Annotated in this window: 52 protein-coding genes and 1 pseudogene (1 of these 53 running past the window's edge); 19 read left to right on the forward strand and 34 right to left on the reverse strand. The window is 71.2% G+C overall.

All coding sequences use genetic code 11. From position 1 onward, the window contains the following. A pseudogene (locus K343_RS22075) lies at positions 1-296 on the reverse strand (hypothetical protein); the annotation flags it as partial. A gap of 199 nt (positions 297-495) precedes the next feature. On the opposite strand from K343_RS22075, the gene K343_RS0113330 reads away from it, so the two are divergent. The 7 genes from K343_RS0113330 to K343_RS23495 all read left to right on the forward strand — a co-directional run bounded on the left by K343_RS0113330 (position 496) and on the right by K343_RS23495 (position 7,228). Continuing rightward, positions 496-1,539 carry an AraC family transcriptional regulator gene (locus K343_RS0113330; RefSeq protein ID WP_028008512.1) on the forward strand — a complete coding sequence of 348 codons (1,044 nt, stop codon included), beginning with the start codon at positions 496-498 and terminating at the stop codon, positions 1,537-1,539. Between the two features lie 91 nt (positions 1,540-1,630). Then, positions 1,631-2,107, forward strand: a complete 477-nt coding sequence (locus K343_RS0113335) for a hypothetical protein (RefSeq protein WP_051278373.1) — start codon at positions 1,631-1,633, stop codon at positions 2,105-2,107. An 83-nt stretch (positions 2,108-2,190) separates the two neighbouring features. Further along, positions 2,191-2,952, forward strand: coding sequence for an endonuclease/exonuclease/phosphatase family protein (locus K343_RS0113340; protein ID WP_028008514.1), 762 nt, complete (start codon positions 2,191-2,193; stop codon positions 2,950-2,952). Beyond that, positions 2,949-4,151: a cardiolipin synthase ClsB gene (gene clsB / locus K343_RS0113345; protein ID WP_028008515.1), complete on the forward strand. Its 1,203-nt coding sequence runs from the start codon at positions 2,949-2,951 to the stop codon at positions 4,149-4,151. The genes K343_RS0113340 and clsB overlap by 4 nt, the downstream gene beginning before the upstream one ends. Positions 4,152-4,205: 54 nt before the next feature. Next, positions 4,206-4,502 (forward strand): hypothetical protein, encoded by a 297-nt coding sequence (locus K343_RS0113350; RefSeq protein WP_028008516.1) that lies wholly within the window; start codon positions 4,206-4,208, stop codon positions 4,500-4,502. A gap of 54 nt (positions 4,503-4,556) precedes the next feature. Further along, complete coding sequence (locus K343_RS0113355; RefSeq protein ID WP_028008517.1) at positions 4,557-6,710, forward strand: TonB-dependent receptor; 2,154 nt, start codon at positions 4,557-4,559, stop codon at positions 6,708-6,710. Further along, positions 6,707-7,228 carry a C40 family peptidase gene (locus K343_RS23495; RefSeq protein ID WP_051278375.1) on the forward strand — a complete coding sequence of 174 codons (522 nt, stop codon included), beginning with the start codon at positions 6,707-6,709 and terminating at the stop codon, positions 7,226-7,228. The genes K343_RS0113355 and K343_RS23495 overlap by 4 nt, the downstream gene beginning before the upstream one ends. A gap of 61 nt (positions 7,229-7,289) precedes the next feature. Here the strand turns inward: K343_RS23495 and K343_RS0113365 are convergent, their stop codons facing one another. The 6 genes from K343_RS0113365 to K343_RS0113390 all read right to left on the reverse strand — a co-directional run bounded on the left by K343_RS0113365 (position 7,290) and on the right by K343_RS0113390 (position 14,094). After that, the gene (locus tag K343_RS0113365; protein WP_028008518.1) at positions 7,290-9,593 is read right to left on the reverse strand and encodes a xanthine dehydrogenase family protein molybdopterin-binding subunit; all 2,304 of its coding nucleotides are present in this window, start codon (positions 9,591-9,593) and stop codon (positions 7,290-7,292) included. Then, positions 9,590-10,075, reverse strand: a complete 486-nt coding sequence (locus K343_RS0113370; protein ID WP_028008519.1) for a (2Fe-2S)-binding protein — start codon at positions 10,073-10,075, stop codon at positions 9,590-9,592. Before K343_RS0113370 ends, K343_RS0113365 begins: the two co-directional genes overlap by 4 nt. A gap of 29 nt (positions 10,076-10,104) precedes the next feature. Continuing rightward, complete coding sequence (locus K343_RS0113375) at positions 10,105-11,394, reverse strand: cytochrome c (RefSeq protein WP_043112758.1); 1,290 nt, start codon at positions 11,392-11,394, stop codon at positions 10,105-10,107. A gap of 208 nt (positions 11,395-11,602) precedes the next feature. Further along, on the reverse strand, positions 11,603-12,355 hold the full coding sequence (gene gpmA / locus K343_RS0113380) for a 2,3-diphosphoglycerate-dependent phosphoglycerate mutase (protein WP_028008521.1): 753 nt from the start codon (positions 12,353-12,355) through the stop codon (positions 11,603-11,605). Positions 12,356-12,575: 220 nt separating this feature from the next. Next, complete coding sequence (locus K343_RS0113385) at positions 12,576-13,106, reverse strand: gamma carbonic anhydrase family protein (protein ID WP_028008522.1); 531 nt, start codon at positions 13,104-13,106, stop codon at positions 12,576-12,578. A 7-nt stretch (positions 13,107-13,113) separates the two neighbouring features. Further along, a complete protein-coding gene (locus tag K343_RS0113390; RefSeq protein WP_028008523.1) occupies positions 13,114-14,094 on the reverse strand; it encodes an alpha/beta hydrolase in 981 nt (326 codons plus the stop codon). 94 nt (positions 14,095-14,188) lie between these two features. Between K343_RS0113390 and K343_RS0113395 the strand changes: the two genes are divergently transcribed. The 8 genes from K343_RS0113395 (at position 14,189) to K343_RS0113430 (ending at position 23,189) form a co-directional block, all read left to right on the forward strand. After that, on the forward strand, positions 14,189-14,761 hold the full coding sequence (locus K343_RS0113395; protein WP_043112760.1) for a LemA family protein: 573 nt from the start codon (positions 14,189-14,191) through the stop codon (positions 14,759-14,761). Between the two features lie 8 nt (positions 14,762-14,769). Continuing rightward, positions 14,770-15,702, forward strand: coding sequence for a GIDE domain-containing protein (locus K343_RS22085; protein ID WP_051278377.1), 933 nt, complete (start codon positions 14,770-14,772; stop codon positions 15,700-15,702). A gap of 140 nt (positions 15,703-15,842) precedes the next feature. Next, entirely contained in the window at positions 15,843-17,906 is a 2,064-nt protein-coding gene (locus K343_RS0113405) for a M3 family metallopeptidase (RefSeq protein ID WP_028008525.1), read from the forward strand. A gap of 114 nt (positions 17,907-18,020) precedes the next feature. Then, positions 18,021-19,493 carry an efflux transporter outer membrane subunit gene (locus K343_RS22090; RefSeq protein ID WP_084615886.1) on the forward strand — a complete coding sequence of 491 codons (1,473 nt, stop codon included), beginning with the start codon at positions 18,021-18,023 and terminating at the stop codon, positions 19,491-19,493. Continuing rightward, positions 19,490-20,008: a MarR family winged helix-turn-helix transcriptional regulator gene (locus K343_RS22095; protein WP_051278379.1), complete on the forward strand. Its 519-nt coding sequence runs from the start codon at positions 19,490-19,492 to the stop codon at positions 20,006-20,008. Before K343_RS22090 ends, K343_RS22095 begins: the two co-directional genes overlap by 4 nt. Further along, positions 20,005-22,098 (forward strand): FUSC family protein, encoded by a 2,094-nt coding sequence (locus K343_RS22100; RefSeq protein WP_051278380.1) that lies wholly within the window; start codon positions 20,005-20,007, stop codon positions 22,096-22,098. The genes K343_RS22095 and K343_RS22100 overlap by 4 nt, the downstream gene beginning before the upstream one ends. After that, complete coding sequence (locus K343_RS0113425; RefSeq protein WP_028008526.1) at positions 22,088-22,291, forward strand: DUF1656 domain-containing protein; 204 nt, start codon at positions 22,088-22,090, stop codon at positions 22,289-22,291. The genes K343_RS22100 and K343_RS0113425 overlap by 11 nt, the downstream gene beginning before the upstream one ends. 25 nt (positions 22,292-22,316) lie before the next feature. Then, complete coding sequence (locus K343_RS0113430) at positions 22,317-23,189, forward strand: efflux RND transporter periplasmic adaptor subunit (protein WP_051278382.1); 873 nt, start codon at positions 22,317-22,319, stop codon at positions 23,187-23,189. A gap of 8 nt (positions 23,190-23,197) precedes the next feature. Here the strand turns inward: K343_RS0113430 and K343_RS22105 are convergent, their stop codons facing one another. The 7 genes from K343_RS22105 to K343_RS0113465 all read right to left on the reverse strand — a co-directional run bounded on the left by K343_RS22105 (position 23,198) and on the right by K343_RS0113465 (position 32,472). Then, positions 23,198-24,886 carry an alkaline phosphatase family protein gene (locus K343_RS22105; RefSeq protein ID WP_211226266.1) on the reverse strand — a complete coding sequence of 563 codons (1,689 nt, stop codon included), beginning with the start codon at positions 24,884-24,886 and terminating at the stop codon, positions 23,198-23,200. 153 nt (positions 24,887-25,039) lie between these two features. Continuing rightward, positions 25,040-26,368, reverse strand: coding sequence for a sensor histidine kinase (locus K343_RS0113440; RefSeq protein WP_028008528.1), 1,329 nt, complete (start codon positions 26,366-26,368; stop codon positions 25,040-25,042). Continuing rightward, the gene (locus K343_RS0113445; protein WP_084615888.1) at positions 26,365-27,126 is read right to left on the reverse strand and encodes a response regulator transcription factor; all 762 of its coding nucleotides are present in this window, start codon (positions 27,124-27,126) and stop codon (positions 26,365-26,367) included. The genes K343_RS0113440 and K343_RS0113445 overlap by 4 nt, the downstream gene beginning before the upstream one ends. A gap of 102 nt (positions 27,127-27,228) precedes the next feature. Next, positions 27,229-28,128, reverse strand: coding sequence for a 2OG-Fe(II) oxygenase (locus K343_RS0113450; RefSeq protein WP_028008530.1), 900 nt, complete (start codon positions 28,126-28,128; stop codon positions 27,229-27,231). Between the two features lie 7 nt (positions 28,129-28,135). Continuing rightward, a complete protein-coding gene (locus tag K343_RS0113455; RefSeq protein WP_028008531.1) occupies positions 28,136-28,747 on the reverse strand; it encodes a hypothetical protein in 612 nt (203 codons plus the stop codon). Between the two features lie 2 nt (positions 28,748-28,749). Then, entirely contained in the window at positions 28,750-30,102 is a 1,353-nt protein-coding gene (locus tag K343_RS0113460) for a cytochrome-c peroxidase (RefSeq protein ID WP_028008532.1), read from the reverse strand. A gap of 72 nt (positions 30,103-30,174) precedes the next feature. After that, positions 30,175-32,472, reverse strand: coding sequence for an alkaline phosphatase family protein (locus tag K343_RS0113465; protein ID WP_211226268.1), 2,298 nt, complete (start codon positions 32,470-32,472; stop codon positions 30,175-30,177). Positions 32,473-32,856: 384 nt separating this feature from the next. Between K343_RS0113465 and K343_RS0113475 the strand changes: the two genes are divergently transcribed. Both K343_RS0113475 and K343_RS22110 read left to right on the forward strand, forming a co-directional pair. Then, positions 32,857-33,642 carry an exodeoxyribonuclease III gene (locus tag K343_RS0113475; protein ID WP_028008534.1) on the forward strand — a complete coding sequence of 262 codons (786 nt, stop codon included), beginning with the start codon at positions 32,857-32,859 and terminating at the stop codon, positions 33,640-33,642. 147 nt (positions 33,643-33,789) lie between these two features. Further along, complete coding sequence (locus tag K343_RS22110; protein WP_051278386.1) at positions 33,790-34,785, forward strand: hypothetical protein; 996 nt, start codon at positions 33,790-33,792, stop codon at positions 34,783-34,785. A gap of 26 nt (positions 34,786-34,811) precedes the next feature. Here K343_RS22110 and K343_RS0113485 read toward each other — a convergent pair whose 3' ends face one another. From K343_RS0113485 to K343_RS0113540, 11 genes are all read right to left on the reverse strand, one after another. Then, positions 34,812-36,437 carry a gamma-glutamyltransferase gene (locus tag K343_RS0113485; RefSeq protein WP_028008535.1) on the reverse strand — a complete coding sequence of 542 codons (1,626 nt, stop codon included), beginning with the start codon at positions 36,435-36,437 and terminating at the stop codon, positions 34,812-34,814. Positions 36,438-36,525: 88 nt separating this feature from the next. Then, complete coding sequence (locus K343_RS0113490; RefSeq protein WP_028008536.1) at positions 36,526-36,774, reverse strand: YfhL family 4Fe-4S dicluster ferredoxin; 249 nt, start codon at positions 36,772-36,774, stop codon at positions 36,526-36,528. A gap of 49 nt (positions 36,775-36,823) precedes the next feature. Then, positions 36,824-37,333 (reverse strand): pantetheine-phosphate adenylyltransferase, encoded by a 510-nt coding sequence (gene coaD, locus K343_RS0113495; RefSeq protein ID WP_028008537.1) that lies wholly within the window; start codon positions 37,331-37,333, stop codon positions 36,824-36,826. 61 nt (positions 37,334-37,394) lie between these two features. Beyond that, positions 37,395-37,961, reverse strand: coding sequence for a 16S rRNA (guanine(966)-N(2))-methyltransferase RsmD (rsmD, locus tag K343_RS0113500; protein ID WP_028008538.1), 567 nt, complete (start codon positions 37,959-37,961; stop codon positions 37,395-37,397). Next, complete coding sequence (locus tag K343_RS23500; protein ID WP_051278390.1) at positions 37,961-38,311, reverse strand: TfoX/Sxy family protein; 351 nt, start codon at positions 38,309-38,311, stop codon at positions 37,961-37,963. Before K343_RS23500 ends, rsmD begins: the two co-directional genes overlap by 1 nt. A 65-nt stretch (positions 38,312-38,376) precedes the next feature. After that, positions 38,377-38,835 (reverse strand): GNAT family N-acetyltransferase, encoded by a 459-nt coding sequence (locus tag K343_RS0113515; RefSeq protein ID WP_028008540.1) that lies wholly within the window; start codon positions 38,833-38,835, stop codon positions 38,377-38,379. Further along, a complete protein-coding gene (tldD, locus tag K343_RS0113520; RefSeq protein WP_028008541.1) occupies positions 38,832-40,277 on the reverse strand; it encodes a metalloprotease TldD in 1,446 nt (481 codons plus the stop codon). Before tldD ends, K343_RS0113515 begins: the two co-directional genes overlap by 4 nt. Positions 40,278-40,416: 139 nt before the next feature. After that, complete coding sequence (locus K343_RS0113525) at positions 40,417-41,265, reverse strand: carbon-nitrogen hydrolase family protein (protein WP_028008542.1); 849 nt, start codon at positions 41,263-41,265, stop codon at positions 40,417-40,419. After that, on the reverse strand, positions 41,262-45,212 hold the full coding sequence (locus K343_RS0113530) for a YhdP family protein (RefSeq protein WP_028008543.1): 3,951 nt from the start codon (positions 45,210-45,212) through the stop codon (positions 41,262-41,264). The genes K343_RS0113525 and K343_RS0113530 overlap by 4 nt, the downstream gene beginning before the upstream one ends. A 137-nt stretch (positions 45,213-45,349) precedes the next feature. Next, complete coding sequence (gene rng, locus K343_RS0113535) at positions 45,350-46,807, reverse strand: ribonuclease G (RefSeq protein ID WP_028008544.1); 1,458 nt, start codon at positions 46,805-46,807, stop codon at positions 45,350-45,352. Beyond that, complete coding sequence (locus tag K343_RS0113540) at positions 46,804-47,400, reverse strand: Maf family protein (protein WP_028008545.1); 597 nt, start codon at positions 47,398-47,400, stop codon at positions 46,804-46,806. The genes rng and K343_RS0113540 overlap by 4 nt, the downstream gene beginning before the upstream one ends. 143 nt (positions 47,401-47,543) lie before the next feature. Here K343_RS0113540 and K343_RS0113545 point away from each other — a divergent pair, with 143 nt between their 5' ends. Then, a complete protein-coding gene (locus K343_RS0113545) occupies positions 47,544-48,590 on the forward strand; it encodes an MBL fold metallo-hydrolase (protein WP_084615889.1) in 1,047 nt (348 codons plus the stop codon). A gap of 103 nt (positions 48,591-48,693) precedes the next feature. Next, positions 48,694-49,455: a class II aldolase/adducin family protein gene (locus tag K343_RS0113550; protein WP_028008547.1), complete on the forward strand. Its 762-nt coding sequence runs from the start codon at positions 48,694-48,696 to the stop codon at positions 49,453-49,455. Here K343_RS0113550 and K343_RS0113555 read toward each other — a convergent pair. From K343_RS0113555 to miaB, 9 genes are all read right to left on the reverse strand, one after another. Continuing rightward, positions 49,452-50,351 (reverse strand): DMT family transporter, encoded by a 900-nt coding sequence (locus tag K343_RS0113555; RefSeq protein WP_028008548.1) that lies wholly within the window; start codon positions 50,349-50,351, stop codon positions 49,452-49,454. The two genes, K343_RS0113550 and K343_RS0113555, sit on opposite strands and share 4 nt — an antisense overlap. Before the next feature lie 256 nt (positions 50,352-50,607). Further along, entirely contained in the window at positions 50,608-51,015 is a 408-nt protein-coding gene (locus K343_RS0113560; RefSeq protein ID WP_028008549.1) for a GFA family protein, read from the reverse strand. A gap of 15 nt (positions 51,016-51,030) precedes the next feature. Beyond that, positions 51,031-51,489 (reverse strand): hypothetical protein, encoded by a 459-nt coding sequence (locus K343_RS24560; protein WP_154662569.1) that lies wholly within the window; start codon positions 51,487-51,489, stop codon positions 51,031-51,033. 49 nt (positions 51,490-51,538) lie between these two features. Then, the gene (locus tag K343_RS0113565) at positions 51,539-52,795 is read right to left on the reverse strand and encodes a lipoprotein N-acyltransferase Lnb domain-containing protein (RefSeq protein WP_051278392.1); all 1,257 of its coding nucleotides are present in this window, start codon (positions 52,793-52,795) and stop codon (positions 51,539-51,541) included. 94 nt (positions 52,796-52,889) lie between these two features. Beyond that, positions 52,890-53,759, reverse strand: coding sequence for a CorC family transporter (locus K343_RS0113570; protein WP_051278394.1), 870 nt, complete (start codon positions 53,757-53,759; stop codon positions 52,890-52,892). Next, positions 53,756-54,223 carry an rRNA maturation RNase YbeY gene (gene ybeY / locus K343_RS0113575; RefSeq protein WP_051278396.1) on the reverse strand — a complete coding sequence of 156 codons (468 nt, stop codon included), beginning with the start codon at positions 54,221-54,223 and terminating at the stop codon, positions 53,756-53,758. Before ybeY ends, K343_RS0113570 begins: the two co-directional genes overlap by 4 nt. Beyond that, positions 54,220-55,227, reverse strand: a complete 1,008-nt coding sequence (locus K343_RS0113580) for a PhoH family protein (RefSeq protein WP_028008553.1) — start codon at positions 55,225-55,227, stop codon at positions 54,220-54,222. Before K343_RS0113580 ends, ybeY begins: the two co-directional genes overlap by 4 nt. After that, on the reverse strand, positions 55,224-56,207 hold the full coding sequence (locus K343_RS0113585; protein ID WP_028008554.1) for a threonine dehydratase: 984 nt from the start codon (positions 56,205-56,207) through the stop codon (positions 55,224-55,226). The genes K343_RS0113580 and K343_RS0113585 overlap by 4 nt, the downstream gene beginning before the upstream one ends. Further along, a protein-coding gene (miaB, locus tag K343_RS0113590) for a tRNA (N6-isopentenyl adenosine(37)-C2)-methylthiotransferase MiaB (protein WP_154662570.1) crosses the window boundary here: on the reverse strand, positions 56,204-56,258 show its 3' end. The gene runs 1,322 nt beyond the window's last position; the window shows 55 of its 1,377 coding nt (coding positions 1,323-1,377); its start codon lies off the right edge, out of view; its stop codon occupies positions 56,204-56,206. The genes K343_RS0113585 and miaB overlap by 4 nt, the downstream gene beginning before the upstream one ends.

A 56,258-nucleotide genomic window follows, 5' to 3' on the forward strand; every position in this document is an offset into this window, starting at 1 on the left:
CGCAACGTGCGCATGAACGCGGCGTTGTAGATGTCGCCGGACTTCTGGCGCACGGCGACCAGCGTCACGTTGGCGCCGCCGAATTCCTTTTCGTACTGCTTGTAGACCTGGATATAGGGATGGCCGAGCGGCAGCTGCTTCTCGAAGCCGGTGTCGAGCCGCAGATGCGCCGCCTGCCAGGCGAGCAGCAGCGTGATCAGGCCGAGCACGCTCAGCGTCAGGTAACGGCGGCTGAATATCAGCGGCTCCGTGACGCGCACGAAAGCCTGCGCGAACGCGCTTCTCGAATCATGCACCCTGCTGCTCCTCTCCAATCACCGCCGCGCTGAGACGCGCGTTGTCGTTGTCTTGCGCCGGTTCTTCGGGTCACCGGCGGCGCCGATCGATCGAGCGATCGGCTAACGGGCTTGATGCTGCCTTGCGCAGCGATCGCGGTCTTATCATTTCACGCCACTTGTTTGTCATAATGCGACAACACGCAAAAACCCGACAGCCATGGCGAAGATCGACTACCTCGTGCCGGCGCGGTATTACCTGCGGCTCGCCGAAGTGCTGGCGCGCGACCACGTCGACATCGCCGACCTGCTGATCCAGCCCGGGACGCCGCTGTCGGCACTGAAGGCGGCCGACGCCACGATCCGCTTCTCGCGCGTCGAACGGCTCGTGCAGCAGCTCCACCTGCGCAGCCCGCGCACCGATCTCGGCTTCGAGATGGGACGGCTGCTGACGCTGAGCACGCACAGCATCGTCGGCTTCGGCATGCTCAGCAGCCCGACCGTGCTGGGCGCGCTGCAGTTCATCACGCGCTACTTCCGCCTCGTCATGCCGACGTTCCGCATGCGGCTGCGGCTCGACGGCGGCAGCACCGAGCTGTTGTTCGAGCCCGTCGTCGGCATGTCGCACATGTGCCTGGCCTTTCACCTCGAAGCGATCGCGATGGCGGCGCTGCGCGACATGAAGGACATGACCGGCGATCCGTCGCTGCCGGCGAAGCTGTACTTCTCGATCCCCGAGCCGCCACACGTGAAGCGCTACGCCGAGCTCGAACATCTGCAGTACCGCTTCGGCGTCCAGCGCCAGCCGGGCGTCCGCGTCAGCTACGCGCAGGACTTCGAGCGCTTCCCGATGCACATGGCCGACGCCAACTCGCTCAAGGTCGCCGAGGAGCGCTGCAACGCGCTGGTGCAGCACGCGGCGCGCGAGCGCCGCTTCTCCGACTGGGTGGCGATGACGCTGCGCGAAGTCGGCGACGGCGGCCCCTCGCTGCAGGAAATGGCGCGCACGCTGAATCTGTCGATGCGCACGCTCAACCGCTATCTGCAGCGCGAAGGCAGCAGCTTTCGCGAGATCGCCGGCCGCGTCCAGCACGAGCTCGCCTGCGAGCGTCTCGCCGCCGGCACCTTGAGCGTCACCGAGATCGCCTACTCGCTGGGCTTCAGCGACATCGCCAATTTCACGCGCGCGTTCCGCCAGCGCGCCGGCTGCAGCCCCTCCTCGTACCGGCTTCGCGTCGGAAGCCGGCGTGATGCGGCACCGTGAAGCAGGCGCCGCTCTGGACGCCCGCCGCGCGCCGCGGGGACAATTCCCGCCCCGCCCGCCGGCACGACGCGAGCCCCCCCGAACCCCAGCGATGTCAGGCCAACCCGAACCCACCGTGACCCGCTGCCGCGAAATCGGCGACGCGGCACTGCGCGCACTGCTCGAACCGCTCGGAATGCACATTGCCGTCGTCGACGACGGCGTCGAGATTCCCGGCAGCTACTGGGGCGAGACCGAGGCCGGCCTGATCGGCGCGACGCTCTACGTGCGCGGCGACACGCCGGTGCACTCGGCGCTGCACGAGGCCTGCCACTGGCTGTGCGCCGACGAGGCGCGGCGCGCGACGATGCACACCAATGCCGGCGGCGACGACGTCGAGGAGCACGCGGTCTGCTATCTCGAATGCCTGCTCGCCGGACGGCTGGCCGGCTACACGCGCGCGCAGTGCTTTGCCGACATGGATGCCTGGGGCTATCACTTCATCCTCGGCTCGGCGCAGGCCTGGTTCGAAGGCGATGCCGACGACGCCATCGCCTGGCTGGAACGACGACATCCGCCGGGCTACTGAGCCGGCGACCCGCAGCGGCGCGTCAGCGGCGATTCAGCGCGTGCCGCAAGTCTGGTGCAGACCCGAGAACGCCGGAGGTCCGGATGCCCGCCCGCGATACCCCTTTCGAGCTCACCCTGCTGACGCTCAACGTGCACCAGGGCTTCAGCGCGCTGCAGCGCCGCTTCGTCCTGCATGAGCTGCGCGCGGCGATCCGCGGCGTATCCGCCGATCTGGTGTTCCTGCAGGAAGTGCTCGGCCGGCACAGCGCCCACGCCGCGCGCCACGCGGACTGGCCGCCGATGCCGCAGTACGAATTCCTCGCCGACACCATCTGGCGCGATTTCGCGTATGGTCGCAACGCCGTCTACACGCAAGGCCATCACGGCAACGCCATCCTGTCCAAGTTCCCGATCGTGCACTTCGAGAATCACGACGTGTCCGTCGCGCACCACGAGGCCCGCGGCCTGCTGCATGGCGTGCTGCACGTGCCGGGGCGTGGGCAGAACGTGCACGCGGTGTGCGTGCATCTCGGCCTGCGCGAGGCGCATCGCCGCCGGCAGCTCGACCGCCTTTGCGCATTGCTCGCCACCGAGATTCCGGAACACGCGCCGCTGTTCGTCGCCGGCGACTTCAACGACTGGCGTCTGCACGCCGACCGCCGTCTGCGCGCGGCCGGCCTGCGCGAGGCCTTCGTCGAAACGACGGGCCGTCCCGCGCGCTCGTTCCCGGTGCGCTGGCCGCTGTTGCGCCTCGACCGGATCTATTGTCGCAACGCCCGCGTGCGCACCGCGCAGCGGCTGGCGCAGCGGCCGTGGTCGCGGCTCTCCGATCACGCCGCGCTGAAAGCACAGGTGTGCCTGTGAAGGCGGCATGGCGCGACGGCAACCGCCTCGAACTGCTCGAGAACGGCGAGGCCTACTACCCGCGCCTGTTCGGGGCGATCGCCGCCGCCCGCGAGGAAGTGCTGGTCGAGACGTTCATCCTGTTCGACGATCCGGTCGGACGCCAGTTCCGCGACACGGCGAGCGCTGCCGCGCGGCGCGGCGTGAAGGTGCAGCTGACGATCGACGGCTACGGCTCGGCGGACCTGCCGGCATCGTTCATCGCCCCGATGCTCGACGCCGGCGTGCGCATCCACGTCTACGACCCGGTGCCGCGCCGCTTCGGCCAGCGCACCCACTTCTTCCACCGCCTGCATCGCAAGCTGGTCGTCGTCGACCGCCGCCTCGCGTTCTGCGGCGGCATCAATCTGTCGTACGACCATCTGCGCGCGTCCGGCGCGGAATCCAAGCAGGACTACGCCCTGCAGATCGAAGGCCCGGTGGTCGCCGATCTGCGCGGGGCGATGCTTGCCCTGCTGGCGCGCCGGCGCCGCTGGCGCTGGCCGCAGCGCCGGCCGCCGGCCCCGATGGCGACGCACGAAGGCACGGCGACCGCGGCGCTGGTCGTGCGCGACAACCGCTTGCACCGCACCGACATCGAACGCCTGTACCGCGTCGGCATCCGCAGCGCGCAGCGCGAGGTCGTCATCGCCAACGCCTATTTCTTTCCGGGTTACCGTCTGCTGCGCGAACTGCGCCGCGCCGCGCGCCGCGGCGTCCGCGTGCAGGTGATCCTGCAGGGCAATCCGGATCTGCGCTTGGTGCGCTGGGCGACGGAAACCCTGCACGACTACCTGCTGCGCGCCGGCGTGCGCATCTACGAGTACCTCGAGCGGCCGATGCACGCCAAGGTCGCGTTGATCGACGACGACTGGCTCACCGTCGGCTCCAGCAATCTCGACCCGCTGAGCCTGTTCCTCAACCTCGAGGCCAATCTGTTCGCACGCGATCGCCAGACCAGCGCGGCGCTGCGCGCCAGCCTCGAACGCCTGATCACGGAACACAGCCGCGAGATCGATCCGGCCTCGGCACGCTACCGCTCGCCGATCCGCCGCTTGCTCGGCTATCTCGCCTATCACCTGACGCGGCGGCTGCCGCGGCTCGCCGGCTGGCTGCCGGCGCATGCACCGGCGCGCGCCACACTGGCGCCGCCGCGGGCGCGCACCGGCAATCCCGACTAGACCGGCCGCCGCGCCATTGTGCCGACGTTCGCGTGCGCTAGAATCCCCCGCGTCATGCGTCTGCGCACCCCGAAATCGCTGCTGCTCGCCCTGGCCCTCGTGCTGGGCCAGTGGCTCGTGCTCGCGCATGCCTTCGAGCATCCCGCGCTGCAGGCGGATGCGCTGTGCCAGATCTGCGCGCACGCGCAGGGCCTGGACGGCGCGGCGCTGGCGCCGACGCTGCCGCTGCCGCCGGCGCTGGTGCATGACGAAGTGCCGGCCGGCGCCGCCACGCAGGCGACGCTCGCCGCGCCGCTCACGGCCTATGACATCCGCGGTCCTCCGGCGTTCGCGATCACCCCTGTTGCCTGATCGCCACGGCGCGCGCCTGCGCGCCTCTTTCGCCGTTTTAAAGGATTTCGTCCGATGACCGCTGCCCTTCTGCGCACGCGCGCCGCGCGCGCGCTGCCTCCTGTCTTTTCGCTGACCGCCGTCACCCGCGCCGGCCTGCGTTCCGTCTTCACGCTGAGCCCGCTGGTCGCCGCCAGCCTCGCCTTCCCCTCGCTGGCCCGCGCCGACGACGCCGCGCCCGGCGACAACGATCCGCACAATCCGCCGGTCGCCGAGATCGTCGTCACCGCCAACCCGCTCGGCCGCACCTCGGACGATCTCGTCCAGCCGGTCGACGTGCTCAGCGGCGAGGACCTCGACCGCGTGCGGCGCGGCACGCTCGGCGAGACGCTCGAAAGCCAGCCCGGCGTCTCGACCACCGACTTCGGCGGCGGCGCCGGCCGGCCGGTGATCCGCGGCCTCGCCGGCCCGCGCGTCGAAATGCTGGAGAACGGCATGAGCGCGATGGACGTCTCCGACCTGTCGCCGGACCACGCCGTGACGATCGCGCCGGCGCAGGCGCGGCAGATCGAGATCCTCAAGGGCCCGGCCTCGCTGCTGTACGGCAACAGCGCCTCGGGCGGCGTCGTCAACGTCGACAACGGCCGCCTGCCGACCGCGGTCGAGGAAGGCCTGCACGGCGCCGTCGACACCTACTACGGCACGAACGGCGACGAAGGCTCGTTCAGCGGCGAGCTGAACTACGGCCGCGGCGCGCACATGCTGCACGCCGACTACGGCTTTCGCGAGGCCGAGGACTACAGCATTCCCGGCTGGTCCAACGTCGACGGCAGCGGCTACCACGAGACGATGAACAACAGCCAGCTGCGCGCGCAGTCCGGCGCGGCCTCGTATTCGTACATCGACGGCAGCGGTGATGTGTTCGGCGTCGCCGGCAGCCGCTACGTGACGAACTACGGCCTGCCGGTCGAAGACACCGCGTTCATCCAGATGCACCAGACGCGCTTCGACGTGCAGGCGATCCTGGCGCGGCCGATCGACGGCCTGGAGTCGCTGAAGTTCCGCGGCGGCAGCTCCAACTACGATCACACCGAGTTCGAAGCCAAGCACGAGCCGGGCACGATCTTCCACAACCAGCAGTTCCAGGGCCGCGTCGAGGCGGTGCACGTCCCGGTGCTCGGCTTCCGCGGCGTGTTCGGCGTGCAGATGAACTGGCGCGACTTCAGCGCGCAGGGCGAAGAAGCCTACGTACCGCCGGTGCTGAGCCGCCAGTACGGCGTGTTCTTCCTCGAGGAACGTCCGTACAGCCTCGGCAAGCTGGAGTTCGGCGCCCGCGTCGAGCGCGACACCAATACGCCGGAAGGCTATCCGCAGCGCGACTACACGCCGTTCTCCGCCTCGCTCGGCTCCAGCTTCAACCTCGGCGAGCACTCGCACCTGAAGCTTTACGCCACGCACGGCGAGCGCTCGCCGGTTCCGGAGGAGCTGTACGCGTTCGGCCCGCACGGGGCGACGTCGACCTTCGAACGCGGCAATCTCGATGCGAAGAAGGAAACCTCGAACAACTTCGAGCTCGGCTTCGACCATCATCAGGGCCGCTTCAGCGCCGACGCCAGCGTCTACTACAACCGCATCAGCGACTATCTCTACCTCGCCGAGGTCGACCAGGGCCTCAATGCCGACGGCAGCGGCACACCGTCGAGCGACGGCGTCGCCGACCGCGTCGACGGCGACGGCACGTTCGATCCGGCCGGCGAGATCCTGCTCGTCGACTACCAGCAGGCCGACGCCAAGCTCTACGGCTTCGAGGCCGAAGTCCGCTATGCGCTGCTGGTCGAAGGTCCGTTCAAGCTCAACGCCCGCGTGTTCAGCGACTACGTGCGCGCCAAGCTCAGCGGCGGCGACAACCTGCCGCGCATCCCGCCGATGCGCTACGGCCTCGGCCTCGACGGCAGCTGGCGGCGCATCGACGGCGGCCTCAGCTACACGCGCGTCGACCGGCAGAGCGACAACGCGCCGCTGGAGACGCCGACCGCCGGCTACAACCTGCTGAACGCCGACCTCAGCTATAAGTTCTTCGTCGCCGCGGACGGCGAGCATTCGGCGGCCGTCTATCTGCGTGGCAGCAACCTGCTCGACGAGGAGATCCGCCGCTCGACCTCGTTCATCAAGGACCAGGTGCCGGCGCCCGGCCGCTCGGTCTACCTCGGCGTGCGGATGTCGCTGTGACGGCGCGCGACGGCATGCGGGCGCTGCGCCGTGCCGCCGCCACGGGTCCCGCCCGGCGCGGTCTGCGCCGCGGTGCCGGCGACGTCATCGCGCTGCTGCTCGGGCTCGCGGCGCTGGGGCACGGCGCGCACGCCAAGGCGTCGAAGGCTTCGGCGTGGCCGCAGATCCACGACCAGGCGCTGGCGATGCTCGGCACCGCGTACGGCTTCGGCCGCAACGACGACGAAGCGGTCGACTGCTCGGCGCTGATGCAGCGGATCTTTGCCAGCGCCGGCGTCGCCTTGCCGCGCACCGCGCGCGAGCTTCTGCACACCGGCGTGCCGGTGGCGCGCACGCGGGCGCGGGCCGGCGATCTGCTGATCTACCGCTGGCAGCCGCACCAGCTGCATGTCGCGCTGGCGCTCGACCGCACGCACATCGTCCACGCCTCGCCGAGCGCCGGCGAGGTGGTGGTCGCGCCGCTCGACGCGGCCTGGCAGCGGCGCCTGATCGCCGTGCGCCGCGTGCTGAAACCGTGAAGCGAGCTGAAACGAAAGAAGCCGGGCATCGCCCGGCTTCTTTTTGGGCCTGATCGCCGCCCTACGTCGCCAGCGCCGCGCGCACCGCCGCCGCGGTGATCGGCAGATCGCGCACGCGCGCGCCGACGGCGGCGAAGATCGCGTTGGCGATCGCCGGCGCGACGATCGTCGTCGCCGGCTCGCCGAGTCCGACCGGCACCTCGGCGCTGTCGACGAAGCTGATGTCGAGCGCCGGGACATCGTTGATGCGCAGCGGCGTGTAGGTGTTGAGATTGGCGTCGCGCACCTGTCCGTTCACGAACTCGGTGCCTTCGTGCAGGGCCATGCTCAGGCCCCACAGCGCGGCGCCCTGCGTCTGCGCGAGCGCGCCGTCCGGATCGACGATGGTGCCGGCGTCGACGACGATCGTCAGCTTCTCGACCGTGACCTTGCCGCTGGCGCGATCGACGCGCACGCGCGCGACGCAGGCGCCCCAGGTCGGCATGTCGCGCTCCTGGCCGAAGCTGGTGCCGATGCCCAGGCCGCTGTCCTTCGGCAGCGCGCTGCCCCAGCCGGCGCGCTGCGCGGCGCGGCGCAGGACTTCGGCCTGGCGCAGCGCGCCGCCGACCGCACTGGGCGCGCTGCCGGCGTTGCGGCCCTTGCCGTTGAGCAGCTTGAGGCGGAACGCCAGCGGGTCCTGCCGCACATGATGCGCGGCTTCGTCCATGAAGCTTTCGAGCGCCCAGTTGGTCCAGCCCGGACCGACCGAGCGCAGCCAGCCCGGACGGAAGCTGCTGTTGGCCAGATCGTTGGGAATGGCGCGCACGAGCTGGCGGCCGACGTCGTACCAGTGGTCGGCGCCGGCGATCGCGAACGGATCGTAGCGGCCGTCGTCGAGGCCCTTGGACAGCAGCGCGCCGGCCATCACCTGCGTCGGCCAGCCGGCGCAGGCGTGGTGCTCCATGGCCTGCACCTCGCCGTCGGCACCGAACGCCATGCGCACGCGCTGTACCGACGGCGAGCGCACCGAATCGAAATGGCAGTCGTCCTCGCGCGTCAGCACCAGCTTGACCGGCACGCCGAGCGCCTTGGCGGCCAGCGCCGCCGGCACCGTGTAGTCGCCGTTCAGACGCCGGCCAAAGCCGCCGCCGAGCAGGTAGGTGCGCAGCACGATGCTGGTTTCCGCGCGGCCCAGCGCCTTGGCCAGCGTCGGCAGGATCAGCGACTGCCACTGGTTGCCGGTGTGGATTTCCATCACGCCGTCCTTCTCGAAGGCCAGCGCGTTGACCGGTTCGAGCTGGAAGTGCAGCACAGTCGCGGTCGTGTAGACCTGCTCGACGGTGCTGGCGGCGGACTGGAAGAGCGGCGCGGGGTCCTCGCTGCCGACGTCGAGCCGCACGCCGGCGTCGGCGCGGTCGATCAGCGTGCGCGCATGGTCCTGCAGCTGCGGCTCCGAAACATCCGCGCCCGGCCCGGCCGTCCACTGCACCTGCACGAGCTGCGACGCGCGCAGCGCCGCCGGATAGCTGTCGGCGATCACCAGCACCCAGCCCGGCACCGTTTCCGACGGGTCGTCGAGCGCGAGGCATTGCCGGTAGCCCTTGACCGCGCGCGCGGCATGATCGTCGATCGACACGACTTTCGCGCCGTTGCGCGTCGGCGGCAGCTTCGGCCGTGCGTAGACCATGCCCGGCACTTTCGCGTCGATGCCGTACAGGCCGCTGCCGTCGACCTTGCGCGCGATGTCGAGCGCCTGCGTCGGCCGCCCGATCAGCCGTCGCTCGGCCACCGGCTTGAGCGGCAGGCGCGCGAGTTCCTCGGCGCTGAAGCTGCGCGCCGGGCCGCCGCGCCGCGCGATCTCGCCGTAGGCGATCGAACGACTGCCGGCGATGACCTTGCCGGCGCGCGCCGTGCACTGCGCCGGCGACACGCCGAGCAGTTTGGCGCCGGCCTCGATCAGGGCGATGCGGCCGGCGGCACCGGCGCGGCTGAAGACCGGAAACGTCTGCCATACCGACCAGCTGCCGCCGGTCACCATCAGCCCCCACTTCGGATCGGTGTCGACGTAGATCACGCGCACCCGCTGCCAGTCGGCTTCGAGCTCGTCGGCGAGGATGCGCGCCAGCGCAGTGCCGACGTGCTGACCCATCTCAGCGCGGATGATGTTGACGCTGACGGTGCCCTCGCTGTCGATCGAGAACCACAGCCCGGGGGCGAACTCCGGGCCGAGCGCCGCGGCCGGCGTATTGCCGGGCACGGCCGGGTCCATCGCGGCGCCGGCGAAGCGCATGAAGCCGAACGCGAGCGCGCCGCCGGTGGCGGCGACCAGAAAGCTGCGCCGCGACAGCGGATGACCGGCTTCGGCGAGCGCCTGCACGCGGCTCATGACGAGGCTCCCGGCGCGGCCGCGGGCGCCATCGCCGCAGCGGCTTTCTTGATCGCCTCGCGAATGCGGACGTAGGTCATGCAGCGGCACAGGCTGCCGGCCATCACGGCGTCGATGTCGGCGTCGGTCGGCTGCGGAAAGTCCTGGAGCAGCGCCACCGTCTGCATGATCTGGCCGGACTGGCAGTAGCCGCACTGCGGCACCTGCAGCTCGCGCCAGACCTGCTGCACCGGATGCGCGGCCTGCGGGTCGAGGCCCTCGATCGTCGTCACCGCGGCGCCGTCGACCGCCGCCAGCGGCGTGATGCAGGCGCGCGTCGCGCGGCCGCCGACGTGCACGGTACAGGCCCCGCACATGCCGATGCCGCAGCCGAACTTGGTGCCGGTCAGGCCGAGATCGTCGCGGATGATCCAGAGCAGCGGCGTATCGCCTTCCGCCTCGCTCGTCGCCGCGCGTCCGTTGATGGTGAAGCGGGTCGTCATCGCGTTCTTCCTGGCAGAGCCTGTTGCCGCTATTCGGCGCCGGGCGCCGTCGCGCGCACCTGCGCGACCTTCTTGTCGAGATCCGGCCACGGCGCCCGGTCGGTGCGCGTCGCCCGCAGATACGCCGCGAGGCGCGCGACATCGGCATCGGACAGAGCGCGCCCGAACGCCGGCATCACCACGCCCGGCGCGCCGTCGAGCGCGTCGATGCCGAACAGGATGACCTGGATCAGATTGGTCGGATCGTCGAGGTGCACGGCGCTGCCGAGCGCCAGCTCGGGGCGCAGCGGATTGACGCCGTCGGCGCCGTTGTAGTGGCAGGACGCGCAGGCCGCGGCGTAGAGCGGCGCGCCCGCGTCGTCGCCGCCGGCGGCACTGCGCGCGAGCGCGGTGGCGACCGCCGCCGGCGTCGCATCGGCGCGCGCCGCGGCGCCGTCGAGATCGGCGAAGTAGACGGCGATCGCGCGAATGTCCTCGGGCGGCAGCTGCGCGATGCCGCGCGTGACCGCGGCCATCGGCCCGGCGACGGTGCCGTGATAGCGCGTCACGCCCGTCGACAGATAGGCGACGAGTTCGTCGACATCCCAGGCGACCGGCGACGGATTCGAGGCATCGAGCGGCGGCGCGATCCAGTGGTCGATCGCGGCGCCGGCGTAGGCCTGCGCCCGCCGCTCGGCGCCGAGCGCGTTGCGCGGCGTATGGCAGGCGCCGCAGTGCGCGAGGCCTTCGGCGAGATAGGCGCCGCGATTCCATTCCGCCGAGCGGTCGGCGCGCGGCTCGTCGCGCTGCGGACGGAAGAACAGCAGCTTCCAGCCGGCCTGCAGCAGGCGCACGTTGAGCGGGAACGGCAGCGTGTTGCGCGGCGCCTCGGCCTGCACCGGCGGACGCGTCATGAAGTACGCATACAGCGCGGCGATGTCATCGTCGCTGAGCCGGCTGAAGTGCTCGTACGGAAACGCCGGGAACAGGTGCGAACCGTCGCGCGCCACGCCCTCGCGCATCGCCCGGCCGAACGCCGCCTCGGACCAGGCGCCGATGCCGGTCTCGACGTCCGGCGTGATGTTGGTCGAATGGATGACGCCGAACGGCGTCTCCATCGCGTAGCCGCCGGCGTAGGGCTGGCCGCCCTTGGCGGTATGGCAGGTCGCGCAGTAGCCGGCGCTGGCGAGCACCGCGCCGCGGGCGATCTGCGGCGCAGCGAACGAGGCCGCCGGCGGCGGCGCGATCGGCGCGAGCGCCGGGCGCCAGGCCAGCGCGAGCGCCGCGCCCGCGACCACGACGATCACTCCGCCCGCCACGATCACTCGCCGTTTCAGCACAACGCATCCCCGGAGCCGCGACGGGACCGATCATAGCCCTGCCTGCCGCGTCCGATCCAGCACGTGCGTGCGCATCCCCTCGCGGCGGCCTGTGCGCCGCCCGGCGCCGCGCGGCGCATGGACGCGGCAACTTCACGTGCGGCCGCCGAAACGAAAAGACCGGGCACGAAGCCCGGTCCTGGGTTGCCGCACGCGGCGAGCGCGACGCTCAGCTGCGTGTCTTGCCCTGGTTGGCGACAGCCTCGGCGGCCTTCTTCGCAGCTTCCGGATCGCCGAGGTAGCGGTAGGACTTCACGCGCAGGTCCTCGTGCAGTTCGAACAGCAGCGGAATGCCGGTCGGGATGTTCAGTTCGAGGATGTCGTGGTCGGAGACGTTGTTGAGGTACTTATAGAGCGCGCGCAGCGAGTTGCCGTGCGCGGTGACCAGCACCGTCTGGCCGCTCTTGAGCTGCGGGGCGATGGCGTCGTGCCAGTACGGCAGCACGCGCTCGAGCGTGGTCTTCAGCGACTCGGTGGCCGGCAGCACGTGCTCGTCGAGCTTGGCGTAGCGGCGATCGAACTTCGGGTGGCCACCGTCGTGCGCGTCCATCGGCGGCGGCGGAATGTCGTACGAGCGGCGCCAGATCTTGACCTGCGCCTCGCCGTGCTGGGCGGCGGTCTCGGCCTTGTCGAGGCCCTGCAGTGCGCCGTAGTGGCGCTCGTTGAGGCGCCAGGTCTTGTCGACCGGGATCCACATCTGGTCCATTTCGTCGAGCGCGGTGTACAGCGTGCGGATCGCGCGCTTGAGCACCGAGGTGTGGGCGACGTCGAACAGCAGGCCCTCCTCGCGCATCAGCCGGCCGGCGGCGGCGGCTTCCTGGCGGCCGGCCTCGGTGATATCGACATCGACCCAGCCGGTGAAGCGGTTGTCGAGGTTCCACTGGCTCTGGCCGTGGCGCAGCAGCACGAGTTTACGGGTCACATCAGGCTCCAAACGCCGCGCCACGCGCGGCAGCTACAGGTGGCGATCAATCCAGGCTCTCGGCTTCCGGCTTCTGCGGCCGGAAAGCGCGAACCCCGCCGCACGGCAGGGCTCGTCGTTCGCGTCGGAGACCATCCGCCGCCGCGATCCGGCAATTTTAGCGCCGAACGGGGGCGATACTGTGAGGAATGCGGCGCGCGATGCTGTCGGCGTGCAGGCCTTAGTCGGCTTCGAGATAGCGGTTCTTGAGCCGCACGTAGTGCTCGGCCGAGTAGCGGAAGTGGGCGCGCTCCTCGGCCGTCAGCGCGCGCGCGGGCTGCGCCGGCGCGCCGCGGTACAGCCAGCCGGACTGCAGCACCTTGCCCGGCGGCACCATGCTGCCGGCGGCGATCAGCACCTCGGGCTCGACGACGACGCGGTCCATGACGATCGCACCCATGCCGATCAGGCAGCGGTCGCCGATCGTGCAGGCATGCAGGATCACGCCGTGACCGACGGTGACATCCTCGCCGATCGTCAGCATCACGCCGCCCGGCGAATACGGGCCGTCGTGCGTGACGTGCAGGACGCTGTTGTCCTGGATGTTGGAGCGGGCGCCGACGACGATGCGGTTGACGTCGCCGCGCGCGGCGACGAACGGCCAGATCGAGACGTCGTCGCCGAGCGTGACGTCGCCGATCACCGCGGCCTGCTCGTCGACGTAGACGCGCGCGCCGAGCGTCGGCGCCAGACCGCCGTAGCGGCGGATCATCGCCCGCTCACCGCAGCGGCACCGGCGGCGCCGCTTCGATCGAATCCGAGTACGGCACGCCCTGCGTGTCGGGCGCCGCGTCCGGCTGCAGCGGTGCGGCCTTGAGACTGCCGGCCTGCGGCGTCGGCTGGCCGGCGGACTTGCGCCGGATGAAATCCTCGACCTGGTCGAGCACGTCGGAGCGGCCGCGCAGCAGCGACGCGAACGAGCTGATGATGAGGTCGTGCGACATCTTCGGATAGATCAGCGTCTCGACCGGACCGCCCGCCTTGGTCACCGCCTGCGCCAGCGTGCGGGTGTTGGCGACGTCGACGATCTGGTCGTCCTCGCCGTGCACGAGGAACAGCGGCGGGTTGCTGCCATCGACGAAGAAGATCGGCTGCGTGTACGGGAAGCGGTCGACCGGACCGAACAGGTCGCGCAGGTCCGGCGCGGTGATCGGCATGAAGTTGTAGAGGCCGGCGAGACCGACCATGCCGCGCAGCCAGCTGCGCGAGCCGCCGACGCCCTTCAGATATTCCTCGTTGAGCGCCAGCATCGCCGCGATATGCGCGCCGGAGTTGTGGCCCATGACGAACAGCTTGCCGCTGCCGCCGCCGTAGTGCGCAGCGTTGTCGCGCGCCCACTTCACGGCCCGGGCGCCGTCCTTGATGAAATCCGGGAAGCGCACGCGCGGATACAGGCGCACGTTGGGGATCACCGTGACGAAGCCGCGCGAGGCCAGCGCCTGGCCGACGAACTTGTAGTCGGACTTGTCGCCCTGCTGCCAGCGGCGCCCGTAGAAGAACACCACGACCGGCGCGTTCTGTGCGCTATCGGGCATATAGACGTCGAGCGTCAAATTATTGGCTCGGTCGTACGGCACGTCGGCCGTCAGCGTATAGCCGCGCCGGCTCGTCATGTCGTTGAGGACTTCCTGGCCGGTGCAGCCGGAAAGCCCGGCCAGCGAGGCGGCGCCGAGCAACAGCATCACGAAGATTCGCAGCATGGGGTTTTCGATCGATGTCACGATTCGTCCGTATGGTAACGTGCGCTCCCGATTCGCTGCACCACTTTCAAGTCACGCTTCCTGTGGGGGGAACATGCTGACTGCGTTCATCTGGCTCGCCGCGGGCCTGGCGGTTGTCGCCTACGCGATCATCGTCTACAACGGCCTGGTCAACCTCAAGCACGCCATCGGCAAGGCCTGGAGCAACATCGACGTGCTGCTCAAGCAGCGTCACGACGAGCTGCCCAAACTGGTCGAGACCTGCCGCCAGTACATGCAGTTCGAGAAAACCGCGCTCGAGCAGATCATGGCGGCGCGCGCCGGCTCGCAGAAAGCGCGCGAGGCGGGCGACGTCAAGGGCGTCGGCCAGGCCGAAGGCCTGCTGCGCGGCGGCCTCGGCACCGTGCTGGCGACCGTCGAGGCCTATCCGGAACTGAAAGCCAACCAGTCGATCCAGCAGCTGCTCGGCCGCATCACCGGCCTCGAGAACGCGATCGCCGACCGCCGCGAGTTCTACAACGAGGCCGTCAATCTCAACAACGTGCGCATCGAGCAGTTCCCGGACGTGCTGATCGCCCGCCTGTTCGGCTTCAAGCCGGCCGAACTGCTGCAGTTCAGCGCCGACGAAACCCGCGACGTCGATCTGCACGCCCTGTTCCGCAGCTAGCCGCCGCGGTGCCCCTGCTCGAACTCGGCCGCGAGCTGGCGGCCGCCCCACCGGTGCCGTTCTGGCTGAGCTGCGCGACGCTGGCGCTGCTCGCGGCCGGCACCTTCCTGAAAGGCTTCCGGCGGCTGCGCCGCGCCCGCCATCTCGAAGACACGCCGACCTCGCGCATCCGCTCGGCGGCGCAGGGCTACGTCGAGCTGCGCGGCTACGCGCGGCTGCTGCCCGGCCCCGACATCGTCTCGCCGCTGTCCGGCGCGCGCTGCACGTGGTGGCGCTACCGGATCGAGCAGCGCCGCACCGAGCACGACAGCGGCCGACACCGCAGCGAATGGGAAGTGATCGAACAGGCCAGCTCGGAGGAACTGTTCCTGCTCGCCGACGACAGCGGCGAGTGCATCGTCGATCCGCATCGCGCGCGCGCCTGGCCGAGCCTGTCGCGGCGCTGGCAGGGCAGCTCGCCGCGGCCGGCGCGCATCCCGGCACGGACGCCGTGGCTCACCAGCGGCGACTACCGCTACAGCGAGCAGCTGATCGGCGTCGGCGATCCGCTGTACGCGCACGGCTGGTTCCGCACGCAATCGGCGGCGCAGCACTACGACGAAGCCGCCGATGTCCGCGACCTGCTGCGCGCCTGGAAGGCCGACCGCCGCGAGCTGCTGCGCCGCTTCGACGCCAACGGCGACGGCGAGATCGATCTCGCCGAATGGGAACAGGCACGCCACGCGGCGCGGCAGCAGGTGCGCGCCGAGCACCTCGAACAGAGCCTGCACCCCGAGCTGCACGTGCTGGCCGTGCCGCCGGACGGCCGCGATTTCATCCTCTCGACGCTGGAAGAACATGTGCTGGCACGCCGGCTGCGCATGCAAGGGCTGGCCCTGCTGGCACTCGGGCTGGCCGCCGGCGGTGCCCTGAGCGGGCTGCTCGGCCTGCGCGGCGCCTGAATCCGGCCCCGCGGCCGCCTGTGGATAAGCGCCAAAAAACGCCGCAAAACCGGCCGTTCCGGCCATCCTGAACGAACGGTCCTCGAAATCGGGCCAGACCGTCCCCAGAATAACGACCCCTTCCGCTGTACCGGTCCGCCATGCAAAACCCGCTACTTCTCGACGCGCTCGCCCAGCCGCTGCCGGCCTTCGACGCCATCCGCCCCGAACACGCCGAACCGGCCCTCGACGAGGTACTGGCCCGCAATCGCGCCGAGCTCGAACAGCTGCTCGCCCGCAACGAAGCGCCGACCTGGGACACGCTGATCGAGCCGCTCGAAGACATGAGCGACCGCATCCAGCGCGCCTGGGGTCCGGTCTCGCACCTGTTCAGCGTCGTCTCGACCGCCGACTGGCGCCGCGCCTACAACGCCTGCCTGCCGAAACTCACTGAGTACAGCGTCGAGGTCTCGCAGTCCGAGCCGCTGTATCGCGCCTACGAGGCGCTCGCCGCGTCCGCCGAATACCAGCGCTACGGCGCCGTGCGCCGCAAGGTGATCGCCGACGCGCTGCGCGACTTCCGCCTGTCCGGCATCGCCCTGCCGGAAGCCGAGAAGGCGCGCTACAAGGACATTTCGCTGCGCCTGTCGGAACTGCAGACGAAGTTCGAAGAAAACCTGATGGACGCGATCCAGGCCTGGGGCAAGCACGTCGAGGACGAGGCGCTGCTGGCCGGCATGACCGACGCCGCCAAGCAGGCGGCGCGCGCGCGCGCCGAGGCCAAGAACCTGCCCGGCTTCTGGCTGACGCTGGATTTCCCGAGCTACGACGCCGTCATCAGCTACGCCGACCACCGCGAGCTGCGCCGCGAGCTGTACGAAGCCTTCGCCACGCGCGCGTCGGACCGCGGCCCGCAGGCCGGCCAGTTCGACAACGGCGCGCTGATGGAGGAAATCCTCGCGCTGCGCCACGAGCTGGCGCGGCTGCTCGGCTACGCCAACTACGCCGAGCTGTCGCTGGCGACCAAGATGGCCGAATCGCCGGACGAGGTCGAACGCTTCCTCGTCGACCTCGCGCAGCGCGCCAAGCCGCGCGCGCAGGCCGATCTCGACGAGCTGCGCGCGTTCGCACGCGAACGCGACGGCCTCGATGACTTCGCGCCCTGGGACGCGGCCTACTACGCCGAGAAGCTCAAGGAGCAGAAGCTCGGCCTGTCCGACGAGGAGCTGCGGCCGTACTTCGCGTTCGATCGCGTCGTGCGCGGCATGTTCGACGTCGTGCAGCGCCTCTACGGCATCGGCATCGACAAGGTCGACGGCATCGCCACCTGGCATGCCGACGTCAGCACCTACGTGCTCAAGGACGGCGACGGCGTGCCGTTCGGCCTGTTCTATCTCGATCCGTACGCGCGCGCCGAGAAGCGTTCCGGCGCGTGGATGGACGAGTGCATCAACCGCCGTCGTACCCCCGGCGGCGTGCAGCAACCGGTCGCCTACCTGACCTGCAATTTCACGCCGCCGCTGCCCGGCCAACCGGCGCTGCTGACGCACGACGAAGTCGTGACGCTGTTCCACGAGTTCGGCCACGGCCTGCACCACCTGCTGACGCGCGTCGACGAAGCCTCGGTCGCCGGCATTCACGGCGTCGCCTGGGACGCGGTCGAACTGCCGAGCCAGTTCATGGAGAACTGGTGCTACGACGCGGCGACGCTGAAGCACTTCGCGCGCCACTGGCAGAGCGGCGCGCCGATGCCGGAGGAACTGCTCGGCAAGCTGCGCCAGTCGCGCAGCTTCCACGCCGGCCTGGGCACCGTGCGCCAGCTCGAATTCGCGCTGTTCGACCTGCGCCTGCATCGCGATTTCGATCCGGCCCGCAAGTCCGAGCACGGCGCGCGCGTGCTGGAACTGCTCGACCGCGTGCGTGACGAAGTGGCGGTGATGAAGCCGCCGGCCTTCAACCGCATGCCGTGGAGCTTCTCGCACATCTTCGCGGGCGGCTACGCGGCCGGCTACTACAGCTACAAGTGGGCCGAGGTGCTGTCGGCCGACGCCTTTGCGGCGTTCGAGGAAAGCGAGTTCTCGCCGGAGATCGGCTACCGCTTCCGCGACACGATCCTGGCGCAGGGCGGCTCGAAGGAAGCGATGGACCTGTTCGTCGAATTCCGCGGCCGCAAGCCGAGCATCGACGCACTGCTGCGCCACAACGGCCTCGGCGAAACCGCCTGAGTCCATGCACAGCGCGCAGTCCGGCACCGGACTGCGCCGGGCCCGCACGAGCAGCGCGCTTGTGCGGGCTTTTTTCGGCGAATATACTTCATTAATGAAGTTTTCATTTCTGTCATGACGGCCTTGCGCAATCCGTTCGCCGCACGGCTGCGCCAACCCCTGCTCGCCGTCGCGATTACGCTGGCCGGCTGCGCGAGTCCGGACGGCATCGGCCCGCAGTCGGCCCGCCGCGACGCAGCGACGCTCGAAGCCGGCGCGCAGCTGGCCGGCGAGCGCGCCGACGCGCCATGGCCCGACGCACGCTGGTGGCAGGCTTTCGGCGACACGCAGCTCGACCGGCTGATCGCGCAGGCCGACGCCGACAGCCCGGACCTTGCGATCGCCGCCGCACGCGTGCGCCTCGCGCTCGCCGAGGCCGGCAGCGCCCGCGCGGCAACGCTGCCCGCCGTCGACGCCAAAGCGGCGCTGCAGGACACGCGCTTCACCGAACGCAGCTTCATCCCGCCGCCGTACGCCGGCGCGTTCTGGTGGAGCAACAGCGCGGCGCTCGATTTCCGCTACGCGCTCGACCTCTGGGGCGGCGACGAGGCGGCGCTGCAGGCCGCGCGCGCCGGCGCCCGCGCCAGCGGCGCCGCCGAGCAGGCGGCGCGCCTGAGCCTGCAAAGCGATATCGTGCAGGCCTATGCGCAGCTGGCACTGCAATACGAGCGCCGCGAGCTGCTCGAACAGGAACTGCGCAACCGCCGGCAGATCGCCGCAATCAGCGCGCAGCGCGTCCGGGCCGGCATCGGCACCGAACTGGAGCTGACGCAGGTGCAGACCGGCGTGCCGGCGCTGCAGGCGCAGCTCGACGCCGTCGACCAGCAGATCGAGATCCTCGGCCACCAGCTCGCGGCACTGGCCGGGCACGGCCCCGGCGGCGCCGACGCGCTGCAGCGGCCGCATCTGCAGGTGCCGGCCGGCAGCCTGCTGCCGAGCCATCTGCCGGCCGAGCTCGTCGCGCGCCGCCCGGATCTCGCCGCGCGACGCTGGCAGGTCGAGGCCGCGGCGCAGGGCGTCGAGGCCGCACACGCGCGCTTCTATCCGAACATCGATCTGATCGCCGCGGCCGGCCTCGAATCGCTCGGCTTCTATCACTTCCTCCATCCCGACGCACTGGTCGCCAACGTCGGCCCGGCGGTGTCGCTGCCGATCTTCGACGGCGGCCGCCTGCGCGCCGCGCTCGGCGCGCGCAGCGCGCAGTACGACGAGGCGGTCGGCCATTACGAGCAGACGCTGGTGCGCGCGCTGCAGCAGATCGCCGATGCGGTGACGGCGATTCGCGGCCTCGAACGCCAGCAGGCCCAGATCGACGCCGCCGTGCGCAGCGCCGAGCACGCGCACGCGCTGGCGATGCGCGGCTACCAGGCCGGCCTGAGCGACTATCTCGAAGTGCTGGGCACCGAATCGGCGCTGCTGCTGCAGCGCGATCACGCGGCGACGCTGCGCCTGCAGCGCGTCGCCGCGCACGCGCAGCTGATGGCCGCGCTCGGCGGCGGCCTGCCGCCAGCCGAATCACCCCCGCAGGCGCCGGAGACCGCACGATGAGCCAGGACCGTCACCCGCGCCGCCGCGCGATCGAGCGCGCGCTGGCCGGCGCCCAGACCCGTCTGCCGGAACTGCCGTACGAGCACATGCTCGCCGCCCGTCTGATGGCGCAGGCGCACAAGCATGCGCAGCGGCTCAGCAACGCGGTGCTCAAGGCCCACGATCTGAACTACGTCAGCTATTCGGTGCTGATGGTGCTGTACGGCGCCGGCGGCGCCGGCATCAGCGCCCGCGAGCTGTCCGACGCGACCGGCGAAAAACCGACCAATCTGACGCGCGTCTGCGACGAGCTGTGCGCGCGCAAGCTGCTGTCGCGCGCGCCGGACGCCGAGGACCGGCGCCGCGTGATGCTGCGCCTGACGCGCAGCGGCGAGAAGCTCGCCGAACGCGTACAGCCGGAGATCTGGAACGTCGTCGCGCGCCTCTACGGCGATTTCTCGACCGCCGAGCTGCGCCAGCTGCAGGGCCTGCTCGGCAAGCTGCTGCGCGCCGGCGAGGCGGCGAGCCCGCGATGAGCGCCGCGCCGGCCGCCACGCTCTGGCGCGATGCGCTGCGCATCACGCCGGCGCAGCGCCAGCTGTGGCTGTTCATCGCCAAGACCCTGATCGCCGCGTTCGCGGCGCTGTGGCTGTCGATGCGCCTCGGCCTCGACAAGCCGGCGACGGCGATGATGACGGTGTTCATCGTCGCCCAGCCGCAAAGCGGCTTCGTGCTCGCCAAGAGCGCCTATCGCGCCGTCGGCACGCTGGTCGGCTGCGCCGCCACGCTGATCCTGGTCGCGCTGTTCTCGCAGTACCGCGAGCTGTTCATCGGCGCGGTCGCGCTGTGGGTCGGCGCCTGCGCGATGGGCGCCGCGCGCTTTCGCGACTTCAAGGCCTACGCCTTCATCCTCGCCGGCTACACCGCCTGCCTGATCGGCTTCTCGGCCGCGCTCAACACCGGCGCCGCGTTCGACATCGCCCTGTCGCGCGTGTCCGAGGTGCTGCTCGGCGTGCTCTGCGCCGGCGTGATCGCCGACGTCGTCGCGCCGCAGCGCCTGACGCCGGCGCTGGTCGCGCTGGTCCGCGGCCGTTACCGCGACTTCGCGCAGCTGATTGCCGAAACCCTGCGCGGCGAAGTCGATGCCACGCGCAGCGCGGCGCTGCATGCGCAGCTGGCGGCCGACATCGTGCGCATGGAATCGCTGCGCAGCGCCGCCTTCTTCGAGGACGCCGAATCGCGCGTGCGCAACGCCCGCCTGCAGCAGCTCAACGTCGACTTCATGGCGGCGCTGACCAGCTTCCACGCCCTCGAACGATTGCTCGCGCGCTTGCGGCGCCAGCAGCGCGAGCCGCTGCACGCCGCCCTGCTCGCCTATGCCGCGCCGCTGCGCGCCGCCCTCGCGCAGCCGCCGGCGAACGCCGCCGAAGCGGCGCAGGCGATCGCGCCGCTGCTCGACGCGCGCCGCCGGCTCGCCGAGCGGCCGGCACCGCCGCACGACAACGATGCGCTCGACTACGACAGCGGCGCCGAGCTGATCGTACAGCTCGCCGACGAACTGCTCGCCTACACGCGCGTCTACGCCTCGCTCGCCGTGCTGCGCGCGCCGGCCGCGCTCGACGCAGTCTCCGGCGCGCGCTTCACGCCGCACGCCGAGCTGCCGAGCGCCTTCGTCACCGGCCTGCGCGCGGCGCTCGCGCTGCTGGCCACGGCGGCTTTCTGGATCGCCAGCGACTGGCCGGACGGCGCCGCCGCCACGCTCAACGCCTGCGTCGTCTGCTGCCTGTTCGCGGCGGCGCCGCTGCCGCGCTTCGCGATCCGCCAGATGATCGCCGGCGTCTGCCTCAGCGTCGTGTTCAGCTTCGTCTGCGCGCTGCTGCTGCTGCCGCTGATGAGCGGCTTTGCGCTGCTGGTGCTGGCGATGCTGCCGTTCCTCGTCTTCGGCCTGTGGCTGGCGGCGCAGCCGGCCTCGGCCGGCGTCGGCGCGGCGTTCCTGATCTTCTTCACCAATCTGGTCTCGCCGCAGAATCCGCCGACCCACGATCCGGCCTTCCTGCTCAACCAGGGCCTGGCGCTGTTCATTGGCCTGAGCGCCGGCAGCCTCGCGTTCGGCGTGCTGCTGCCGGCCGAGGGCGAAGCGCGCCTGCAGCGCCTGCGCGCCAGCCTGCGCCGCCAGCTCGACCAGGTCTGCCGGCGTCCGCTGCGCGGCCTGCGCCAGCGCTTCGAAAGCCATTGCCGCGATCTGCTGCTGCAGATCCAGACGACCGCCGACGTGCCGGCCGCACGCCGCGACGCGATGCAGGGCTACGGCCTGTCGATCCTCGAAGTCGGCCACGCCATCGTCGAGGCACGCACGATCGTCGCCGGCACGCCGGGCCTGCGCCGCCACGAAGCCGCGCTGACGGCGCTGCTCGAACGCGTCGAACGCGCCGCGACGCAGCCCTCGGCCGCGGCGCGCGGCGCCGTGCAGGACGCCGTGGTGAGCCTGAACGCCGGGCTCGACAGCGATCAGGGCGCCGCGCGCCGTCTCGCCGCCGCGCTGCATCGCGTGCGCAACGCCCTGCTCGACATCGACGATTTCCTGCGCGCGCCGGCGCCGCCATCGGAGGCAGCGCATGCCGCGTGAACTGGCCCTGGCCGGCATCCTGTTCCCGACCCTGCTGCTGGTCTTCGTCGCCGCCGCGGCGCTGACCTGGCTGCTCGACACGCTGAGCGCGCGTCTCGGCCTGCAGCGTTTTCTCTGGCACCCGCCGCTGGTGCGACTGGCCTTGTTCGTCTGCCTGTTCGGCGCCGGCGGCCTGCTCATCTACGGGCGCTAGACCCGACCGTTTTTCCGGAGCCTTCATGAACGCCGTCAAAGCCCTGCGCATCCTGATGACGCTGGCGCTCGCCACCGCCGCCGTGCTGGTCGGCGTCGCCCTGTGGGGTCACTACATGCTGTCGCCGTGGACGCGCGACGGGCGCGTGCGCGCCGACGTCGTCAATCTGGCGCCCGACGTGGCCGGACTCGTCGCCGAGATCGCCGTGCACGACAACCAGTACGTGCGCCAGGGCGAACTGCTGTACCGCATCGATCCGGAACGCTACCGCCTCGCGCTCGCCGAAGCCGAGGCGCGCCTGCAGGCGGCCGACGTCGAGCGCCGCCTGCGCGCCCGCGAGGCGGCGCGGCGCGCGCATCTCGACAGCCAGGTGATCTCCAGCGAGAACCGCGACGCCAGCAGCTCGCAGGCCGCGGCCGCCGACGCCCGCTACGCCGAAGCGCTCGCCGCCCGCGACCTCGCCCGGCTCAATCTGGCGCGGACCGACGTGCGCGCGCCGGCCGACGGCTACGTCACCAACTTCAACGCCGAGGTCGGCGATTACGCGCCGGCCGGCAAGGCGCTGCTGGCGCTGATCGACGCGCATTCCTTTCGCATCGTCGGCTACTTCGAGGAAACCAAGCTGCCGAAGCTGCGCGAAGGCGATCCGGTGCGCATCGAGCTGATGGACGGCGGCACGCTGCGCGGCCGCGTCGAGAGCGTGCCGCGCGGCATCAACGACCACAACGACGCCGTCGGCCGCTCGATGCTGGCCGACGTCAACCCGACCTTCAACTGGGTGCGCCTCGCGCAGCGCGTGCCGGTCCGCGTGCGGATCGACGCGGTGCCCGACGGCGTGCGCCTGGTCGCCGGCCAGACCTGCACGGTGATCGTCGAGCCGGCGCCGCGCGCCGGCTGAGCGCGGCGCTACGGCGTGCGCACGTCCGGCCGGTTCTTCGACAGCGCACAGGTCGACGCGGCGCCGCGATCGAGATCGCGGCAGACACCGTCGACGGCCGGCGTGGCGACGCCGACCACGGCAGCGAGCGTCGGTGCGATATCGACGGTCTCGACCGGCAGCGACTGCTCGAAGCCGCGCGCGCCCGGCCACCAGAAGAGGATCGGCACGCGCCGGTCGTAATTCCACGGCGAGCCGTGACCGGCAATCGTGTCGCCCGGCTGCTCCGGCTGGCCATACGAGATGTAGGGCTGCCAGATCAGCTGCAGATCGCCGGAGCGCTGCGCGTCGGTGCTCTCGGCGACGCGTTCGAGCAGGCTCAGCTCGTCGGCCGGCCGCGCCGCCGGGATCTTCGCGGCCAGCGCCTCGTCCCTGGTGTACGCGGCAACCAGATGCGGCTGGCCGGCGAGCGCCGCTTTGACCGCCGCGACGATCTTCGCGCGCTGCGCGGCGTCGGCCCGGGCCGAGACGTACAGCGCCTGCTCGTCGCCGAACAGCGGCGCGTAGGCGAGCTTGAGTTCGCTGCGGATGCGCTCGTTGAGCTGCGCGAGCCAGGCCTTGCCGCCGGACAGGCGCTGCGCCGGCACGCCGCGTTCGGCGACACGCTCGGCGGCGTCCATCGCGCCGTGGTCGGCGCTGAGCACGACCAGATACGGCCGGCCGCGGCGATCGAGGCGCGCCAGGAAATCGCCGAGCATCGCGTCGAGCTGCGCGAGCTGCTCGCACATTTCCGGACCCTGATTGCCGTAGCGATGGCCGACGTAATCGGTCGCGCTGAGGCTGACGGCGAGCAGGTCGGTCGCACCGCGTGCGCCGAGCGCGAAGTCGTCGACGAGGTGTTCGGCCAGCGCCAGCGTGAGGCGATCGAGCTCCGGCGACGCGCGCAGCCAGCGCTGGAAGCCCGGGTCTGCGCGCAGCGGCCGCGCGCCATCGCGCGGTAGCGGCGGCGGCACGCGATGATCGAGCCGCAGGGCGCCGTAGGTCTGCGCACCGTCGAGGGCGGCGCAGCGCCGCGTCGTCGGCCGCCACTGCGGCGGCGCCTTGGCCCAGCGCCGCTCGATCTCGGCATTGAACGCGGCCACCGGCAGCAGGCGCGCGGCGGCGGTCTGGCCGGGGCCGACGTAGGTGTTGAAGCCGCGCTCGTCGTCCCACCAGTAGACGGCGGCCGGATCGTGGCCGGACATCATGATCGCGGCGCGGTCCTTGCCGGATACGGCGACCGTGCGCGACGCCGGATCGGCCGCGTGCAGCCATTCGCCGAGCGTCGACACGCGCAGATTGGCCGGCCCGCGGCCCTGCTCGCGGCCCGGCACCGTGGTGCCGTCGTCCTGCACGCAGTAGATCTTCTGCCCGTCGGGTGCGAACCAGGTGTTGGCGACGATGCCGGTCGCGGCCGGGTGCCGGCCCGTCAGCAACGTCGAGTGGCCCGGGCAGGTCTCGGTCGCGGCGTGGCTCTGGTAGCCGTTCGGGAACACCACGCCCTCGCCGGCGAGGCGCGCCAGCCCGCCGCGGAACTGGCTGCGGTACTGCTCGAACAAGTTGGCCGAGAACTGATCGATCGAAATCGCGACGATCAGCTTCGGCGGCGGCGCGGCGGCGAACGCCGGCGCCGCGCAGGACAACACGGCGGCGCCGAGAACGAGGGCGGCATTTCTCACGACGATGGTGCTCCTGAGCGTGCGAACGGAGGTCGGCCGCGGACAGCGGCCGCTGCAGTGTGCCCGTCTTCGATGACGGCAACGGCGACGCGGTCCGGCGGGCTGCCGCCAGCCGATGCAAGGAGCCGGCCAGACCTGCCGGCGCGGCGCGCTTCAGCCGGCCGCCGGCAGCGACAGGCTCACGCACAGGCCGCCGCCGGGCTCGCTGCGCGCCTCGACGCGCCCGCCGTGCGCCCGCGCCACGCGCTCGACGATCGCCAGGCCGAGGCCGTAGCCCTGGGCCGCATCGGCGTTGCGGCCGCGGAAGAACGGCCGGAACAGCTGTGCGAGTTCAGCCGCCGGCACGCCCGGCCCGCGGTCGCGCACGCCCAGCTCGCAGCGCCCGCCGGCGCGCGCCACGAAGACCTCGACCGCGGACCCGGCGCCGAACTTCAGCGCGTTGCCGAGCAGGTTGTCGAGCGCACGGGCGAGCAGGCGCGCGTCGCCGCGCACCGTCGCCGGCGCATCGGCCTGCAGCTGCAGCGTGCAGCCGCACCGCCGGGCTTCCAGCTCGGCGAGCGCGAGACGCTCGCGCGCCAGCGCCGCCAGCTCGACCGGCCGCCATTCGAGCGCGGCCAGGCCGGCGTCGGCACGCGACAGCGCGAGCAGCTCACCGATCAGGCGGTCGAGGCGGATGATCTCCTGCTGCGCGCCGGCCAGCTGCGCCGCCGCCGCGGCGCCGCGTTCGCGCTGCGCGAGTTCGAGGATCAGCTGCAGCCGCGCCAGCGGCGAACGCAGCTCGTGCGAGACGTCCTGCAGCAGGCGGCGCTGGCTGGTGACCAGCGCCTCGACGCGCGCCGCCATGCGATCGAACTCGCGTGCGAGCAGGCCGAGCTCGTCGCCCGTCGCCAGATGCGCGGCGTCGACGCGCGCCGACAGCTCGCCGTCGGCCATGCGCTGCGCGGTCCGCTGCAGGGCTGTCACCGGCGCCGCGACGCTGCGCGCGAGCCGCCGCCCGACGACGCCGATCGCCAGCAGCGACAGCGACAGCTGCAGCGCCAGCAGCGTGCCGCGCCGCTGGTGGAACGGCTCGGCGCCGCGCAGCGCGACGAAATGGCGCTCGATGCCGTCGCTGCCGATCACGCGCTCGCCGATCGCCAGACGCTGCGGATCGAGGCGCAGCACCAGATGCTCGGCGGCGAGCAGCTGCGGCAGCACCGAGCGCAGCTCGGGCAGCAGCGGTCCGCCGAGCAGGCTGTCGCCGGCCTCGAACAGGGTGGCGTCGATGCGCACGTCGTGGTGCCGCGCCAGCACCCAGTCGGCGAAACCCTGCACGCCGTCGGCGATGTAGCGCTCGTCGGCTTCGTGCGCGAGCGCCAGCCAGTCGGTGGCGCGACCGTAGCTGTACCAGGCGATGGCGTTGCTGACGCCGACGCTGACCAGCAGCGTCACGACGTTGATCGCGCAGAGCCAGAGCAGCAGACGCCAGTACAGCGATTTCAAGCGCCCGGTCTCGGCGGCACCACCATCAGGTAGCCGGCGCCGCGCACCGCCTCGATCACCGGCGCCGACGGCGAGAGCTCGCAGAGCTTGCGGCGCAGGCGGCTGACGTGCACGTCGAGACTGCGGTCGTAAAGCTCGATCTCGCGGCCCAGCGCGGCACGCGTCAGCTCGGCCTTGCCGACCACGCGGCCGGCGTGGCGCGCCAGCGCGAGCAGCAGGCTGAATTCCGCGGCGGTGAGCTGCAGCTCCGCGCCCGCAACGTGGGCGCGACGCGCGGCGGCGTGCACGTGCAGCTCGCCGACCACCGGATTCTCCGCCGCCGGCGGCGTACGCCGCCGCTGCTGCGCGCGCACGCGGGCCAGCAGCTCGCGCGGCAGGCAGGGTTTGGCGAGGTAGTCGTCGGCGCCGAAGTCGAGGCCGACGACGCGATCCTCGGCCTCGCCGCGCGCCGACAGCATGATGACCGGCAGCTGGTGATGCAGGCGCAGCTCGCGCAGCGTCTCCAGGCCGTCGCGGCCGGGCATGCCGATGTCGAGGATCAGCAGATCGGGACAGCGCTGCGCGTCGCCCAGGCGCGCCAGCACCGCGGCGCCGTCGTGCACCGCGGCGACCTCGAACTGTTCCAGCCGCAGGTAATCGGCGAGCAGCGCACAAAGCTCGCGATCATCGTCGGCGATCAGCACGCGAAACGACGCCGACGGCGCGGCGTCGGACACGGGGACGGGGCTGGGGAAACGGAGTTCGGCGGTGCGCGACATGGGGGATTCGCCGCCACGGGCGATCTCGATCCCGGCGACGCAACGTGCACATTAGCTGTCATTTTTGACAGTTTGACGTCACAAAAACGACACGCGGCGCCCTCAGGCGATCGCCCCGGCCTCGGCGGCGCTCACGAAGCGGCGCTGCCGCATCCACTTGGTCGCGACCCACTTCTCGCCTTGCGTGACCAGACCGCCGGCATGCAGCGAACGGGCGTCGACGCGCCCCTGCGCGTCGCAGTACTCGAAGTACACCGCATGGCCGCGCTGCGGCGAGACCGTCCAGCCGCTGGTCGGGAACACGGTCTCGCCGCCGCCGGCAACATCGTTGAGATAGCAGACCAGCGTGCTGACGCGCTGGCCGCTGCGCGCGATCGACGCCTGGTTGGCGGCGTTGCTCGGCTGCAGGAAATCGAAGTGCGGCGCGCTCGACGCACCGGCCGGATAGTGCAGCACCTGCAGGCCCTCGCCGTTCTCGACCGGCAGGTTCATCAACGCCGACAGGCGCCGGTCGAGCCGGGCGATGAGCGGGTTCTCGCCGAGGCGGAAGAACATGCCGGCGCTGCTGCGCGCACCGCTCACCACGTCGCGCCCGCTGCGCGGATCGACCAGCGTCGACGGCCGCAGCCGCGGTCGCGCCATCTCGATCAGCGTCGCGCACTCGTCCGCGCTCAGCACTCCGCCGAGCACCGCCAGCGGCGGGTCCTGCGCGCGCGCCAGCACGGCGACGCTGCGATCCGCCGCGGCGACGCGCGCGCCGGGCGCCAGGCGCGAAACCGGCATCGCGAAGGCCTCGGCCTCGGGCAGCTCGACCGTGTCGACCGGCAGCGGCCGCTGCTGCCGGCGCGCCGCGACGAAGGCGTCGACGATCGCCTGCGCGGCGCGCGCTTCCATGCCCTGCGCCTGCATCATCGCCACCACGTCCGGCGGCGTGCGGCCGCCGTCGAGCTGCTGCACGAGCCAGGTGCCGAGCGCCGGCGCGAAACGGACGAGCAGACCCATCGCGCCCCTAGGCCGGATCGTCCTGTGCCACCCAGCCGTCGGCGCCGAGCACGAAGGCCTGGCGCAGCTGCGCGTGGCGCGCGCCGTCCAGCACGCGGGCGACCGCCGGAAACACGCGGCGCGCGCGCGGGTCCTGCGCCCAGGACGCGGCGTCGACCCGGTAGGTGTACGTCACCACCGCATGCCGGTGCTGCGGGTCCTGCGGCGCGAACTCCCAGCCGACGACCTGGTCCAGGCTCAGCCGGGCGGCGCAGAAGTCGCCGTGATGCGCCGGCGCGCCGGCGCGCGCCGGAATCTCGCGCGCCCGGTAGGAACGCTGCCCTGCGGCGGTGAGCGCGTAACGCTGGGCGCCGCTCGCGGTCTGCGTCGAGCGCACCACGCCGAGCTGTTCGAGCACCGGCAGCTGTACGGCGTCGCGCGAGCCGCGCGCGAGATCCTGCGCGCTGATGTCGATCGGCCAGTCGTACTTGGCCAGACACAGGTCGCCATGCTCGGCGAGATAGCTTTCGAGCGCGTGCTCGAAGGCGGCGCGATCGACCGAGCGCTGGCCGCCGGCGCAGGCGGCGAGCGTCGCCGCCAGCAGGGCGGCGCACGTCCGGCCCGGAATCCGTCTCGTCATGTTCAGTTCACGCAGGGTCCGGAGGTGGGCGTCGTCGCCGGCGGCTGGTAACCGTCGGTGAGCGTATCGAGGAAGCAGATCAGATCGGCGATGTTCTGTTCCGTCATCGGCGGCGTCGAATGCGCCGGCCGGCCGTCGAGCGGCATCTGCGGATCGATGTTGCCGGCATAGGCGGCCGGCAGGTCGTCGAACTTCTGCACGGTGCCGCCTTCGTACTGGACGGTGATCAGACCGTAATCCGGAAAGCCGGCATCGTTCTGCGCCCTGGGCGTGCCGCCGACGGTCGGATACCAGATCTCCGGCCAGGTATCGCGCGTGTTGTAGAAGCGGATCACCTGCTCCAGCGAATGCAGCACGCCGTTGTGGAAGAAGGCGCTGCGCAGCGCGACGTTGCGCAAGGTCGGCGCCTTGAACATGCCGCAGAAGCTGTCGGCCGCGCCCGGCACGGACGGCAGGTGGTCTGTGCGCATCGGGCCGCACAGGCCCATGTCGTAGTAGCCGGCGTCGGCGTTGGCCGGAATGTCCGCATTGCGCGGCACACTGATCGCTTCGTACGAGAAATCGGTGAACAGCGCCGAGCTGCCGTTGAGCCCGGCCCCCTGGTAATGGCAGGACGCGCAATTGCCGGTGTCGGGATCGGTGAAGACCTTGAGACCGCGCGCCTCGGCGGCCGTCAGCGCGCCGCCGATCTTGTTGCCGGCGTACAGATCGAACTTGCTGCTGTATGGATGAAAGCTGCTGTCCTCGATCTGGAACGCCTGCAGCGCCGCGAGCGCGTCGCGGAACGCCGCGTCGGTGTCGGCAAAGGCGTCGTCGCCGAAAGCCTGGCGGAAGAGGCCGGCGTAGTCGGCCGCCTGCAGCCTGGCGACGACATCGGCGGCGCTCGCATTGGCCATTTCGAACGCGCTCAGCAGCGGCACGCGCGCCTGCTCGGCCAGCGTCGCCGCGCGGCCGTCCCAGGTGAAGCCGCCGCCGGGGCCCGGCACGCTGATGCCGTCCGGATTGTCGAGCAGATCGGCGTACGGCGGCGTGAAATCCTTGTAGCGCAGCGACGGCACGGCGCGCAGGCCGGGCGACTTCAGCTCCGGACCGCCGAGCTGCACGGCCAGATCGTTCGGTGGCCCGTAGGCGTAATCGGGGTCGTGGCAGGTCGCGCACGACATGCGCCCGGAACCCGATAAGTCGGTGTCGAAGAACATCTTCTGGCCGACCTGGGCGGCGAGGCTCAGCGCCGTCGGCGGAGCGATCACGACCGGCGGCGTAGTGCCGCCGCTGGTGCCGCTGCCGCCGTGGCCGCCGCCGCAGGCCGCGAGCAGCGCGGCCAGCCCGGTGAGTAGCAGTTGCTGTTTTTGCATGGGCGATACCGGTTCAACGACCAAACGCGGGGAGGCTCAAGCCTCCCCGCGCCGGATCTGCGCAGGAACGCGTTACTTCTTCAGCGCCCAGATGTTGGCCTGGCTCGCGTCCGGGCCGACCTGCGGCTCGTTGGCGACGTCGCCCGACTGCTTCTCGACGTAGTCGGCCGGAATCACGTAGGCGTGATTCATCGGACGCACCGCGTCGAAATGCGTGTCGGCGCTGCCGGCGTACTCGGGAAGGTTGAGGATGTTCTCGGCGATGAACTTCTCCGTGTACTTGGAGCGGTTCATGTACGAGCCGTCGACCGCCGGATCGGCGAGCAGGAACATGTCCTGCAGCGTGCGCACGAACGAGAAGTGGCTGTACGGATCGCTGTCCTTGATGCCCTTCGGCGCGTCCGGCTGGTTGGTCAGCACGCCCCAGATGCTCTCGCCGTGGCCGCGGTTGCCGTGGTTGTAGTTGGCGATGGAGTCGTCGACCGCCCAGCTGCCGTCGGTGTTCTGCTTGAGCGGCTGCGCGACGGTGCTGTTCGAGACGTTCCAGCCGCAGCAGGAGTTGAAGCCGCTGGTGGCCTTGCCTTCATCGAACATGATGACGATGGCGACCTTCTTCTGCGGGTTCTTCCACAGGTCGGACGCGCGGATCTTCTTGACGACGTAGTCGACGTAGTTGTCGCCGCGCGTGATGATCGCGTCGCCGCTGCAGTCGCTCGCCGTGCCGGTGGCGCCGCTGCCGACGACCGTGCCCTTGACGGTGATGCCGTGCATGTCGTCGCACTGGTCCGGCACCACGAAGTTCAGGTTGCCGACGTCGCCGGTCTGCAGGTCGGTGCCGAGCTGGTCGAAGTCATAGCCCTCGGGGATCGTGTACTTGGTGCTGTTCTTCAGCACGTTGTCCCACTGGCCGCCGCCCATGGTGCGATTGCTGAACTTGAACTCGGGCGCGCTGCGCACGTTCTGGTAGGCCATGCCCGGATGGTGCTTGGTCTTGTACAGACCGCCCGGCAGCGGCAGCACCAGGTTCGGATTGCCGACCGTGCTGCTGTTGCCGCCGACCGTGTCCGGCGCATAGACGTTGTCCTGCGCCATCACCGCCGGATCGGCGACGCTGTCGGTGCGGATGTCCTGGCCCGGATTCATCGACTCGTTGTAAGTGCGCCAGGTCATGCCGGCCGCGGTGATCGCGTTGAACAGGTTGCGGCGCGCCTTGACGTTGTGGTTGACCGCGTTGTCGCAGCTGCCGTTGAACGGCGAGCTGGCCAGGCCCGGCTGGTCGCTGGTCGGCAGCGGCAGGTCTTCCGGCGCGTTGGCGCCGGTCGCGCCGCAGTTCCACTGGCTGTCGTCGGTGATGCCGAAGTCATCGGCGCCGCCGAGCGCGGTGTAGTTCGGCTCGGACGGATTGCCGGTCGCGTAGTAGCTGGTCGACTGGTTGCCTTCCTGCAGGTAGGCGTTGATCTTCGGCGCGAACGCCGAATCGAGGATCGACTTGGTCGCCTTGTTCTCGAGCATGATGATGAAGATCGCGTCGTAGCGCGGAATGCCTTCGACATTGAACGCCGCCTGCTGGGCCTGCGCGAAGGTGATCGGCAGGCGCGTTTCCGGCACGGTCGCGGTCGCCGCGGTGACGCCGGCCATGCCGGTCAGCTCCGGATCGCCGCCCGCCACGGCCAGCGCGTCGGGATATTTGTCGCCGCGATCGAACTTGGTGACCGCATAGGCGAAGCGCTGCGTCAGCGCGTTCGCTTCGGTCAGCATCGCGCTCTGCGTGGCGCCGCTCTGGTCGTTGACGTCGGCCAGCACCTGCGCCAGGTTGACGCCGATGCGCGTCGCCAGATTCTGCTTCTCGGTGTCGTAGCTGCTGCCGTTGGCTTCCATCAGGCGCGTCACTTCGCTCGACAGCGGACTGATGACGACGCCGTCGGCCTGCTGCTCCTGCACCTGCTCCAGCGTCGCGCGGAACACGTTGCGCGTCGGATTGGCGGCGCCGGTCGCGGTATTGGTCGCGGTCGTGCCGATGTCGGCGATCAGCGCGCCGACCGTCGCCACGTCGAGCGAGAACTTGCCGTCGCTGCCGGTGGTCGCCGGATGCTCGTCGGCGTCGCACTTGCCGTTGGCGTTGGCGTCGACGCAGACCAGCGCGCCCTGGTAGTAGCCCGGCTTCAGCGTCGGCTCGGTCGTGCTGCCCGGCACGAAGCCGCTGCCGGCGACCACGCCGCTGATCGTCACGGTCTGCGGCGGCGTGACCGGCGTGCTGCCGTCGTGATGGTTGTTGTCGCTGCAGGCGGCCATCGCGCAGATGGCGGCGACCAGCGTAGCCTCGACGAGCGCCTTGGGCGTTTTCCGGAATGATGACGGCTGAGTGATCATGCGCTCCCTCTTCGTGCGGTTTCAGATGCCACCGCGTGCTGCGGCGACTGGAGGCGCGGATGCTAGGGAGCGCGCATTGACGCATTTGTTGCATCGCACGCGGCTTTACATTTCTTAACCGGGGCCGCGCGCGCTGACAGGAATTTCATCTGGCGACGCTGCGCGCGCGGCGGCGACAGCCAGTCCGAACGCGCGCAGCGCCACCTGCGGCTCGACATGGGCGCGCGCCACGAGCGCCGCGCGCCGGCCGACAAGGCCGATGCGATGCCGGCGATCCCGCCGGGCGCGCCGCTGTAGCAGCCGGTCGCGGCGCCGCCGGGACGCGCGCCGGCGCCCCGGCGGCGGGCGGCTAGAATGGCGGCCCTTCCCGCGCCACGCCGCCCGATGAAAATCGCCACCTGGAACGTCAACTCGCTCAACGTCCGCCTGCCGCATCTGCTCGACTGGCTGAAGGCGCAGGAAAGCAGCGGGCCGGTCGACGTGGTGGCGCTGCAGGAGCTCAAGCTGGTCGACGAGGCGTTCCCGCACGCGGCGCTGGCAGAGGCCGGCTATCGCGCGGTCAGCAACGGCCAGAAGACCTATAACGGCGTCGCGCTGCTGGCGCGCAGCGAACTGCAGGACGTGGTGCGCGACATGGACGGCTTCGGCGACGAGCAGAAGCGGGTGATCGCGGCGACGATCGGCGGCGTCCGCTTCGTCAGCGTCTACGTCGTCAACGGCCAGGCACTCGGCAGCGAGAAGTACGCCTACAAGCTGCGCTTCCTGGAAGCGCTGCACGACTACCTCGCCGCCGAGCTCGACCGCTATCCGCTGCTCGCGGTCGGCGGCGACTACAACATCGCGCCGGCGCCGGAGGACACGCACGACCCGAAGACCTGGGAAGGCGAAATCCTCTGTTCGGAACCCGAGCGCGCCGGCCTGCGGCGCCTGCAGGCGCTCGGCCTGCACGACGTCTACCGCCTGTTCCCGCAGGCGCCCGGCGGCTTCACCTGGTGGGACTACCGGGCCGGCGCCTTCGCGCGCAACCAGGGCCTGCGCATCGACCACTGGCTGCTGTCGTCGCCGCTCGCGGCGCGCGCCCGCGGCGCCCGCATCGACCTGGCGCCGCGCCGCCTCGAACGGCCGTCCGACCACGCGCCGCTGCTCGTCGAACTGGGCCCGCAAGCCTGAGCCGTCCGTACCGTCCGGCGGCGCCGCGCAACCCTCCGTCAGCCGCCGCCCGGGCACGGCCGGCGACTGAGACCGAGGTCCTTTCAGCAGCGCCGGCGAGTGCCTAAGATCGGGCGCTTTCACGCGGTTCACGCAAGGAGTGAATCGATGGCCGCAGACCGGCGCAATCACTACGACGTCACCGACACGGTGCAGATCTCGCATCCGCAGGATGTCTGCGCCGCCGTCTGCACGCTGCTGCGCAGACGCTATCCGGGCCTCGACCTCAAGCCGCTGCGCCAGGGCTTCGCGACCTTCAGCCGGCTCTACGCCGGCACCCTGCCGGGCTACGCCGGCTGCGACACCTGGTACCACGACGCCCAGCACAGCCTCGACTGCACGCTGGCGCTGGCGCGCCTCATCGACGGCCACGAGCGCAGCGTCACCGCGGCACAGCAGCTCGGACCGCGCCGCGCCGTGCTCGGCCTGCTGATCGCGCTGTTCCACGACGCCGGCTACATCCGCCGCCACGGCGACAGCGCCCGCAACGGCGCCGAGTTCACGCTCACGCACGTGCGCCGCAGCGGCGAGTTCCTCGGCGAGCTGCTGCCGCGCCTCGGCTACGGCGAGGACGTCGCCAAGGCGCGGCAGATCGTGCACTTCACCGGCTACGAGATCGCGCTCGACGAAATCCAGGTCCGCAATGCCAAGGACCGCCGGCTCGGTTTCCTGCTCGGCAGCGCCGACATCCTCGCCCAGACCGCCGACCGCTGTTACCTCGAGAAATGCCGCGACTTCCTGTTTCGCGAGTTCTCGATCTGCGGGCTCGCCGGCGAGCCGCGGCCGGGCCGCCCCGCGCCGATCTACCGCACGGGGCGCGAGCTGCTCGAGAAGACCTGCGCCTTCAACCACCAGCTCTGGGAAGAGCGCCTCGACGGCTACTTCGGCGGCGTGCATCGCTATCTCGCCGCGCATTTCGGCGGCCACGATCCGTACAGCGCGGCGATCACGGCGCATCTTTCGCGCCTTACCGCGCTGGTGCGCGACGACCGCCTCGACGAACTGCGCCTGCGCCCGGTCGCGATCAACCGCGAGCGCCTGCGCGAGATCCTCGCCGAGGCCGCGCCGCGGCGGCCGGCACCGGCGCTGGCGCACGCCGCGTAGGCGCCGCGCGGCGGCGCGAAGCGGCGCTACGGTGCCGCGCGCGTGCGCACTGCGGCGCCGCGACCGCTCCCGCGCGGATCGGCGGCGGCCGAGAGCGTGTCGCTCGCCACGTCCCAGCCGAGCACCTGCAGCTCGCCGTAGGCGGGCACCGCTTCGAGGGGGTGGCCGAGCGCGCTCAGCCCCTGGCGGGTGGCGGCGTCGAGCGCGCCGCTCTCGAACTGCGCGCGCGGCGGCGCACCGGCCAGCGCCACGCGCGGCGCGGCGACCAGCGCCGCCAGATCGAGGCCGCGCGTCCAGGCGCTGATCGCCGCTCCGCTCGTCGCGACGCCGCGCGGCCCGCCCGCGGCGGCGAACACCAGCAGGCCGCGCGGCCCCTCGACGAAGCCGGGCGCCAGCGGCGACAGCGGCCGCTTGCGCGGCGCCGGCGCGTTGGCCGGACCGGCGGCGGCGGGCGAGAAATCGTCCATCGCGGCGTTGAGGAATACGCCGGTGCCCGGCGCCACGAAGCCGGAACCGAACGGCCGCGCCAGCGACAGCGTCGCCGCCACCCGGTTGCCCTGCGCGTCGAGCACCGCGATCGGCACCGCCGCCGATTCACCGGCCGGCGGCGCAAGCTGCGCGGCGGCGGCAGCGCTCGCCGCCGGCGTCGCGCGGTCCGCGACGATGCGTCCGGCCAGCGCGCGCAGCTGTGCGCGCGACAGCCGCTCGGCGGTCGGCACGCGGACCCGGTCGGGATCGCCGAGGTCGGGGGCGCCCGCGCCGCCGGCGCGGCGCTGGCTCTCGATCCAGAGATGCCGCGCCGCCACCGAACCGTCGTCGCGCCAGCCGAGGATTTCGAGCTGGCCGAGCAGCTGCGCCAGCGCGACGCCGCCGGACGAAGGCGGCGGCGCCGTGGTCACGCGATAGCCCTGGTAGTCGAACACCAGCGGCTCGCGCTCGGCGACCGCGTAGCGGCCGAGGTCTTCGGCACTCCAGACGCCGCCAGTCGCCTGCACGGCCTTCAGCAGCTGCGCGGCGACCGGGCCTTCGTAGAAGCCGTCGCGGCCGCGCTGCGCGAGCTGCTCCAGCGTCGCCGCCAGATCCGGCTGGCGCAGCACGGCGCCGGCCGCCAGTGGTCGGCCGTCCGGCACCAGCAGCTTGCGCGCCGCCCACGACAGCTGCGGCGCCTGCGCGACGATCGCGCGCGCCAGCGCCGCATCGACGGCGACGCCGTCGCGCGCCTGGCGGATGGCCGGCGCCAGCAGCGTCGCCAGCGGCCGGCTGGCGTAGCGCCGGGCCAGCCGGTCGAGCGCAGCCGGCGCGCCGGGAATCGCCGCCGCGCGGCTGCGCGCCGCGGCCGGCGGCGTCGCGCCGGGCGCGGCCTCGCGGCCGTCGATGAGCACATCGAGATCGTCGGCGGCACGGTGCAGCAGCCAGAAGCCGCCGCCACCGAGCCCGGAAGTGTCCGGGCGCACGACGGCCAGCATGGCGCCGGCGGCGACCGCAGCGTCGACGGCATTGCCGCCGTCGGCCAGCTGGTCGAGGCAGACCTGCGTCGCCAGCGGATGCGGGGTCGCGCAGGCATAGCCGGGCGGCGTCGGCGGCGCGGCGGCCTGCGCCGCAACGGCGCACAGCGCGCACGCGGCGAGCAATGGACGTAGTCGGTTCTTCATCTCGGCGGGTCGACGCGAGAGACGGATGGCGCGGCGGCGCGCGGCGGGAACGGGAGCATGCCTGGAGAGCGGCCGGGGCGTTCGGGACCTAGAGCGTGGTCAGCCGCTTGTACTTCGCCAGCAGCTGCTCCGGCGTCTCGGCATGGTCCGGATCGAGCGGGATGCAGGCGACCGGGCAGACCGTCTGGCACTGCGGCTTGTCGAAATGGCCGACGCACTCGGTGCACAGCTCGGGATCGATCTCGTAGATCTCGATGCCCTGCGAGATGGCGTGATTGGGGCAGACCGGCTCGCAGACGTCGCAGTTGATGCAGTCGTGCGTGATCTTCAGAGCCATGCCGCCATTGTAGCGCGGCGCTCGCGGGCGCCGGACCGCGGCGCGGCCTTCAGCCCTTCTTCGCGTTCGGCGGCTTGCGCCCGAAACGCTCCATGAGGATCGGCATGACAGCCTCCGGCACCAGCTTCTCGACCGGCGCGCCAAGGCCGGCCAGCTCGCGCACCAGCGACGACGACAGGTGCGCGTACTGCGGCGACGGATTGAAGAACACCGTGTCGAGCTGCGGATACAGATCGCGGTTCATCACCGCCATCTGCTTCTCGTAGTCGAAGTCGGCCGTCGTGCGCACGCCGCGCACCAGCACCGTCACGCCGTGCTCGCGCGCGAAATCGACGACCAGGCCCGAGAAGCCCTGGACCTCGACGTTCTTCAGATTGCGCGACACCTTGCGGATCAGCGCGATGCGTTCTTCGAGCGTGAACTTCGGATTCTTGGCGATGTTGCTGCCGACCGCGACGATCAGCTTCGGAAACATCTTCGCGGCGCGCTTGATGATGTCGTAGTGGCCGTAGGTGACCGGGTCGAAGGTGCCGCTGTACGCCGCGATGATGTCCGCCATGTTGCCCCATTCTTCGTGTTCTGCAGCCGAACTGCGCGCGGCGCGCGCCCCCGCGGGACTGCTATTTTTCGGCCGGGTGGTGATAGGTCGCGAGGCCGAAGCATACCTGACCGGCCTTCTTCTCCCGCAGCAGCTCGAAACCCGGCGGCAGTTGCAGCGTCGCGCCGGCCGGCCATTCGAGATAAATGCGATTGTGCGGCGCGAGCGCCTTCGGCAGCTCCGGCAGCACGCGCTCGAGCAGGCCCTTGCCGTACGGCGGATCGAGAAAGACGAGATCGAAGCGGTGCCAGGTCTGCGCCAGGTAGAACTCGGCATCGAGTTCGGCGACTTCGGCGTGCTGCGCCTTCAGCAGCAGCAGCGCGGTGCGGATCGCGCCGGCCTGCTTGCGGCCCTGCTCGACGAAGCAGCACGAGGCCGCGCCGCGCGACAGCGCCTCGATGCCGAGCGCGCCGCTGCCGGCGAACAGGTCGAGGCAGCGCGCGCCGTCGATGCGCGGCGCCAGCCAGTCGAACAGCGTCTGGCGCACGCGATCCGGCGTTGGCCGCACGCCGCTCGCCGGGTCGAACTCGACGACGCGCGAGCGCCACTGTCCGCCGATCACGCGCAGCCGCCCTTCCGCACGCGGCATCAGACGCTCTCCGCGCCGCGCGGCAGCTCGGCCGAAGCCTGCATCCACTGCCGCAGCTGCACGCCGTCGGCGAGCACCTCGTCCGGCACTTCGTAGTAGCCGCGCATCGCGCGGCCGCCGTAGGGCCGGAACGCCGTCATGCCGGCGCGCTCGTGGCGCGCGCGCGTGACGTCGTCGACGCGCAGGTACAGGCGGCCGCCGAAGACGATGCAGAACAGGCCGTGCGGCCCGTCGAGGCAGACGCCGCCGAACAGGCGCCGCTCACGCCAGGCGCCGACGCCGCCGTCGACGCGCGCGAACAGCGCCTGGGCACAGGCTTCGTTGTGCAGCGTGGCGGCTTGCTTGGGCATGGCGCCGACTTTAATGCGCCCGGCGCCGTCGTCAACCCGGCGCTGCGCCGGCGCTCCGCACCGCCTCACTCGGCTGCGGCCGGCGGCCGGCGATAAAGGTCCGGCACGTAGCGCTCCATCAGTGTCTGCGGCTTGAGCGGCGCCGTGAAGCCGAACTGCGCGTAGAGCCCGTGCGCGTCGGCCGTGGCCAGCGTGAAGCGGCGCAGGCCCTGCAGCTGCGGATGCGCGTCGATCGCGCGCAGCAGCGCCTTGCTGTAGCCGCGGCCGCGATACGCCGGCAGCACGAACACATCGACCAGATTGGCGAAGGTCGCGTAGTCCGAGATCACGCGCGCAAACGCCACCTGCCGCGCCCCGCCGGCCTCGTCGAGATAGCCGCCGAAGCACAGCGAGTGGCGCAGCGAGGTCTCGACGGTCGCGCGCGCAATGCCGCGCGCCCAGCTCGACTGCCGCGTCAGGAAATCGTGAATCAGCTCGACGTCGAGGGCGTCGCGATCGTTCGAAACGCGCAGTACCGCACTCACGCCGTCTGCGTGCCGCCGACGGTGATGGCGTCGAGCTTGAGCGTCGGCTGGCCGACGCCGACCGGCACGCTCTGGCCGTCCTTGCCGCAGACGCCGACGCCGGTATCGAGCTTCAGATCGTTGCCGACCATCGACACGCGCGACAGCGCTTCCGGGCCGTTGCCGATCAGCGTCGCGCCCTTCACCGGCCGCGTGATGCGGCCGTTCTCGATCAGGTAGGCCTCGCTCGCCGAGAACACGAAGTTGCCGGAGGTGATGTCGACCTGACCGCCGCCGAAGTTGACCGCGTACAGGCCCTTCTCGACCGAGGCGATGATGTCGCCCGGCTCGCTCTTGCCGGGCAGCATGTAGGTATTGGTCATGCGCGGCATCGGCAGCTGCGCGTACGACTCGCGGCGGCCGTTGCCGGTCGGCGCCATCTTCATCAGGCGCGCGTTGAGCTTGTCCTGGATGTAGTTCTTCAGCACGCCGTTCTCGATCAGCGTCGTGCACTGCGTCGGCGTGCCTTCGTCGTCGACGGACAGCGAGCCGCGGCGGTTGAGCAGGGTGCCGTCGTCGACGATCGTGCACAGCTCGGAAATGACGCGCTCGCCGATGCGGCCGGAGAACGCCGAGGTGCCCTTGCGGTTGAAGTCGCCTTCGAGGCCGTGGCCGACCGCCTCGTGCAGCAGCACGCCGGGCCAGCCCGGGCCGAGCACGACCGGCAGCGTGCCGGCCGGCGCCGGCACCGCCTCGAGCAGCATCAGCGCCTGGCGCACCGCCTCGCGCGCGTAGCGCTCCGGCATGTCGCCGTCGAAGACCTCGGCGTAGCGCGCGCGACCGCCGCCGCCGGCATGCGCGGTCTCGCGACGGCCCTGGTGCTCGATGATGACCGACACGTCCATGCGCACCAGCGGGCGTACGTCGGCGCTCCAGGTGCCGTCGCTGGCGGCGATCAGCACGGTCTCGAAACTGCCGGCGAGCGAGCACATCACCTGGATCACGCGCGGATCGGCGGCGCGCGCGGCGGCGTCGGCGCGGCGCAGCAGTTCGAGCTTCTTGTCGGTCGGCCAGCTGGCGAGCGGATCGACCGGCGCGTACAGCGGCTTGACCGCGCGCGGCGCGAAAGCCTGCACCGCGCCGATCTGGCCGGCGCGCACGATCGCGCCGGCGGTGCCGGCGGCGTCGGCGAGCGCGGCGAGGCGCAGATCGTCGGAATACGCGAGGCCCTGCTTGTCGCCGGCCACCGCGCGTACGCCGACGCCGTGCTCGACGTGGTGCGCGCCGGACTTGATCAGGCTGTCCTCCAGCGACCAGGTCTCGGTGACGGCGTGCTGGAAGTAGAGATCGGCGCTGTCGACGCCGGGCCGCATCAGCCGGCCGAGCACGTCGGCGACGCGATCCTGATCGAGCTCCGCGGGTTCGAGGAGCGTGGCTTGCGCGAGTTCGAGGCTGTCGGTCATGTCGGTCCGCTGGAAGTCGGTCCGCCGCTGCGGCGACGGAAGGCGCCGCAGCATAGCGCGGAAACGGGTGCCGCCGACCGGCGGCGTTCCCCTCTGAATGCGGGCGAAGCGCGCGTTTGCAAGCGCTCTTGCGGCGCCTTCAGAAGCGCGTCGGCAGGCGCCGGTGCGCCAGCGCCGGGAAGTCGCGGCGCAGCTCGGCCTGGCGCCCGGCGTCGCGCGTCGCCGTGACCACGCCCGGCGTGCCGGCCTCGCGCATCGAAACGACGCGACCCCAGGGCTCGACGATCAGGCTGTGGCCGTAGGTGCCGCGCCCGCTCGGATGCGTACCGCACTGGCCCGGCGCGACCACGTAGCAGAGGTTCTCGACGGCGCGCGCGCGCAGCAGCAGCGCCCAGTGCGCCTCGCCGGTCTTGACGGTGAACGCGGCCGGCACGACCAGGATCTCGGCGCCGGCCTCGACCAGCGCGCGGTACAGCTCCGGAAAGCGCAGGTCGTAGCAGACCGACAGGCCGACGCGGCCGGCCGGCGTGTCGACGACGACCGGATGCAGCCGGCCCGGCGCGATGCTCGCGGATTCGCGATAGCGCTCGCCGCCGCCGCCCGGCACGTCGATGTCGTAGAGATGGATCTTGTCGTAGCGCGCGACGCGCGCGCCGTCGCTGTCGTAGACGCAGCAGGCCGCGTACACACGCTCCTCGCCGTCGACGCGGATCGGCAGCGTGCCGGCGATGATCCACAGGTCCAGTTCGCGCGCCAGCGCCGCGAGGCGGTCCTGGATCGGCCCGTGGCCGTCGGCCTCGGCGTGCGCGAGCTTGTCGCGATCGCGCCGGCCCATGAACGCGAAGTTCTCCGGCAGCACCGCAACGCGCGCGCCGGCGTGCGCGGCCTCGCGCAGCAGCTGCGCGGCGGCGTCGAGGTTGGCGGCGACGTCGTCGCCGCTGTTCATCTGGATCGCCGCGAAGCGCGCGGCCGGGACCGTTTCGCTCATTTCTTCTTCGCTCCCTTCTGCTCGGTGGCGCGCAGCGTGCGCGCATCAAGCTTCTCCACCTTCGGGTTGTCCCAGCTGCCGGTCACGTGATAGCTGAGCTGCGTGACCTGATCGAGCGGCTTGTCGAGCACCTGCTGCGCCAGCAGCACGATCGCACCGAGCGCGGGACCGCCGAGCAGCGCGGCGCCGAGCGTGACGCCGGACGAAATGCCGGCCGGATAGACGGTGACGCGCTGGTCGTAGTCGCGCGCCGCCAGGCCGATGCGGCCGTGCAGGTCCATGCGCAGCGACGGGCCGCGCACGGTCAGATCGTCGGTCACTGCCGCGCCGTTGCCGAGATCGAAGTGGCCGTCGACGCGATCGAAGGCGAGCGCGTCCTCGGTGACATCGCTGAAATTCAGCGTCAGGCGTCGCGGCAGCGCATAGAAATTCAGCAGGCCGAGCACGCGGCTGGCACCCGGCTTGACCGCGCGCACCTGGCCGCTCTCCGCCTCCAGCTCGACGCGGCCGGCGGCGGCCTGCCAGGCCAGCCCGGTCGGCGACGGCGTCCACTTCAGATCGCCGTCGATGCGCGTGCTGCGCGCGCTGAAGTTCGGCTCCAGATCGAAGGCCTTGAGCACCGCCTCGACATCGCTCGACGTCATCTTCGAGCGCAGCTCGGCGGCGGAGCGTCCGCCGCTGCGCGTCCACTGCCCGGCGGCGTCGAGCGTGACGATGCCGCCGCCGGCCTTGAGCCGCTCGAGGCGCTGGCCGCCGGCGATGCGCGCAGTCTTCAGCTCGAAGCGGCCGAGGTCGGCGCCGGCGCCGCTGAGGTCCTCGCAGATCACGTCCAGCTCCGGCCAGCGGCCGGGTTCGATCGGCGGCTCATCGGCGGCGGCGTCTGCCGGCGCCGGCGCGATACCTTCGACGCCCGTCTTTTCGGCGGCTTTCTCGGCCGCCTTCTCCGCCTCGGCTTCGGCCGGCGGCGTCTGCGGCGTCAGCGCCAGATGCTCCAGCCGCGCGATCAGCCGGCCCGGCGCCGGTCCGGCGTACTCGACGACGCCCTGCGCGCCGTCGCCGCTGAGGTTGGCGCGCCAGCCGTTCTGCAGCGGCACCCAGCGCAGATGCGTCGGCCCGCTGAGCTGGTGCTGCCAGCGCACGTGGGCGAGATCGAGGTCGATCAGATCGACGCGCGCGCTGCCGCCCGTCGGCGCCTGCGTCGCGCCCGCGACGGCGGCAGCGCCGGGCACGGCGAGCGGCGCCGCGACGGCCGGCGGCGGCGCACTGTCGCCGGCCAGCAGGGCGATCCAGGCGGCGAGATCGGCGGTGCCGGCGCGCCCGTCGACGACGTAGCGGCCCTTGGCCGCCTTCGGCGCGGCGCCGCCGAAACGCAGCGCCATGCCGTCGAGGTGCGGGCTGCGGCCGCCGTCGTCGCCGAACGCCAGGTCGCCGCCCAGGCGCTGTCCGTAACCGATGCCGATGCGCAGCGGCGCCTCGGCGTCGCCGCCGATGCGCACGCTCAGCGGCAGTGCCGCGTCGGCCGGCTTGGCCAGCGGTTCGGGCAGCGTCACCTCGGTGCCGCGCAGATCGCTGCTCAGCAGCAGCGCGGTGTCGTGCTCCTGGATCGGCAGTTCGGCGTGCCAGGCGCTCTGGCCGTGCAGCCCGCCACGGATCAGCGCCGGGATGAACTGGCTGGCGCCGATGCCGTCGTCGTTCGGTGCGAACGGGAAATCGGCCATCACCACGCCGTGCGTGCCGGCGCGCGGCACGATGCGCACGGCCAACGGCAGATCCTCGAAGCGGCCGGCCAGCCCTTCACCGCTGACGCCGTGGTCGTCGAACTGCACCGTGCCGCGAATGCCGCTGATCGGCTGGTCGAGCTTGGTGTAGAACATCTGCACGTTGTCGAGCGCGACGCTGCCGCTGACGCGGGTCGATTTGATGTCGTGCAGCGGCAGGTCGAGCTTGACTGCGACGCTGGCATTGCCGGCCGCGCGCGTCTGGTCGAGCAGACCCGACAGCCGTGCGTGCAGCGGCGAAGCGCGCAGGAAATCGTAGAAGCGCGCGATCTCGCCGCTGGTCGCGGCGTCGACGGTCAGCAGCGACGTGGCGAAGTCGTCGAAGCGGGCGACGGCGCGGTCGATCTTGTTGCCGTTGAGTTTCGCCGAGATCGCGTTGATCGCCAGGCCGGCGCCGGTGAACGTCAGGCGCGCGGCGACGTCGTCGAGCTGCGGCCAGTCCGGCGCGAACTTGAGGTCGACGCCGGCGGTGTCGAGGTTGAGCTTCCAGACCCCGGTCGGATGCGAGGCGTACGGAAAGTCGGCGAGCGGACCGCGGATCAGCAGATCGCCGCGCGTCGCGCGGCCGCGCAGCAGGCTGTCGCGCAGCCAGTCGCGCAGATGCTGCGACCAGTGCGTCGGCATGTACGGCTTGAGACGGTTGACGTCCGGTGCGCTGAAGCGTGCCTGCAGGTCGAGCAGCGGCGAACCGCCGGCCTGCGGCAGCTGCAGCTCGAAGCGGCCGCTGCCCTCGCTGCCGGCGAGCTGCCAGGCGAACGCCGGCGCGCCGAGCTTCCAGCCGTCGGCGGCGCGCGCCCACTGCAGCTGCGCGTCAAGCGACTCGAAGCGCAGCGGCTCGGTCAGCGTCGACGGCAGCAGCAGATCGAGCGGCACGCGGCCGAGACGCAGCTGGCCGCCGTTCTCGTTCGCCGACAGGTCGCCGGACAGCCCCGAGAAGCCGACGTGCGCGTCCGGCGCCAGCGCCAGACCGTCGAGCCGCGCGGTCGCCGAGTAGCGCGGCGGCGCATCGCTGCCGCGACGCAGGCGCAGCACCAGATTGCGCAAGGTGCCCGACAGCCGCGCGGCCTGCGCGACCGCCGGCGGCGTATCGCGCCAGATGCTGGTCCACGGCATCAGGCGGCCGAGCTGCAGCTCGTCGGCGTCGACGTCGAGCTCGTCGCCCTGCGCGTCGTGCGCCCAGCGCAGGCTGCCGTGCGCGAGGCGCTGATCGTCGAAGCGCAGCTCGCGCAGGTCGGCGATCCAGCCGCGCGCCTCGCTGCGCACCGCGGCGCGCAGCCGCGCCTTGCGCGCGCCGCTCGACTTGCCGCCGCGCGCGACCACCAGCGGCCCGGAATCGACGGCGAGGTCGGCGTGCGCAACGCGGCCGTCCTCGAGATGGCCATCGATCGTCGCGTTGAGATTCTCGGCGCCGATCTGCACGCCGGGCTGCAGCAGACCCTCGAGCCAGCCCTGCGGGCGCAGGCGCGCGAGGTCGAGCTCGAAGTCGCCGCGCCAGCGCGCCGGCTCGGCGATCACGCCTTCGATCTCGGCCGACAGCTCGACGCTGTCGCCGTGCGTGACCGGCAGCTGCAGGCGGCCGTCGACATCGAAGCCGGCATCGGTCTGGTCGATCTCCATGCGCGCGACGCGCACCTGCTTGTCGAGCGCGCCGAAGCGCGGGCCGCTGAAGACCAGCGTGCAGTTCTGCAGCACCACATGGCGGAAGCGCACGAGATCGCGCGACCAGTTGTCGCGGCTCTGCGGCGGCAGCTGTGCGGCGCCGGACGTGAAGCCGGCGATCGTCCAGCGGCCGTCCTCGTCGACCTCGATCACCACCGTCAGGCCGGACATCTCCAGGCGGTCCGGGAACAGGTTGCCGGTGACCAGGCGCGGCACGCTGAAGCCGAGGCTCAGGCGATCCAGCGTCAGGCTCTCGTCGCCGTCGTCGCTGAACAGCGTGATGTCGGCGAGATCGAGGCGCGGCTCGATGCCGCGCCAGCCGAGATTGATGCCGCCGATCTGCACCGGACGATTGGCGACGTGCGTGATCCACGCCGACAGATCGGCGCGATAGCTGGGCAGCGCCAGCACGGCGAGCTGGAACAGGCCGCTGATGACCGCGCCGACGATGACCAGGGCGGCCAGCAGCGTGATCGCCCAGGTCCACCAGCGGCGTTTGACGCGTTCCATGCTCTCAGGGTACGGGAGGGTGCAGCGGGATGCCGCTATTGTCGCGTGCCGCGCCCGCCGGGGCCACTGCGCCGGCTGAACGCCACCTGAGCCAGATCACGCTTGGCAGGCGCCGCGCGCCAGGGTGCCGGCCGCCACTAGAGGGGCACGACGTCGAAGGTCTCCTGCGTATAGCCGTGCTCGGCCTGCAGGCGGATCGGCCGGTTCAGGCCGGCTTCCAGCGCGGCGAGGCCGGACGGCTGTTCCTCGACCAGTTTCTGCACGACGTGCGGGGCGGCCAGGACCAGAAAGCCCTTGGCCTCGAACTGGCGGGCGGCGCGCTGCACCTCGCGGGCGATCTCGTGGCAGACCGTCTCGACGGTCTTGATCGTGCCGCGGCCGCCGCAGGCCGGGCACGGCTCGCAAAGGATGTGGCCGAGCGATTCGCGCGTGCGCTTGCGCGTCATCTCGACCAGGCCGAGTGCCGAGAACGGATAGACCTGGGTGCGCGCGTGGTCGGCGGCCAGCGCCCGCTCCAGCACGCGCAGCACCTGGGCGCGATGGTCCTCGGACTTCATGTCGATGAAGTCGATGATGATGATGCCGCCGAGGTTGCGCAGCCGCAGCTGGCGGGCGATCGCCTGCGCCGCCTCGAGGTTGGTCTTCAGCACCGTCTCCTCGAGGTTGCGGTGGCCGATGTAGGCGCCGGTATTGACGTCGATCGTCGTCATCGCCTCGGTCTGGTCGATGACCAGATGGCCGCCGGATTTGAGCTCGACCTTGCGCTCCAGCGCGCGGCTGATGTCGTCCTCGACGCCGAACAGATCGAAGATCGGCGCCGAACCGCGGTACAGCTCGACCAGCGGCGCCGCCTGCGGGATGAAAGTCTGCGCGAACTCGCGCAGCGCCTCGCACTCGGCCGCCGAGTCGATGCGCACGCGCTCGACGGTGGTGCCGAGCAGATCGCGCAGGATGCGCATCGACAGCGGCAGGTCGCCGTGCACCAGCGTGCCGGGCGGCGCGGTCTCGGCCTGCTCGCGCACCGCCGCCCACAGCCGCAGCAGAAAGCCGAGGTCGGCCTCCAGCGCGGCGGCGTCGACGCCGTCGGCGGCGGTCCGGGCGATCACGCCGAAGTTCGGCGCCAGGCGCTGCTGCAGTTCGTCGAGGATGCCCTTCAGGCGCGCGCGCTCGGCCTCGCCTTCGAGCCGCGCCGAAACGCCGACGTGCGGCTCGAACGGCAGCAGCACGAGATAGCGCGACGGAATCGACAGCAGGCTCGTCAGGCGCGCGCCCTTGCTGCCGATCGGATCCTTGACGATCTGCACCAGCACCTTCTGGCCTTCGTGCAGCAGTTGCGTGATCAGCGGCAGCGGCTCGCCGGGCGGCGGCGTGGCGATCATGTCGTTGACGTGCAGGAACGCGGTGCGCGCCAGGCCGATCTCGACGAACGCGGCCTGCATGCCCGGCAGCACGCGCTGCACGACGCCCTTGTAGATGTTGCCGGTCAGGCCGTGCCGCGACGCGCGCTGCACGTGGATCTCCTGCGCGGTGCCGCCTTCGACGAGCGCGACGCGCGTCTCCTGCGGCCCGATGTTGACCAGGATCTCGGTACTCATGGATGGGCGGGAAAGGACAAAGGTCGGATAGCGAATTGTTCCAGAAGCGCGGCCGTCTCGTAGAGCGGCAGGCCGACGACGCCGCTGTACGAGCCGCGGATCTCGCGCACGAACAGCGCGCCGAGACCCTGGATGCCGTAGGCGCCGGCCTTGTCGGCGGGCTCGCCGCTGGCCCAGTAGGCCTCGGCCTGTGCCGCCGCGATCGGCCCGAACGCGACCTGCGTCACCGACAGCGCGAGCGCCTCGCGCGTGCCGTCAACCAGCGCGACCGCCGAGTAGACCTCGTGCACGCGATCCGCCAGCGCGGCGAGCATCGCCAGCGCCTCGTCGCGCCCGCGCGGCTTGCCGAGGATGCGGCCGTCGAGCACCACGTCGGTATCGGCGCCGAGCGCGGGCAGGCGGCGATCCGAAGCCTGCCAGCCGGCGCGCGCCTTCTCCAGCGCGATGCGCCGCGCGTAGTCCGCCGCCGTCTCGCCGGCGCGCGCGCCCTCGGCGACGTCGGCCGGCGCGACGACGAAGCGCAGGCCGATCTGGCGCAGCAGTTCGGCGCGGCGCGGCGATTGCGAGGCGAGCAGCAGCTGAGGCGCGGACACGACGCGTGGACTCCGGAAACAAGGACGGGATGCGGCCAGCGTAGCCGAACTCGGCAGCCGGCCACAGCGCCACCCGGACGAGATCGGCGGCCCGGCGCGAGCGGCGCTGGCCGCGACGGCCAGCGCTGCTCTACGCTGCGCCCATGTCCGCCCGCTCCCCGCTCCGCCTGGCCGCACGTCTGTGCGCCGCGTTCGCCGTCCTGCTGCTCGCCGGCATCGCCCGGCCCGCGGCCGCCGCCGCCGCCGCCGCCGCCGCCGCCGACTTCGAGCTGGTCGCGCTCGGCAGCGAAGGCGGGCTGCACGAAGGCCAGCTCAATGCCTGGCTGCTGCGCGCACCGGGCGACGCGCACTATCTGGCGCTCGACGCCGGCACGCTGCTGCCCGGCATCGAGGCCGCGCTGCGCGCCGGCGCGTTCGCCGACCGCGCGCCCGACGGCGCGCTGACGCCGGCCGGCGCCGTGCTGCGCCAGGCCATCGCCGGCTACTTCATCAGCCACGCACATCTCGACCATCTCGCCGGCCTGCTGATCGCGTCCACCGACGACGCGCGCAAACCGGTCTACGGCCTGGCCTCGACGCTGCAGACGCTCAGCGACGACTACTTCAACTGGGCCGCGTGGCCGAACTTCGCCGATCGCGGCGCGGCGCCGGCGCTCGGCCAGTACCCGCTGCGGGCGCAGCCGCCGGAACAGGCCTTCGCGATCGACGGCACCGCGCTGCGCGCGCGCCTCTACCCGCTCGCGCACGATCGCCTCGAGTCGTCGATGATCCTCGTGCAGCACGGCGACGCCTACCTCGCCTACTTCGGCGACACCGGTGCCGACGAGGTACAGCGCAGCACGCGGCTGGCGCGCGTCTGGCAGGTGCTCGGCCCGCTGCAGCGCCGCGGCGCGCTCAAGGGCCTGATCATCGAGTGCTCGTATCCGGACGCGGTCGAGGACACGCACCTGTTCGGCCATCTGAAACCGCAGTGGCTGCTGGCGGAACTCAAGCGCTTCGAACGCGAAGCCGGCGGCGACGGCGCACTACGCGGACTCGACGTCGTCGTCACCCACATCAAGCCGAGCCTGCAGGCCGGCGCCGATCCGCGCGCGCTGATCGCCGCGCAGCTGGCCGCCGCGCCGGCGCTCGGCGTGCGCTTCCACCTGCCGCGGCAGGGCGAACACTTTTCGCTGCCAGCGGCGCCATGATCGCGCTCAAGGCAGCGCAGCCCGCTTGCGCTACCGTCGCCGGCAGCCCGTCGCCGGTGCCGGCGCCACCAGAACATCCGACAACCCATCAGAGGAGAACCCCATGTCGAATTCCGTCTCCGTCCGCGCCCAGGTTTCCGAAGCCGAATGGCAGGCGCGCGTCGATCTCGCCGCCGCGTATCGCCTCGTCGCGCACTTCGGCTGGGACGATCTGGTCTTCACGCACATCTCGGCGCGCGTGCCGGGCGAGGAGGGCCACTTCCTGATCAATCCCTACGGCTGGCTGTTCGACGAGATCACCGCGTCGAGCCTGGTCAAGATCGACCTCGCCGGGCGCAAGGTCATGGACTCGCCGCATCCGGTCAATCCGGCCGGCTTCACGATTCACAGCGCGATCCACGCCGCGCGGCCGGACGCGCACTGCGTCATGCACGCGCATTCGCTGAACGGCGTCGCCGTCTCGGCGCAGAAGAACGGCGTGCTGCCGATTTCGCAGCAGGCGACGATCGTGCTCGCCTCGCTCGCCTATCACGACTACGAAGGCATCGCCCTGCGCGACGACGAGAAGCCGCGCCTGGTCGCCGACTTCGGCGACAGGATCTTCCTGATGCTGCGCAACCACGGCCTGCTGACGGTCGGCGCGACGCCGGCCGACGCGTTCCTGGCGATGTACGTGTTCGAGGCCGCCTGCATGATCCAGGTCCGCGCGCTGGCCGGCGGCGGCGAGCTGGTCAACGTCCATCCGCAGATCATCGCCGGCGTGCAGGCTGCCGCCGCGGCGGTGACCAAGGGCCTCGGCGGCGCGCTCGCCTGGCCGGGCCTGCTGCGCCGGCTCGATCGCCTCGATCCCTCGTTCCGCGATTAGGTTTCGACCGCTGCCGCCGGCGCGGGCCGCGCGCCGTGGCGGCGCGCCGCGGCCACACACAGCGCGACGGCGACGGCCACGCCGATCATCGCCGGCTCGACCGTCTCGCCGAGCAGCAGGCCGGCGAGCAGCAGCCCGAACAGCGGCTGCAGCAGCTGCAGCTGGCCGACCGCGGCGATGCCGCCCTGGGCGAGGCCGCGGTACCAGAACACGAAGCCGAGCAGCATGCTGAACAGCGAGACGTAGGCCAGTGCCGCCCACGCCGCGGCGGCCGGCGGCGGCGTGGCCGGTCGCGTCCGCCAGGCGAGCGGCAGCATCAGCGGCAGTGCCAGCAGCAAGGCCCAGCAGATCGTCTGCCAGCCGCCGAGCCGGCGCGACAGCCGCGCGCCTTCGGCGTAGCCGAATCCGCAGACCGCGATCGCCGCCAGCATCCAGGCGTCGCCGACGCCGAAACCCGTCGCGGCCGTCTCGCGCCGCAGCGCGTAGCCGAGCACCAGCGCGCTGCCGAGCAGCGCGAACAGCCAGAACGCCGGCCGCGGCCGCTCGCCGCCGCGCAGCACGGCGAAGCCCGCCGTCGCCAGCGGCAGCAGGCCGACGAAGACCAGCGCATGCGCCGAGCTGACGCGCTGCAGCGCCAACGCACTGAACAGCGGAAAGCCGACGACGACGCCGAGCATCACCAGCGCCAGCGCCGGCAACTCGTCGCGCCGCGGCCACGGCTGCCGCAGCACGAGCAGCAAGCCGCCGGCGAGCAGGCCGGCGATCGCGGCCCGAGCCCAGGTCACGAACCATGGATCGAGCGCCGCCACCGCGACGCGCGTCGCCGGCAGCGAGCCGCTGAAGATCAACACGCCGATCAGACCGTTGCGCCAGGCGCTGGAAGCGAGGGAAGACATCGCCGCATTGTGTTCGGCGCGACACGGCCGCGACAGCCACAGCGCGAGTACAGATCGCCACGAAAATCCGCACACAGGATGAAACGGACAGTACCGCTCGCAGCGGCGCCGGACGGGCATCGGCGCACGCAGCCCCATCCGGCCGTCGGACGGCACCGCCGCACTGCCCCGACATCAGGCTCCAAGGCGCGCGCCGCCACGATCGGCGCACCGGACGGGACGCCGGACGGGACGCCGGCACCGCGCCGCGGCCGGTTCAGTCCGGATAGCGCTCCACCGACGGAATCCGCTCCAGCTCGTGATCCCAATCGGCGCGGCTGGCGGTGAAGATGTGCGCGTCCGGAGCCAGCGCCAGCGGCGTGTCCAGGCTGCCAGCCGGCACCACCAGCAGCTCGCCGTTCATCTGCAGATCCGGCAGCGCCGAACCGCAGACCGAGCAGAAGCTGCGGCGATGCCGGGTACCCGGCAGGCCGAAGCTGCGGACGTTCTCCTGCCCCGACCGCCAGTGCAGCCGCGCGCTCGACGAGAACAGGTTGGCGGCATGCGCCGAGCCCGTGTCCTTGCGGCAGCGCACGCAGTGGCAGAGATAGAAGCGCTCGAAGTCGCCTTCCACTTCAAAGGCTACCGTACCGCATAAGCAAGACCCGCCGTACCTGTTTGTCATTTTTCGCCTCGCCGCTCATGCGGCGGCATCGCCACCGGCCCGACTTGGCGCTTCATGAGGGGGCCGCGCCCACAGACTCACCTTGAACGCGCGCTCGTCATCTTGAGGGGATACGCCAAGATCCCTTCTGATCTCGAAGAATAGAGCTGACATCAACTCGTTGTGGCTCTCTTGGCTTCGAGAAGCATGGCCGATCTTGATTTCGTGCAGAAATGCCTGAAGCGCACGAAGAACTGCGTGAGGCGCCACCAGATTGAGCTTATTGCAGGCACTCGCGAATGCTCGCTGCCCTTCAAGGTTCGCGTCCCCCGAAATAACTCCGCTCAGACTGGCCACGAAGTCTTTGTAGTGTTCGAGCTTCTCTTTTCTTAGTTCGGCTTCTCGCTCGCGCTGTTTGGTGAACCAGTACGTGGCACCAGCAAGAACAAGCGCTCCGGAGGCTGCTACTAGGGCGGTCACAACTTCAGCGGCCATTTTTGAGTTCCCGGACTACGAACGATGCTTCTAAATTAACTCCCGTGGCTCACCTGACCAATTCCGTCCTCGTTCGCGTGAGGCTCCACGCCAGCGCCAGCTGCGCCGGCAGCCAGAGCGCGATCCACGGCAGATTGTGCTGGGCGCCGGGGAGCAGCAGCAGCGGCGCGCTCAAGGCGGCGCCGGCGGCGATGAGCACGGCGAGCATGCGCTGCCAGCGGCGCGGCCGCCAGCCGGCGCGCGCCGACGCGATCCAGGCCGGCAGCAGCAGCAGGCACAGCGGGTTGAGCAGCAGCAGATTGCGGTTGGCCCACATGATCCAGTGCTCGGTCAGCGTCCAGCCGGCGACCAGCACGAGCCCGCCGACGGCGGCCGTGAGGCTGATCGCGAACGCGAGCAGCGCGAACGCCCAGCGCGCCGGCGCGCGGCGCCGCGCGCGGTCGAGCAGGACCAGCAGCGCACCGATGGCGAGGCCGGCGGCGAGCAGCGGCAGCAGCGCCGCCGGCGGCGCTGCCGGCTCCGGCCAGGCGTCGCTCTGCAGCAGCCAACCCTCGCGCGAGACCAGCGGATGCGTGCGGCCGTCGGCGTCGCTGAGCTGCACCTTGCGCACCGCGTCCATCAGCACCATCGGCACGAAGCTCTGCTGCCAGAGGTCGATCGGCCGGTCGGCGGCGGGCCCCATGCCGAGATCCATGCCGAGCGCGAGGACGAGGTCCGGGCCGATCAGGCGCGTCGCCTCGAAGCGGTAGCTGCGCTGCGTCGCCAGACCTTCGCTCTGGCGCTTGAGCGCGCCGCCGGTCGCGACGTCGAGCGCATCGCGCACGCGCGTCGAGCAGTTGGCGATGAAGTAGTCGTAGCGGTACTCGGCGTGCTCGGGCTCGGCGTTCCAGGCCAGGAAGGCGGCGAGTTCGCGACGCGCTTCGGGCGGCAGGTCGAGGCTCTGGAAGTAGACCCAGCGCGCTTCCTGCGCGTAGCCGTCGAGCGCCTGCGGGAAGCGCTGCACGGCGAGGCGGTACTGCATGTAGCCGCGCGCGAAGTTCAGGAAGAAATTCTTCTGCCCGAAATCGAACATGCCGTAGTTGTAGAGCAGGCCGCGGCTGCTGCCCGGCTGGCGCACGAGGATGGCGTTATGGCCGAAGCGCTCCCAGTAGATCGGGCCCGGGCCGAAGGTGATCAGCTCGATGCTCGGCGCCGTCTCGTCGACCGTCGCCGGGGCGGCGGCAGCGGCGGCGGGCGCCTGCGCGAACAGCGGCGCGGCGAGCGCCAGGCACAACAGCGCGAGACAGCGGTACACGCTCGAACGCATGCGACGGTTCCTTGTCGGGCACATCGAAACGGCCATGGCGGGCGCGGCGCCCGGTGTGCGCCCGCCGCGGATCGGCGGCGGGCAGCGCGCGCCTTCAGGACGCGGACACGGTCACCATGAACTGGTGCACGCGCCGCGTATCGGCGCGCTGCACGTTGAAGCTGAAACGGTCGATGCGCACGCTCTCGCCGCGCTTGGGCATGTGGCCGAAGCGGTGCAGCACAAAGCCGCCGATGGTGTCGAACTCGTCGGTCGGGAACTGCGTGCCGAAGTAGGCGTTGAACTCCTCGACCGTCGCCAGCGCGCTGACCAGATAGCGGCGCTCGTCCTGCTTGAGGATGCGCGCGCCCTCGGCCTCGTCGTACTCGTCGTCGATCTCGCCGACGATCTGTTCGAGCACGTCCTCGATGGTGATCAGGCCGGCGATGCCGCCGTATTCGTCGACGACCAGCGCCATGTGGTTGCGGCTGCGGCGGAACTCCTTGAGCAGCACGTTGAGGCGCTTGGACTCCGGCACGAAAGTCGCCGGCCGCAGCAGGCGCGACAGCTCGAACGTGCCCGGCCCGAAGCCCGGCACGCCGGAACTGAGCTTGAGCAGATCCTTGGCGAGCAGGATGCCGACGACCTCGTCCTTGGACTCGCCGATCACCGGGAAGCGCGAATGCCCGGACTCGATGACGACGTTGAAGATCCGGTCGGGCGTCCAGTCCGCCTCGACGATGACCATCTGCGCGCGCGGCACCATGACGTCGCGCACGTGCATCTCGGTGGTCTGCACGATGCCCTCGAACATCGACATCGCGTCGTTGTCGATCAGCTGCGCCTCGCGCGCGTCGCGCAGCAGTTCGAGCAGATCCTCGCGGGTCCGCGGCCCTCCGGCCAGGCGGTGCGTGACACGCCGCCACCAGTTGCTCAGCTGGGTTTCTTCTCGCTGCGGACTGTCGTCTTCTTCGTCGTCGGTCATTGGTAAGGGTCTGGGAATCCCAGGCTCTTGAGGATACGGATCTCGCGGGCTTCCATGCGCCGGGCATCGGGCTCGATCTCGTGATCATAACCTTGCAGATGCAGGCAGCCGTGCACGACCATGTGCGCCCAGTGCTCGCGCAGTGTCTTGTTCTGCTCGATGGCCTCGCGGGCGACGACCGGCGCGCAGATCACCAGATCGCCGAGAACCTCCTGCGCGCCCACCGCGGCAGCGCCGTCGAACGACAGCACGTTGGTCGGTTTGTCCTTGCCGCGATAGTCACGGTTGAGCGCACGGCTCTCGTCTTCGTCGACGATGCGGATCGTCAGCTCGCCGAAGCGCTTCGGCAGCGCCGCGCGCGCGAATGCGCGCAGGCTCGGCGCCGACGGCACGCCGCGCGCCGACGCCAGCTGACGCTGCACGACGATCTCGCCGCCGGCGGCCGCCGCCTTCTTCGCGCTCATGCCTCGTCGCCTTCGCGCGGCGTGGCGCGCTCGTGCTGCTCGTAGGCGTGGACGATGGCCTGCACCAGCGGATGGCGCACGACGTCTTCCTTGCGGAAGTGCGTGAAGCTGATGCCCGGCACGCCGGCGAGCACCGACAGCGCCTGCTTCAGACCCGAGGTCATGTGTTTGGGCAGATCGGTCTGCGTCATGTCGCCGGTGACGACGGCGACCGAGCCGAAGCCGATGCGCGTCAGGAACATCTTCATCTGCTCGACGGTCGTGTTCTGCGCCTCGTCGAGGATCACGAACGATTCGTTCAGCGTGCGGCCGCGCATGAAGGCCAGCGGCGCGACTTCGATGACGTTCTTCTCGGTCAGGCGCGCGACGCGCTCGAAGCCGAGCATTTCGTACAGCGCGTCGTACAGCGGGCGCAGGTACGGATTGATCTTCTCCGCCATGTCGCCGGGCAGGAAACCCAGCTTCTCGCCGGCCTCGACCGCCGGACGCACGAGCACGATGCGGCGCACGCGGTCGCGCTCCAGCGCGTGCACGGCGCTGGCGACGGCGAGATAGGTCTTGCCGGTGCCGGCCGGACCGATGCCGAAGTTGAGATCGTGCGTGGCGATGTTCTTGAGGTACTGCTTCTGCTGCACGCCGCGACCGCGGATCACGCCGCGCTTGCCGCGGATCACGACATCGTCGCGCGAGGCCGGCTCGTCGTCGTCGGCCGTCTCGTCGGCGGCGCCGAGCTGCTCGGCCAGCGCCATGTGCACGTTCTCGGTCGTCACCGTGTCTTCGGCGGCGAAATTGAACAGCTCCTGCAGCACCGCTTCGCCGCGGCGGATGTCGTTGCGGCCGCCGACCAGCTGGAAGCGGTTGCCGCGATTGCGGATCTCGATGCCAAGACGCAGCTCGATCTGGCGCAGGTGCGCGTCGAACGGCCCGCACAGGTTGGCGAGGCGCTGTGCATCATCGGATTCGAGGACCAGGTCGAGCCTGGCGGTGGTGACAGGTTTGCTCATAGGGATTCGGCCAGCACGGCCGTGTAAAGCGGGCGGTCGACATTGCCGCCGCTCAATATGAGGCCGACGCGGCGCCCGGCAAGGGCGTCGCGCGCCTGCAGCGCGGCGGCGGTGCTCGCGGCGCCAGCGCCTTCGGCGACGTTGTGCGTGGTCTCGAACAGCAGGCGCATCGCCGCCGCGACCTCGGCGTCGGAGACCTCGACGACGCCGGCCGCGCCGGCGCCGATGATCGCCAGCGCCTGCGGCTCCGGCACGCGGCAGGCCATGCCGTCGGCGATCCGCGTGCTGACCGGATGCGGCAGCGCGCGGCCGGCGGCGAGCGAACGTGCGTAGGCCGGCGCGCCGGCGGAGACCACGCCGACGATCTCGGTCGCCAGACCCAGCGCATCGCGCGCGGCGATCGTGCCGCAGATGCCGGAGCCGAGGCCGATCGGCACGTAGACCACGTCGAGCGGGCCGGCGCTTTCGAACAGTTCGAGCGCGTAGCTGGCGACGCCGAGCACGAGATCGTCGTGGAACGAAGGCACGAGATGCAGGCCGCGTGCGGCGGCGAGGCGTTCGGCGTGCTCGCGCGCCTCCTGGAAATCCTCGCCGTGCTCGATCAGCTCGGCGCCGAGCGCACGCATCGCCGCATTTTTCTCGCGGCTGTTGCCGTGCGGCACGACGATGACGCTGCGCAGCCCGGCGCGGGTCGCCGCGTAGGCGACCGACTGGCCGTGATTGCCGCGCGTCGCGCAGATCACGCCGGCGACGTCCGGCTCGCGATCCAGCAGGCGCGCGAAGTAGACCAGGCCGCCGCGCACCTTGAAGGCGCCGAGCGGCGTGTGATTCTCGTGCTTGAGCCAGACCTCGGTGCCGAGCGCGGCGTCGAGCAGCGGCCAGCGCCGCGCCGGCGTCGGCGCCATCGCCGCCTGCACGCAGCGCGCGGCGTCGCGCAACTCGTCCAGCGTGTAGCGGGTGGTGGCGGGGACGGCGCTCACGCCGCCTCCGCCCCCGGCAGGCGGCCGCGCAGCGAGTTGCTGGCGGCTTCG

It is taken from the genome of Solimonas flava DSM 18980, assembly GCF_000426685.1.
GTDB lineage: Bacteria > Pseudomonadota > Gammaproteobacteria > Nevskiales > Nevskiaceae > Solimonas > Solimonas flava.

Excerpts from the sequence above, each read along its gene's own strand:
- K343_RS0113550 (WP_028008547.1), top strand. The coding sequence starts at position 48,694 with ATGTCGAATTCCGTCTCCGTCCGCGCCCAGGTTTCCGAAGCCGAATGG.
- K343_RS0113565 (WP_051278392.1), bottom strand. The coding sequence starts at position 52,795 with ATGCGTTCGAGCGTGTACCGCTGTCTCGCGCTGTTGTGCCTGGCGCTC.
- K343_RS0113490 (WP_028008536.1), bottom strand. The coding sequence starts at position 36,774 with ATGGCTCTGAAGATCACGCACGACTGCATCAACTGCGACGTCTGCGAG.
- K343_RS0113580 (WP_028008553.1), bottom strand. The coding sequence starts at position 55,227 with ATGAGCAAACCTGTCACCACCGCCAGGCTCGACCTGGTCCTCGAATCC.
- K343_RS0113390 (WP_028008523.1), bottom strand. The coding sequence starts at position 14,094 with ATGCTGCGAATCTTCGTGATGCTGTTGCTCGGCGCCGCCTCGCTGGCC.
- K343_RS0113485 (WP_028008535.1), bottom strand. The coding sequence starts at position 36,437 with ATGAAGAACCGACTACGTCCATTGCTCGCCGCGTGCGCGCTGTGCGCC.
- K343_RS22095 (WP_051278379.1), top strand. The coding sequence starts at position 19,490 with ATGAGCCAGGACCGTCACCCGCGCCGCCGCGCGATCGAGCGCGCGCTG.
- K343_RS0113405 (WP_028008525.1), top strand. The coding sequence starts at position 15,843 with ATGCAAAACCCGCTACTTCTCGACGCGCTCGCCCAGCCGCTGCCGGCC.
- K343_RS0113430 (WP_051278382.1), top strand. The coding sequence starts at position 22,317 with ATGAACGCCGTCAAAGCCCTGCGCATCCTGATGACGCTGGCGCTCGCC.
- K343_RS0113455 (WP_028008531.1), bottom strand. The coding sequence starts at position 28,747 with ATGACGAGACGGATTCCGGGCCGGACGTGCGCCGCCCTGCTGGCGGCG.
- K343_RS22110 (WP_051278386.1), top strand. The coding sequence starts at position 33,790 with ATGGCCGCAGACCGGCGCAATCACTACGACGTCACCGACACGGTGCAG.
- tldD (WP_028008541.1), bottom strand. The coding sequence starts at position 40,277 with ATGACCGACAGCCTCGAACTCGCGCAAGCCACGCTCCTCGAACCCGCG.
- K343_RS22090 (WP_084615886.1), top strand. The coding sequence starts at position 18,021 with ATGACGGCCTTGCGCAATCCGTTCGCCGCACGGCTGCGCCAACCCCTG.
- rng (WP_028008544.1), bottom strand. The coding sequence starts at position 46,807 with ATGAGTACCGAGATCCTGGTCAACATCGGGCCGCAGGAGACGCGCGTC.
- K343_RS0113395 (WP_043112760.1), top strand. The coding sequence starts at position 14,189 with ATGCTGACTGCGTTCATCTGGCTCGCCGCGGGCCTGGCGGTTGTCGCC.
- rsmD (WP_028008538.1), bottom strand. The coding sequence starts at position 37,961 with ATGCCGCGTGCGGAAGGGCGGCTGCGCGTGATCGGCGGACAGTGGCGC.
- K343_RS0113370 (WP_028008519.1), bottom strand. The coding sequence starts at position 10,075 with ATGACGACCCGCTTCACCATCAACGGACGCGCGGCGACGAGCGAGGCG.
- K343_RS0113465 (WP_211226268.1), bottom strand. The coding sequence starts at position 32,472 with ATGATCACTCAGCCGTCATCATTCCGGAAAACGCCCAAGGCGCTCGTC.
- K343_RS0113555 (WP_028008548.1), bottom strand. The coding sequence starts at position 50,351 with ATGTCTTCCCTCGCTTCCAGCGCCTGGCGCAACGGTCTGATCGGCGTG.
- K343_RS0113530 (WP_028008543.1), bottom strand. The coding sequence starts at position 45,212 with ATGGAACGCGTCAAACGCCGCTGGTGGACCTGGGCGATCACGCTGCTG.
- K343_RS0113365 (WP_028008518.1), bottom strand. The coding sequence starts at position 9,593 with ATGAGCCGCGTGCAGGCGCTCGCCGAAGCCGGTCATCCGCTGTCGCGG.
- K343_RS23500 (WP_051278390.1), bottom strand. The coding sequence starts at position 38,311 with ATGCCCAAGCAAGCCGCCACGCTGCACAACGAAGCCTGTGCCCAGGCG.
- K343_RS0113335 (WP_051278373.1), top strand. The coding sequence starts at position 1,631 with ATGTCAGGCCAACCCGAACCCACCGTGACCCGCTGCCGCGAAATCGGC.
- K343_RS0113460 (WP_028008532.1), bottom strand. The coding sequence starts at position 30,102 with ATGCAAAAACAGCAACTGCTACTCACCGGGCTGGCCGCGCTGCTCGCG.
- K343_RS0113350 (WP_028008516.1), top strand. The coding sequence starts at position 4,206 with ATGCGTCTGCGCACCCCGAAATCGCTGCTGCTCGCCCTGGCCCTCGTG.
- K343_RS0113355 (WP_028008517.1), top strand. The coding sequence starts at position 4,557 with ATGACCGCTGCCCTTCTGCGCACGCGCGCCGCGCGCGCGCTGCCTCCT.
- K343_RS0113570 (WP_051278394.1), bottom strand. The coding sequence starts at position 53,759 with ATGACCGACGACGAAGAAGACGACAGTCCGCAGCGAGAAGAAACCCAG.
- K343_RS0113475 (WP_028008534.1), top strand. The coding sequence starts at position 32,857 with ATGAAAATCGCCACCTGGAACGTCAACTCGCTCAACGTCCGCCTGCCG.
- K343_RS0113560 (WP_028008549.1), bottom strand. The coding sequence starts at position 51,015 with ATGACAAACAGGTACGGCGGGTCTTGCTTATGCGGTACGGTAGCCTTT.
- K343_RS0113450 (WP_028008530.1), bottom strand. The coding sequence starts at position 28,128 with ATGGGTCTGCTCGTCCGTTTCGCGCCGGCGCTCGGCACCTGGCTCGTG.
- K343_RS0113340 (WP_028008514.1), top strand. The coding sequence starts at position 2,191 with ATGCCCGCCCGCGATACCCCTTTCGAGCTCACCCTGCTGACGCTCAAC.
- K343_RS0113525 (WP_028008542.1), bottom strand. The coding sequence starts at position 41,265 with ATGAGCGAAACGGTCCCGGCCGCGCGCTTCGCGGCGATCCAGATGAAC.
- K343_RS0113330 (WP_028008512.1), top strand. The coding sequence starts at position 496 with ATGGCGAAGATCGACTACCTCGTGCCGGCGCGGTATTACCTGCGGCTC.
- K343_RS0113425 (WP_028008526.1), top strand. The coding sequence starts at position 22,088 with ATGCCGCGTGAACTGGCCCTGGCCGGCATCCTGTTCCCGACCCTGCTG.
- K343_RS0113385 (WP_028008522.1), bottom strand. The coding sequence starts at position 13,106 with ATGATCCGCCGCTACGGCGGTCTGGCGCCGACGCTCGGCGCGCGCGTC.
- ybeY (WP_051278396.1), bottom strand. The coding sequence starts at position 54,223 with ATGAGCGCGAAGAAGGCGGCGGCCGCCGGCGGCGAGATCGTCGTGCAG.
- K343_RS0113545 (WP_084615889.1), top strand. The coding sequence starts at position 47,544 with ATGTCCGCCCGCTCCCCGCTCCGCCTGGCCGCACGTCTGTGCGCCGCG.
- coaD (WP_028008537.1), bottom strand. The coding sequence starts at position 37,333 with ATGGCGGACATCATCGCGGCGTACAGCGGCACCTTCGACCCGGTCACC.
- K343_RS0113445 (WP_084615888.1), bottom strand. The coding sequence starts at position 27,126 with ATGTCGCGCACCGCCGAACTCCGTTTCCCCAGCCCCGTCCCCGTGTCC.
- K343_RS24560 (WP_154662569.1), bottom strand. The coding sequence starts at position 51,489 with ATGGCCGCTGAAGTTGTGACCGCCCTAGTAGCAGCCTCCGGAGCGCTT.
- K343_RS22100 (WP_051278380.1), top strand. The coding sequence starts at position 20,005 with ATGAGCGCCGCGCCGGCCGCCACGCTCTGGCGCGATGCGCTGCGCATC.